49 protein-coding genes and 1 tRNA gene are annotated in these 56,799 nt (G+C 74.1%); 16 read left to right on the plus strand and 34 right to left on the minus strand.

Going from position 1 to position 56,799, the window contains the following annotated elements; all coding sequences use genetic code 11:
• Nucleotides 1-256 precede the first annotated feature (256 nt).
• Entirely contained in the window at nucleotides 257-1,201 is a 945-nt protein-coding gene (locus RE027_RS12670; protein ID WP_368808634.1) for an energy-coupling factor ABC transporter permease, read from the plus strand.
• 198 nt (nucleotides 1,202-1,399) lie between these two features.
• Here RE027_RS12670 and RE027_RS12675 read toward each other — a convergent pair whose 3' ends face one another.
• From RE027_RS12675 to RE027_RS12710, 8 genes are all read right to left on the minus strand, one after another.
• A complete protein-coding gene (locus RE027_RS12675) occupies nucleotides 1,400-2,257 on the minus strand; it encodes an ABC transporter permease (RefSeq protein WP_368808635.1) in 858 nt (285 codons plus the stop codon).
• Complete coding sequence (locus RE027_RS12680) at nucleotides 2,254-3,435, minus strand: ABC transporter substrate-binding protein (RefSeq protein WP_368808636.1); 1,182 nt, start codon at nucleotides 3,433-3,435, stop codon at nucleotides 2,254-2,256. Before RE027_RS12680 ends, RE027_RS12675 begins: the two co-directional genes overlap by 4 nt.
• Entirely contained in the window at nucleotides 3,432-4,202 is a 771-nt protein-coding gene (locus RE027_RS12685; RefSeq protein WP_368808637.1) for an ABC transporter ATP-binding protein, read from the minus strand. Before RE027_RS12685 ends, RE027_RS12680 begins: the two co-directional genes overlap by 4 nt.
• The gene (locus RE027_RS12690; RefSeq protein ID WP_368808638.1) at nucleotides 4,178-5,266 is read right to left on the minus strand and encodes an acyl-CoA dehydrogenase family protein; all 1,089 of its coding nucleotides are present in this window, start codon (nucleotides 5,264-5,266) and stop codon (nucleotides 4,178-4,180) included. The genes RE027_RS12685 and RE027_RS12690 overlap by 25 nt, the downstream gene beginning before the upstream one ends.
• Before the next feature lie 93 nt (nucleotides 5,267-5,359).
• Nucleotides 5,360-5,893 carry a DUF4242 domain-containing protein gene (locus RE027_RS12695; protein WP_368808639.1) on the minus strand — a complete coding sequence of 178 codons (534 nt, stop codon included), beginning with the start codon at nucleotides 5,891-5,893 and terminating at the stop codon, nucleotides 5,360-5,362.
• A 120-nt stretch (nucleotides 5,894-6,013) separates the two neighbouring features.
• Nucleotides 6,014-7,804 carry a selenocysteine-specific translation elongation factor gene (gene selB / locus RE027_RS12700; protein ID WP_368808717.1) on the minus strand — a complete coding sequence of 597 codons (1,791 nt, stop codon included), beginning with the start codon at nucleotides 7,802-7,804 and terminating at the stop codon, nucleotides 6,014-6,016.
• 2 nt (nucleotides 7,805-7,806) lie between these two features.
• Nucleotides 7,807-9,144 carry an L-seryl-tRNA(Sec) selenium transferase gene (selA, locus tag RE027_RS12705; protein WP_368808640.1) on the minus strand — a complete coding sequence of 446 codons (1,338 nt, stop codon included), beginning with the start codon at nucleotides 9,142-9,144 and terminating at the stop codon, nucleotides 7,807-7,809.
• Between the two features lie 49 nt (nucleotides 9,145-9,193).
• Nucleotides 9,194-9,288, minus strand: a tRNA-Sec gene (locus tag RE027_RS12710).
• Between the two features lie 71 nt (nucleotides 9,289-9,359).
• On the opposite strand from RE027_RS12710, the gene selD reads away from it, so the two are divergent.
• The gene (gene selD / locus RE027_RS12715; protein WP_438612436.1) at nucleotides 9,360-10,349 is read left to right on the plus strand and encodes a selenide, water dikinase SelD; all 990 of its coding nucleotides are present in this window, start codon (nucleotides 9,360-9,362) and stop codon (nucleotides 10,347-10,349) included.
• A 27-nt stretch (nucleotides 10,350-10,376) separates the two neighbouring features.
• Here selD and nrfD read toward each other — a convergent pair whose 3' ends face one another.
• From nrfD to ppgK, 5 genes are all read right to left on the minus strand, one after another.
• Complete coding sequence (gene nrfD / locus RE027_RS12720) at nucleotides 10,377-11,471, minus strand: NrfD/PsrC family molybdoenzyme membrane anchor subunit (protein ID WP_368808642.1); 1,095 nt, start codon at nucleotides 11,469-11,471, stop codon at nucleotides 10,377-10,379.
• Nucleotides 11,468-12,463 carry a 4Fe-4S dicluster domain-containing protein gene (locus RE027_RS12725; RefSeq protein ID WP_368808643.1) on the minus strand — a complete coding sequence of 332 codons (996 nt, stop codon included), beginning with the start codon at nucleotides 12,461-12,463 and terminating at the stop codon, nucleotides 11,468-11,470. The genes nrfD and RE027_RS12725 overlap by 4 nt, the downstream gene beginning before the upstream one ends.
• A complete protein-coding gene (fdh, locus tag RE027_RS12730) occupies nucleotides 12,463-15,822 on the minus strand; it encodes a formate dehydrogenase (protein ID WP_368808644.1) in 3,360 nt (1,119 codons plus the stop codon). The genes RE027_RS12725 and fdh overlap by 1 nt, the downstream gene beginning before the upstream one ends.
• A gap of 78 nt (nucleotides 15,823-15,900) precedes the next feature.
• A complete protein-coding gene (locus RE027_RS12735) occupies nucleotides 15,901-16,464 on the minus strand; it encodes a dihydrofolate reductase family protein (RefSeq protein ID WP_368808645.1) in 564 nt (187 codons plus the stop codon).
• A gap of 44 nt (nucleotides 16,465-16,508) precedes the next feature.
• Complete coding sequence (gene ppgK, locus RE027_RS12740) at nucleotides 16,509-17,351, minus strand: polyphosphate--glucose phosphotransferase (RefSeq protein WP_368808646.1); 843 nt, start codon at nucleotides 17,349-17,351, stop codon at nucleotides 16,509-16,511.
• A gap of 256 nt (nucleotides 17,352-17,607) precedes the next feature.
• Between ppgK and RE027_RS12745 the strand changes: the two genes are divergently transcribed.
• Nucleotides 17,608-18,321, plus strand: coding sequence for a sulfite exporter TauE/SafE family protein (locus RE027_RS12745; protein WP_368808647.1), 714 nt, complete (start codon nucleotides 17,608-17,610; stop codon nucleotides 18,319-18,321).
• A 217-nt stretch (nucleotides 18,322-18,538) separates the two neighbouring features.
• Nucleotides 18,539-19,654, plus strand: a complete 1,116-nt coding sequence (locus RE027_RS12750) for an alanine racemase (RefSeq protein WP_368808648.1) — start codon at nucleotides 18,539-18,541, stop codon at nucleotides 19,652-19,654.
• 58 nt (nucleotides 19,655-19,712) lie between these two features.
• On the opposite strand, the gene ulaA is transcribed toward RE027_RS12750, so the two are convergent.
• The 3 genes from ulaA to RE027_RS12765 are packed head-to-tail and all read right to left on the minus strand — an operon-like array spanning nucleotide 19,713 to nucleotide 22,826.
• Nucleotides 19,713-21,260: a PTS ascorbate transporter subunit IIC gene (gene ulaA / locus RE027_RS12755; protein WP_368808649.1), complete on the minus strand. Its 1,548-nt coding sequence runs from the start codon at nucleotides 21,258-21,260 to the stop codon at nucleotides 19,713-19,715.
• Nucleotides 21,261-21,273: 13 nt separating this feature from the next.
• Nucleotides 21,274-22,062, minus strand: coding sequence for a PTS sugar transporter subunit IIAB (locus RE027_RS12760; protein WP_368808650.1), 789 nt, complete (start codon nucleotides 22,060-22,062; stop codon nucleotides 21,274-21,276).
• Between the two features lie 29 nt (nucleotides 22,063-22,091).
• Nucleotides 22,092-22,826, minus strand: coding sequence for a YcnI family copper-binding membrane protein (locus RE027_RS12765; RefSeq protein WP_368808651.1), 735 nt, complete (start codon nucleotides 22,824-22,826; stop codon nucleotides 22,092-22,094).
• 316 nt (nucleotides 22,827-23,142) lie between these two features.
• On the opposite strand from RE027_RS12765, the gene RE027_RS12770 reads away from it, so the two are divergent.
• Nucleotides 23,143-24,330, plus strand: coding sequence for a chorismate-binding protein (locus tag RE027_RS12770; RefSeq protein WP_368808652.1), 1,188 nt, complete (start codon nucleotides 23,143-23,145; stop codon nucleotides 24,328-24,330).
• Between the two features lie 72 nt (nucleotides 24,331-24,402).
• On the opposite strand, the gene RE027_RS12775 is transcribed toward RE027_RS12770, so the two are convergent.
• Nucleotides 24,403-25,344 carry an alpha/beta hydrolase gene (locus RE027_RS12775; protein WP_368808653.1) on the minus strand — a complete coding sequence of 314 codons (942 nt, stop codon included), beginning with the start codon at nucleotides 25,342-25,344 and terminating at the stop codon, nucleotides 24,403-24,405.
• Between the two features lie 176 nt (nucleotides 25,345-25,520).
• On the opposite strand from RE027_RS12775, the gene RE027_RS12780 reads away from it, so the two are divergent.
• Nucleotides 25,521-26,630, plus strand: coding sequence for a zinc-binding dehydrogenase (locus tag RE027_RS12780; RefSeq protein WP_368808654.1), 1,110 nt, complete (start codon nucleotides 25,521-25,523; stop codon nucleotides 26,628-26,630).
• A gap of 2 nt (nucleotides 26,631-26,632) precedes the next feature.
• Here the strand turns inward: RE027_RS12780 and RE027_RS12785 are convergent, their stop codons facing one another.
• Nucleotides 26,633-27,172: a hypothetical protein gene (locus RE027_RS12785; RefSeq protein ID WP_368808655.1), complete on the minus strand. Its 540-nt coding sequence runs from the start codon at nucleotides 27,170-27,172 to the stop codon at nucleotides 26,633-26,635.
• A 191-nt stretch (nucleotides 27,173-27,363) separates the two neighbouring features.
• Between RE027_RS12785 and RE027_RS12790 the strand changes: the two genes are divergently transcribed.
• Nucleotides 27,364-28,146 (plus strand): alpha/beta hydrolase family protein, encoded by a 783-nt coding sequence (locus RE027_RS12790; protein WP_368808656.1) that lies wholly within the window; start codon nucleotides 27,364-27,366, stop codon nucleotides 28,144-28,146.
• Nucleotides 28,147-28,212: 66 nt separating this feature from the next.
• On the opposite strand, the gene RE027_RS12795 is transcribed toward RE027_RS12790, so the two are convergent.
• From RE027_RS12795 to RE027_RS12825, 7 genes are all read right to left on the minus strand, one after another.
• Nucleotides 28,213-29,166 carry a LysR family transcriptional regulator gene (locus RE027_RS12795; RefSeq protein ID WP_368808657.1) on the minus strand — a complete coding sequence of 318 codons (954 nt, stop codon included), beginning with the start codon at nucleotides 29,164-29,166 and terminating at the stop codon, nucleotides 28,213-28,215.
• A gap of 41 nt (nucleotides 29,167-29,207) precedes the next feature.
• Nucleotides 29,208-30,086, minus strand: coding sequence for a PaaX family transcriptional regulator (locus RE027_RS12800; RefSeq protein WP_368808658.1), 879 nt, complete (start codon nucleotides 30,084-30,086; stop codon nucleotides 29,208-29,210).
• Nucleotides 30,083-31,330, minus strand: coding sequence for a kynureninase (locus RE027_RS12805; protein WP_368808659.1), 1,248 nt, complete (start codon nucleotides 31,328-31,330; stop codon nucleotides 30,083-30,085). The genes RE027_RS12800 and RE027_RS12805 overlap by 4 nt, the downstream gene beginning before the upstream one ends.
• Nucleotides 31,331-31,382: 52 nt before the next feature.
• On the minus strand, nucleotides 31,383-32,252 hold the full coding sequence (gene kynA / locus RE027_RS12810) for a tryptophan 2,3-dioxygenase (RefSeq protein ID WP_368808660.1): 870 nt from the start codon (nucleotides 32,250-32,252) through the stop codon (nucleotides 31,383-31,385).
• A gap of 54 nt (nucleotides 32,253-32,306) precedes the next feature.
• Nucleotides 32,307-32,873 (minus strand): YitT family protein, encoded by a 567-nt coding sequence (locus RE027_RS12815; RefSeq protein ID WP_368808661.1) that lies wholly within the window; start codon nucleotides 32,871-32,873, stop codon nucleotides 32,307-32,309.
• A gap of 98 nt (nucleotides 32,874-32,971) precedes the next feature.
• Nucleotides 32,972-34,288, minus strand: coding sequence for an MFS transporter (locus RE027_RS12820; protein WP_368808662.1), 1,317 nt, complete (start codon nucleotides 34,286-34,288; stop codon nucleotides 32,972-32,974).
• Nucleotides 34,289-34,309: 21 nt separating this feature from the next.
• Nucleotides 34,310-35,758, minus strand: a complete 1,449-nt coding sequence (locus RE027_RS12825) for a M20 family metallopeptidase (RefSeq protein WP_368808663.1) — start codon at nucleotides 35,756-35,758, stop codon at nucleotides 34,310-34,312.
• 368 nt (nucleotides 35,759-36,126) lie between these two features.
• On the opposite strand from RE027_RS12825, the gene RE027_RS12830 reads away from it, so the two are divergent.
• Complete coding sequence (locus RE027_RS12830; protein ID WP_368808664.1) at nucleotides 36,127-37,497, plus strand: MFS transporter; 1,371 nt, start codon at nucleotides 36,127-36,129, stop codon at nucleotides 37,495-37,497.
• 75 nt (nucleotides 37,498-37,572) lie between these two features.
• Nucleotides 37,573-39,636, plus strand: a complete 2,064-nt coding sequence (locus tag RE027_RS12835) for a M13-type metalloendopeptidase (RefSeq protein WP_368808665.1) — start codon at nucleotides 37,573-37,575, stop codon at nucleotides 39,634-39,636.
• Nucleotides 39,637-39,720: 84 nt separating this feature from the next.
• Here the strand turns inward: RE027_RS12835 and RE027_RS12840 are convergent, their stop codons facing one another.
• The 6 genes from RE027_RS12840 to RE027_RS12865 form a co-directional block, all read right to left on the minus strand.
• Nucleotides 39,721-41,505, minus strand: a complete 1,785-nt coding sequence (locus RE027_RS12840) for an amidase (RefSeq protein ID WP_368808666.1) — start codon at nucleotides 41,503-41,505, stop codon at nucleotides 39,721-39,723.
• A complete protein-coding gene (locus RE027_RS12845; RefSeq protein ID WP_368808667.1) occupies nucleotides 41,502-42,575 on the minus strand; it encodes an agmatine deiminase family protein in 1,074 nt (357 codons plus the stop codon). The genes RE027_RS12840 and RE027_RS12845 overlap by 4 nt, the downstream gene beginning before the upstream one ends.
• A gap of 84 nt (nucleotides 42,576-42,659) precedes the next feature.
• The gene (locus RE027_RS12850) at nucleotides 42,660-44,186 is read right to left on the minus strand and encodes an APC family permease (protein WP_368808668.1); all 1,527 of its coding nucleotides are present in this window, start codon (nucleotides 44,184-44,186) and stop codon (nucleotides 42,660-42,662) included.
• Complete coding sequence (locus RE027_RS12855; RefSeq protein WP_368808669.1) at nucleotides 44,183-45,079, minus strand: universal stress protein; 897 nt, start codon at nucleotides 45,077-45,079, stop codon at nucleotides 44,183-44,185. The genes RE027_RS12850 and RE027_RS12855 overlap by 4 nt, the downstream gene beginning before the upstream one ends.
• A complete protein-coding gene (locus tag RE027_RS12860) occupies nucleotides 45,076-46,512 on the minus strand; it encodes a flavin monoamine oxidase family protein (RefSeq protein WP_368808670.1) in 1,437 nt (478 codons plus the stop codon). Before RE027_RS12860 ends, RE027_RS12855 begins: the two co-directional genes overlap by 4 nt.
• A gap of 100 nt (nucleotides 46,513-46,612) precedes the next feature.
• Nucleotides 46,613-47,344 carry a mycothiol-dependent nitroreductase Rv2466c family protein gene (locus RE027_RS12865; protein WP_368808671.1) on the minus strand — a complete coding sequence of 244 codons (732 nt, stop codon included), beginning with the start codon at nucleotides 47,342-47,344 and terminating at the stop codon, nucleotides 46,613-46,615.
• A gap of 147 nt (nucleotides 47,345-47,491) precedes the next feature.
• On the opposite strand from RE027_RS12865, the gene RE027_RS12870 reads away from it, so the two are divergent.
• Nucleotides 47,492-48,157, plus strand: a complete 666-nt coding sequence (locus RE027_RS12870; protein WP_368808672.1) for a TetR/AcrR family transcriptional regulator — start codon at nucleotides 47,492-47,494, stop codon at nucleotides 48,155-48,157.
• Between the two features lie 15 nt (nucleotides 48,158-48,172).
• Here the strand turns inward: RE027_RS12870 and RE027_RS12875 are convergent, their stop codons facing one another.
• Complete coding sequence (locus RE027_RS12875; protein ID WP_368808673.1) at nucleotides 48,173-49,606, minus strand: gamma-aminobutyraldehyde dehydrogenase; 1,434 nt, start codon at nucleotides 49,604-49,606, stop codon at nucleotides 48,173-48,175.
• A 135-nt stretch (nucleotides 49,607-49,741) separates the two neighbouring features.
• Nucleotides 49,742-50,239, minus strand: a complete 498-nt coding sequence (locus tag RE027_RS12880) for a DUF427 domain-containing protein (RefSeq protein ID WP_368808674.1) — start codon at nucleotides 50,237-50,239, stop codon at nucleotides 49,742-49,744.
• A gap of 147 nt (nucleotides 50,240-50,386) precedes the next feature.
• Between RE027_RS12880 and RE027_RS12885 the strand changes: the two genes are divergently transcribed.
• From RE027_RS12885 to RE027_RS12895, 3 genes are all read left to right on the plus strand, one after another.
• Entirely contained in the window at nucleotides 50,387-51,442 is a 1,056-nt protein-coding gene (locus tag RE027_RS12885) for a YeeE/YedE family protein (RefSeq protein ID WP_368808675.1), read from the plus strand.
• 60 nt (nucleotides 51,443-51,502) lie between these two features.
• Nucleotides 51,503-51,730, plus strand: coding sequence for a sulfurtransferase TusA family protein (locus RE027_RS12890; protein WP_017833997.1), 228 nt, complete (start codon nucleotides 51,503-51,505; stop codon nucleotides 51,728-51,730).
• A gap of 123 nt (nucleotides 51,731-51,853) precedes the next feature.
• Nucleotides 51,854-52,789, plus strand: a complete 936-nt coding sequence (locus tag RE027_RS12895) for a hypothetical protein (RefSeq protein ID WP_368808676.1) — start codon at nucleotides 51,854-51,856, stop codon at nucleotides 52,787-52,789.
• Nucleotides 52,790-52,838: 49 nt separating this feature from the next.
• Here RE027_RS12895 and RE027_RS12900 read toward each other — a convergent pair whose 3' ends face one another.
• The gene (locus RE027_RS12900; protein WP_368808677.1) at nucleotides 52,839-54,188 is read right to left on the minus strand and encodes an MFS transporter; all 1,350 of its coding nucleotides are present in this window, start codon (nucleotides 54,186-54,188) and stop codon (nucleotides 52,839-52,841) included.
• 330 nt (nucleotides 54,189-54,518) lie between these two features.
• Here RE027_RS12900 and RE027_RS12905 point away from each other — a divergent pair, with 330 nt between their 5' ends.
• The 3 genes from RE027_RS12905 to RE027_RS12915 all read left to right on the plus strand — a co-directional run bounded on the left by RE027_RS12905 (nucleotide 54,519) and on the right by RE027_RS12915 (nucleotide 56,747).
• Nucleotides 54,519-55,133 carry a PadR family transcriptional regulator gene (locus RE027_RS12905; protein WP_368808678.1) on the plus strand — a complete coding sequence of 205 codons (615 nt, stop codon included), beginning with the start codon at nucleotides 54,519-54,521 and terminating at the stop codon, nucleotides 55,131-55,133.
• Between the two features lie 62 nt (nucleotides 55,134-55,195).
• Complete coding sequence (locus RE027_RS12910) at nucleotides 55,196-56,167, plus strand: hypothetical protein (RefSeq protein ID WP_368808679.1); 972 nt, start codon at nucleotides 55,196-55,198, stop codon at nucleotides 56,165-56,167.
• 76 nt (nucleotides 56,168-56,243) lie between these two features.
• On the plus strand, nucleotides 56,244-56,747 hold the full coding sequence (locus tag RE027_RS12915) for a hypothetical protein (RefSeq protein WP_368808680.1): 504 nt from the start codon (nucleotides 56,244-56,246) through the stop codon (nucleotides 56,745-56,747).
• The last annotated feature ends 52 nt before the right edge of the window (nucleotides 56,748-56,799 follow it).

A 56,799-nucleotide genomic window follows, 5' to 3' on the forward strand; every position in this document is an offset into this window, starting at 1 on the left:
CCCGACCAGGCCGCCACCGTCACCGCCTTCCTGCACGCCATGGCCACCGCCGTCGACGACACCCAGGAGATGGGCGACGACAGCTGCCGGCCGGAGCCGCCGCAGACCGTCTGACGACCGGCCGGGCGGCCCGGCAGGACGGACCGTCCCGCCCCGCCTCCCCGGACATCCGGGCGTAACACGACGTTGGCACCATCGGAACCGCACCGGTCTCGGCCGAGACCGGCCCCGCGCGATCCCGAAGGGCGGTTCCCCGATGCATGTTCCGGACCATTTCCTCGACCCGGCGGTCACGACGACCACGGCCGCCGTGGCGCTGATCGGGGTGTCCGCAGCGGCGTGGCAGGTGCGGCAGACCGCGCCCGCCCACCGGCTGGCCTTCGCCGCGGCGGTGACGGGCTTCGTCTTCGCCGCGCAGATGGTCAACTACGCCGTGCTGCCCGGCACCAGCGGCCACTTCCTGGGTGCCGCGCTGGCCGCGGCCCTGCTGGGCCCCTGGCTGGGTCTGCTCTGCGTGACCGTGGTGCTGGCCGTCCAGGCGCTCGTCTTCGCCGACGGCGGGCTCACCGCCCTGGGCACCAACGTGACGCTGATGGCCGTCGTCGGTGTGGCCGTGGCCTGCGCCGCGGGTGCGGTGCCGGCCCGCCTGCTCGGCCGGCCCGCGCCGCGCACGGCGGCGGGGCTGGGCGCGGCGCTGTCCGTGCCGGCGGCCGCCCTGGTCTTCTCCGGTCTGTACGCGGTCGGCGGGACCGTGCCCGTGGCCACGGGCGGGATGGCCGCCTCCATGCTCGGTGTGCACGCCCTGATCGGGGTCGGCGAGGCCGTGATCACCGTGGCCGTGCTGTCCCTCGTCCTGGCGGTGGCCCCGGGACTGGCCGCGGTCGACGCCCGCCCGTCCGCCCCGGCCGGCGCCCGGCGCGGCGCCCTGGGCGTGGCCGGTGCCGGACTGCTGTGCGCCGCGGTGCTGTCCGCGGTGGCCTCCTCCGCCCCGGACGGCCTGGAGGCCGTGGCCCTGGCCTACTCGTTCGCGGACGCCGCGGCGCCGCACGCCTTCGCCGACGCCGCCCTGGCCGGCTACGGCGAGCCCGCCGGGCTCCCGCTGGCGCTGGCCGGCGTGCTCGGCCTGGTCCTCACGGGGGTGCTCGCCGCCGGTGCCCTGCGGGCGCTCACGGCCGGGCGCCCCGTCCCGGCGCGCATCTGAGACCCCTCAGCAGCTGAGCCACCCCCGCGAGTTCAGAGTCGATCCACACAGGTGACCGGCACCGGGCCGACCGTGCACACCGACTACCGGGCGAGACCGCTCTGGCGGTCTGCCATGCCGGCAGCACCGGCGCCCGGACACCCGGCGCCGTCCGGCGGGGGCCGTTGCCGCTCGGTGGACGCACGCGCGAGCGGAGGGTCAGTCGCGCACAGTCGGTTCGCGCAGCAGCCACTGGGCGAGGGAGTCGAGGACGATGCCGAGCAGGCCGATGACGATGATGACCACGAGCATCTCGTCGTAGGCCAGCCGGTCGCGGGCGTTGAGGATCTCGTAGCCCAGGCCGCTGCTGACGCCGAGCATCTCGGCCGGGACGATGACGACCCAGGCGATCCCCAGGGCCAGTCGCACCCCGGTCATGACGAACGGGCGGATGCTGGGGAGGACGACGGTCCGCAGCCGTTCGGCCGGGGTGGCGCCGAGCGTCTGGGCCACCCTCAGGTGCAGGGGGTCCAGGGCCTTCACGCCGGCGGCGGTGTTCATGGTGATCGGCCACACGGCCGCGGCGGTCACCAGGAAGATCACAGGAGAGTTGCCCACGCCGAAGAGGGCCACGGCCACCGGTGCCCAGGACAGGGGCGAGACCATGCGCAGGAACTGCACCACCGGGGCGCTGGTCCAGCGGAAGCGCCGGTAGGAGCCGATGAGCAGGCCCAGCGGGACCCCGATGGCCGTGGCCAGGACCAGTCCGCAGAGCAGGCGCCACAGGCTGGTCGCCCCGTCCTGGAGCACGACTCCGCGCTCCAGCAGGGAGGCCGTCGCCCCGGGGATGCGTTCGGGCTGGAACGCGGCGATCATCGTGCTCGCCCCGGCGGCGGCGTGGGTGAACGCCCACCACGCGGCGAGGGTGACCAGCACGCCGAAGATCCCCCAGGCGAGTCCTGCCCTGCGTGGTGCCGTGCGCGGGGAGGGTGCGCTCCGGGAGGTGGGGCGGGTCCCGGCGTCGAGGTCGACGAGGTCGCCGGTGGGGCCCGGGCCGGTCCGGCGGGGTGTGCTCATGGGCGGATCTCCTCGGTGCGGGTCGTGCCGGTCAGGCCGAAGACGCCCAGGCCTCCGGCCTTGGCGATGCTGCGGGTCACCAGGGTGTCGTCGACGAGCTCCCGGTGGGCGGCGGCAGGGTCGAGGCCGTCGAGGAAACCGGCGGGGGCGTCGACGACCGTCTGCTGCATCGCGCGCACCAGCTCCTCGGTGAAGCTGGGGTAGGGGTAGGGGCGGAAGTCCAGGCGCTCTCCGTGCCACCCGGGGTGGTGCAGGGCGTCGCGGTGGTCGGCGGCGTGGTAGGTGAGGGCTCGGAGGATCACCGGTTTGGGCTGGGGCAGGTAGTTGCCGGCGAGCAGGGCGGCGGTCTCGGGGCGATTGTCCCGGGCCCAGGCCTGGGCCCGGACGAGGGCGTCCATGAAGCCTGCGGCCGCCTCGGGCCGGTGGCGGAGGAGCTCGCCGCGCATCATCGTCACGCAGCAGGCGTGGTCGCGCCACACGTCGCCGAGGAACCGGTGGATGTGCCCGACGTCGCGGGCCTCGGCGGCGGCGTTGAAGGGGTCGGCGACGACGTAGCCGCCGATCACCCCGTTGTTGAGCGCCGGGAGCATGTCGGCGGGAGCCATCGGGAGCAGCGCCACGGTGCCGGCTCCTGCGGAGGGAGCTTCTCGCATGACCGGGGTCAGTCCGGTGGAGCGCAGCATCTTCTGCACGACCACGTTGTGGATGGACCACCAGGCCGGGATCGCCACGGACTCCCCGGCCAGGTCGGCGACCTCGGCGATGTCCGGGCGGACGGTGAGGGCGGAACCGTTGGTGTGGTTCCAGGCCGTGATGCGCACATCGGCGCCCAGCCCGTAGCGCATGTACAGGGCCATGGGCATGAGCATGTGGATCGCGTCGACCCTGCCGGCCACGAACGCCTCGGACAGCGACGCCCAGCTGCGGAAGAGGATCGGGTCGGCGACGGGCACGGCCGCGTCGTCGTAGTAGCCGTTGGCGTGGGCCACCAGCAGCGGGGAGGCGTCGGTGATCGGCAGATAGCCGATCCGCACGGGGCGGGAGGGCTCCCCTGCGGCCCGGGCGCCCTGCTGGGTGCCGGCGTAGAGGGCCCCGGCGCCCCAGCTGAGCCCGGTCAGCGCCACGGCTCCGGCGCCGGCCTGCAGCACGGTTCGCCGGCTCGGTCGGGCGGTGCTCATATGACCCAGTTCCCGCTGCGGCTGTCGGCGCCCCGGTAGTGGGCGAGGATCTGCTCGGCGGTCGTTCCCTCCTGGGCGGGGACCCACTGCCGGCTGAACCCGTGCGGGCCGGCGAAGAAGCCGATCCGGTCGCCCAGCGTGATGGCCTCCCCGACGTCGTGGGTGACCAGGAAGATCGTCAGCTCCAGCTCGGTCGCCAGAGCGCGCAGCCACAGCTGGAGGTCCTGGCGGGTGGCCGGGTCCAGGGCGCTGAAGGGCTCGTCCAGCAGGAGCACGTCGGGGCGGATGGCCAGGGCCCGGCCCACGGACACGCGCTGGGCCTGGCCGCCGGAGAGCTCCTGGACAGGGGTGTGGGCCAGTCCGGTCAGCCCGAGGATGTCCAGCAGCTCCTCCACCCGGGACTCGTCGAAGCGATCGCGGTTGCGCCGGTACCTGCCGCCCAGGGCGATGTTCTGGCGCACCGACAGCCAGGGGAACAACCCCGGGGCCTGGAAGACGACGGCGAGGCGCTCGTGGGAGTCGCCGAACTCGATCGTGCCCCCGTCCAGGGGCTCGAGCCCGGCGATCGCCCGCAGGAGGGTGGACTTGCCCGAACCGCTGGGCCCCAGCACGGCCAGGGTCTCTCCGTTGCGCAGGGTGAGGTCCACCCCGTCCAGGACCGGGGCAGCAGCCCCCGGGTAGGTCTTGCGGAGCCCGCGCACGGTGAGCGCGGGCCGGGGACCGGCGACGGTGCCGCCGCCGCTCAGGCCAGTTTCTGCAGTTCCCACCGCAGGTGTCCTTCCGTGGGCGACTGGACCGGCAGGAACGCGGCCTCGCGGATGCGCCGGGCGGTGGGAGAGGATCTCGCATACCCGCGCCCGCCCACGACCTTTCCCTCGATGCGGGTGGCGCGGCCGGTCAGCAGCGCGGCGTCCAGCCGCAGCCGCAGCACGTCACCGGGCGGCTGTTCACGGGGTGCTCCGGCCATGCGCACCAGGGCGGCCCGCAGGTGCCGGTGGTCGGTGACGGCCTCCTCGAGCTCTTCCCGGAACATCTCGGCCACGCCCTGCAGGCACTGCCGGGCGGACGTCAGGGCGGCGGCGGACAGGCCCAGGCAGAAGGCGCTCTGCAGCAGCAGGAACGGGCCCCGGACGGCGCTCAGGAAGGACGGGAGGTCGTCGCTGAGCAGGTCCTCGGCCAGATCGACGTCCACGTCCTCGAAGGAGAGGATCCCGGAGGCCGTGGCGTTGAGCGCCAGCAGGTCCTCCAGGAGCCGGACCTGCACTCCGGGAGCGGCGACGCGGGTGCGGACGACCACGGGGCGGCCGTCCTCCCCCACCGCCGGGAGCACGACGACGCCCTCCGGGTACAGGTTCGAGGCCCAGGGCACGGTCCCGTTGAGCACGGACCGCTCTCCGCGGCGGCTCAGCGTCACAGGGATCTGCCCGATGCCGGCGGCGTGCCTGAACGCCGGGGCCATGGCCGAGCACCCCGGCACGGCGCCGGTCCGCACGGCCTCGGAGATCTCCGTGCCGGTCGCGTGCAGGTACTCGATGCACGCGCGGTGGGCCCACAGGGAGAAGGCCGTCGCAGTGCACTCGGCGGCGAGGTCGAAGACCACCGCCGCCTGCGGCACCAGGGAACCGTGCAGCCCGAGGTCCAGCAGGCCGCGGGAGCCCAGCTCGCGCAGGGTCTCGAAAGGAGACGTGGTGGCGGCATCCACCGCTTTCGCGCGCCCGGCCGCCAGCCCGCGCACGAAGTCGTGGTCGGCGTAGTCGGCCAGGGGCGTCAGCAGGTCCTGGTGCTCGGGCGTCGGCGCCCGGCGGGCAGGGAGTGGTGCGGGGTGGGGCATGGTCTTCCGTTCTGGCAGGAGGGGCTCCGGTACCGCGATGGCGGCCCGCCGGTCCCCCGGAGGCCGCCGTCAGCGCTCGGTCTTCCCGGGAACTCAGATGTCGAGCTTGAACAGACGGTCGAAGGGGGTGCCGACGGCCTGGCGGGCGCGCTCGACGGCGTCCTCGTCCGGGGCGTTGTAGAAGCACAGGCACTTGGCGGTGTCCTCGCGCACGTAGGTGCGCAGGAAGGACACCTCAGGGACCTCGGCGTACTTCGGGGAGTTGGCCTTCTTCCGCGCCAGGTACTTCTCCATGGTGATCTCGGCGGGGATGTCCCACTCGACCAGGTAGTCCACGCTGCCCTTGAGCCTCTTGATGTCCTCCAGCTCGGCACCCACCAGACGCACGGGATCAGGACCGGTGACCTCGGTGGCGGCCTCGCCCAGGGCGGAGCGCACCTTGTCGGCGAGCCCCTCGGCCGAGGGCGCCTCGACGATCACGAACACCCGCCCGTGATCGGCCGTGACCTGCGACTCGATGAGCTCGGCGCTGCCCTCGGACACGGCGCTCGAGACCGTCCCGAGGACCTGGCGCACAGCGTCCTGGTCAGCCGTAGCAGGAGCGACCTCGATGAGATGCAGTGACATGTGGATCCTTTCAACGGATGATCCCGGTCGTCCTCGGCCGGTCGTGACGACCGGAACGCGAGCCGACGCAGGGGCTGACTCCCCATCCTAGGAGAGGACGGCAGGGCTGTGGCTGGTGGTTCAGCGCACCACGGTCCGGTGGCCGGCGTCGAGGCGCCGGGTCCAGCCGCGGGCGTCGAGGTGCTCGAGCAGCGGGATCGCGACGCGCCGGGTGGTGTCCAGCGCCTGGCGGGCCTGACTCGTGGTGAACGGCTGCGGCAGCCGGGCGAGCTCGCGCATCGCCAGGGCGGGAGCGGTGGGGAGCAGCACGACGCCGTCCCCCAGCCGGAGCAGCCGGCCGGTGCGCTCGGCGGCAGCGAGCTCACGGGCACCGAGCCGCAGCGCCGTCAGGTCGTCGGCCTCCGGGCTCCGGAAGGGCTCTGCCCCGAGCCGTCGCTCGAGCTCGAGCACCGCGGTCTCGTGGGCGCCGAGGCCGCCGCGGTGGTGCGGGGAGCGGATGTGCCCGCCGTCCTGCGCCAGGCCGGCGCCGCGGACCACGGGGTCGACCAGGGCTGCGTCCGGCAGGGCGAGCAGGTCCCGGGCGGCGCCCCGCGAGAGCCCCGCCGCCAGGGGGTCGCGGGCGTGCAGCTCGTCCACCGCGGTGCGCAGCCGCTGCGTCCAGGACTCGAGCACGGGAGCGTGCACCCACCAGTCGCCGAGCACCCGCACGTCGCCGGGAGGGGCGGCGGCCCCGGCGGGCAGCAGGCCGAGGCGGTGCAGGTGCTGCACCTGCACCGCGCCGCGGCGGGCCACCTCCACGAGGACGTCCCCGCGGACGTCCATGCTGGCGAGCCGGGCGGCCCGGCGCGCCCGGTCGCCGCGCCGCCGCAGTGCGGGCGGATCGGCGTCGAGGACCTGGGCCCCGCCGAGCACCGACCGGCTGCCGGGGTCGCGGAGCACCAGGCGGTCCCCGAGGACCAGGGGCAGGGGCCGGTCGAGGGTCAGCCGGGCGTGGTCGTCGTCGAACGGGCTCAGCCGGGCGGGCACCGCCGCGGTGCCGGCGTGGAGCACCAGGTGCTCGGCCGTGTCGGGGAACGCGGGGCCGGTGCTGCGGCGGATGTCGAGGACGCCGGTGAGCGGCCACGTGCCCGGGGTGACCAGGGCGTCGCCGCGGTGCACCTCGGAGGCGGACACCCCTCGCAGGTTGAGTGCCACGCGGGTGTACGGCTCCAGCGCGGTGTGCGGCGTGTTCCGGCTGTGCATGCCGCGGACCACGACCGGCACCGCCCCGCCGTGGCCGAGCAGGTGCAGCCGGTCGCCCTGCCGGAGCGTCCCCGCGGTCAGCGTGCCGGTCACCACCGTGCCGGACCCGGTGATCGTGAAGGACCGGTCCACCCACAGCCGCAGCCGCCCCTCCGCGGGCGCGGGCGCCCGCGCCAGGACGTCGTCGAGGACGGCGCGCAGCTCGGCGAGGCCCGTGCCCTCGAGGGCCGAGACGGTGACCACGGGCGCGTCGTGCAGACCGGTTCCGGCCAGTTCCGCGCGGACCTGGGCGAGCACCTCGCCGGTGCGCCCGGGGGCCCGGTCGGCGCGGGTGAGCACCACCACGCCGTGCTCGATGCCGAGGGCGGCCACGGCGTCGCGGTGGTCGCCGGACTGGGCCTGCCACCCCTCGTCGACCGCGACGACGAAGCAGACGACGGGTGCCGGGCCCAGGCCGGCGAGCATGTTGCCGAGAAAGCGCTCGTGGCCGGGGACGTCCACGAAGGCCACGTCGCGCCCGGACGGCAGCGTCGTCCAGGCGTAGCCCAGGTCGATGGTCAGCCCGCGGCGGCGCTCCTCCTCCCACCGGTCGGGCTCCATGCCGGTGAGGGCCCGCACCAGGGTGCTCTTGCCGTGGTCGACGTGCCCGGCCGTGGCGACGACGTGCACGCTCACCGGGTCCGGCCGGTGTCGTCGTCCGCCCCGGCGAGGGCGGTCAGGGCCGCCTGCACCGCCGCGCGCAGGCGCTCGTCGTCGGACTCGGGCACGCAGCGCAGGTCGAGCAGGCACGCGCGGTCGTGGACCCGGGGGAGCACGGCCGGGCGGCCGGTGCGCAGCAGCGGGGCCGCGGCCTCGGGCAGCCGGACCGCCCACCCCGGCAGGGGCAGGCCGGGCGCGCCGCCGCCCCCGACGCGGCCGTCGTGGGCGACCACCGGCGCGCCGACGGCCGCGCCGAGGCGCTCGGCCCGGTCGCGGAGCCGGTCCGGGTCCGCGTGCAGCGCGCTCACGACCGGGACCGGCCCGCCGACGAGCGTGGCCTCCAGCGCGGCGAGCGCGAGCTTGTCGGCGCGGACCGCCCGGGCGAGGGGGTGGGCGGCCATCCGGGCGACGACGTCCGGGCTGCCGAGCACCAGTCCGGCCTGCGGGCCGCCGAGCAGCTTGTCGCCGCTGGCGATGACGATGTCGGCGCCGCCCGCGAGGGCGGTGGCGGCGTCGGGCTCGGACGGCAGGTGCGGGTCTGGGGTCAGCAGCCCGCTGCCGAGGTCGGCCACCAGGGGCACGCCGTGGGCCTGGGCCAGCGGGCGCAGCTCGCCGACCTCGACGCCCGAGGTGAACCCCTCCAGCCGGAAGTTGCTCGGGTGCACCTTGAGGAGGCACCCGGTCTCCGGGCCGATCGCCTCGGCGTAGTCGCGCAGGTGGGTCCGGTTGGTCGTGCCCACCTCGCGCAGCCGGGCGCCGGTCGACTCGATCAGCTCCGGCAGCCGGAAGCCGGCCCCGATCTCGACGAGCTCGCCGCGGCTGATCACCACCTCTCGGCCGGCGGCCAGGGCCGTGGTGGCCAGCACCAGGGCGGCCGCGCCGTTGTTGACGACCAGGGCGTCCTGGGCGGGAGGGCAGGCGGCGAGCAGGGCCGCCCGGGTCGCGGCGCCGCGGCGGGAGCGGGTGCCGGTGCCCAGGTCGAGCTCCACGTCGACGTACCCGCCGGCGGCCACCAGGGCGTCCAGGGCGGCCGCGGAGAGCGGGGCGCGGCCGAGATTGGTGTGCACCACCACGCCCGTGGCGTTGAGCACCGGGGTCAGGGTCGAGGCGGAGCGGGTCTCGAGCGCGGCGAGCACCGCCGGCTCGACCTCCTCGGGGGCGATCTCCCCACGCCGCGCCCGGCCCTGGGTCTCGCGCACCAGCGCGCGGACGACGTCCTCGCTCAGCCGGTCGCGGGCCCGGCGGACGGGCGGCAGGGCCAGGAGCTGGTCGGTGCGCGGGATCAGCCGGCGCGGATCGTCCAGGGCCACAGTCACTCCTCGTCGGGCGGCATGCGGTGCGGTGGGTCAGCACGGAGGTTGGCGGAGGCGGACGGGAATCGAACCCGCCAGGCCGAGATGCTCGGCCTCACCGGTTTTGAAGACCGGGGGGCCCACCAGGACCCGGACGCCTCCGCCACCCAACCTAGCACCGTCGCCACCAGTAGGCTGGCGGCATGGAACAGATCCGGACGTCGAACCCGCCCCTGTCCGCGACCGGCGCGGTCCGCCTGACCGGCTTCGCCCACGGTGGTGGGTGTGCCTGCAAGATCCCGCCCGGGGAGCTCGAGGACGCGGTCCGTGGCCTCACCGGGCAGTCCGGGGCCGGCGTGCTGGTGGGCCTGGACGACGGCGACGACGCCGCGGCCGTGCTGGTGCGCGAGGACCTCGCGGTGCTCTCCACCGCCGACTTCTTCACCCCGGTCGTCGACGACGCCTACGACTGGGGCCGGATCGCCGCCGCGAACGCGCTGTCGGACGTCTACGCCATGGGCGGGCGCCCGGTCATGGCGATCAACCTGGTCGGGTGGCCCCGGGACGAGCTCCCGATGGAGCTGCTGACCGAGGTGCTCCGCGGCGGCCTGGCGGTCGCCTCCGAGGCGGGGTGCCCGGTGATCGGGGGGCACTCCATCGACGACCCGGAACCCAAGTACGGCATGGCCGTGACCGGCGTGGCCGACCCGGACCGGCTGCTGCGCAACGACGCCGCAGCGGCGGGGCTGCCGCTCACCCTCACCAAGCCGATCGGCGTGGGCCTGCTCAACAACCGGCACAAGGCGACCGGCGAGGTGTTCGCCGAGGCGATCGCCACGATGACCCGGCTCAACCGGGACGCGGCAGAGGCGGCGCTGGCGGCGGGGGCCCGGGCGGCCACGGACGTCACCGGCTTCGGCCTGCTCGGGCACCTGCACAAGATGTGCCGTGCCTCCGGGGTCGGCGCGGTGCTCGACCGGAGCGCCGTGCCCCTCGTCGAGGGCGCGGACCGGGCGCTGCGGGACGGCTACGTCTCCGGCGGGACCCGCCGCAACCTCGACTGGGTGCGCCCGCACCTGCAGGCCGCGACCGGGGTCGTCGAGGACGACCTGCTGCTGCTGGCCGACGCGCAGACCTCGGGCGGCCTGCTGGTGGTCGGCGAGGTGCCCGGGCACCCCGTGATCGGTCACACCGTGGTCGGGTCCGGCATCACCGTGCGCTGAGACCCGTCCCGGGACGACGCCGGGCGCTCAGCCGACGGTGGTGATCGAGTCGTCGGTGACCCCGGCGGCGCGACGCGCGGCCAGCCGCGCCTTCTGCGGCTCGATCGTGTAGCGGGGGTCCACGGCCGAGTGGAGACCGGCCTCCATCACGCCGAACCGGGTCAGCGCCGAGGAGGCCAGCAGCGCCAGGCCCGAGACCGCGGCGACGGCCCGGTGCCGCCCGCCCAGCAGGGTGCCGAGACCGCCGGCGACCGCCAGCCGCTCGCTCCACGCCAGCATGGTCCCGGCCTGGCCGTGGTGCAGCGGCTCGGCCGCCACCGGGTCCATCCGGCGCTCCATCAGCTTCGTGGCGATCAGCTCTCCCGCCACCCCGAGCACGGCGAGCCGCCGGGCGGGGCCGGCCTCGCCGACCGAGGTCGTGACCATCGCCAGACCGCCCGAGGCGAGGCTCGCCGAGCTCACGAAGACGAACGCCAGGTCCTCACGGGCGGCGTTCCACGTGGGTGTCGCCGTGTCGGAGAGCAGGGCCGCGGTGTAGGCGGCGAGCGGGCCGGCGAAGACCGCGGCCTCGACCCCGGCCGGTCCCTCGACGGCGCGCAGCACCGGGCGCAGCGGGCCCAGCGGCAGGCGGGAGCCGGTCATCCGGTCGACCTCGGACGCGACCGCGGTGCCCATGCCGGCCCCGAACGCGCTGAGGATCCACGTCCCCATGCTCATCGGCGAGGTCGGCTTGAAGGTGCGCAGCATGTGCAGGAAGCGCTCCGGGCGGCCGAGGTCCGCGACCAGAGCCGCGCCGCCGAGGCCGAGCGCGGTCACCGAGCCCAGCCGGGCGTTGCGGCGCAGCTCGGCCCGGTCGGTGAGCTGACCCCCGAGCGCGAGCAGCGCCGAGCCGCCGGCCACGCCGCCGAGGAACAGGTACGCGGCGACCTCGTGGCCCCAGGGCGCCGGCTTGACCACCGGACGGCCGTAGTAGGAGCCGAACTCCGGCTCCGGGACCATCGGCATCTCCCGGGAGCCGTCGCCCCCGCCGCCCTGCCCGGCGCCCTTGCGGCGCGGGCCGTCCCGCCGCCGGCGGCGCGGCGGCTCGGGCGGACGGTAGCTGTCGAACTCGGACAGGCTCACGAGCGGCCTCCCGCGAAGGCCAGCGCGGCGGCGGCGAGCATGCCCGCCGCGGCCAGGCCGGCCCGCTGGTACATCCGGGGCAGGTCCGCCGTCGGCACCCGCGGGTCCGGGGGGAGCCCGTAGACCTCGGGCTCGTCGAGCAGCAGGAACACCGATCCGGTGCCGCCGACGCCGTCCAGCTCGTTGGCGCCGTAGAGTCTCGCCTCGGTCCGCCCCTGGGCGTGCAGCTCCGCGACCCGGTGCCGGGCCTGGTCGACCATGTCGTCGTGCTCGCCGTACTTGATGGACGTCGTCGGGCAGGTCTGCGCGCACGCGGGCGTCTGGTCGTCCACCATGCGGTCGTAGCACAGGGTGCACTTCTGGGCGACGCCCACGTTCTTGACCTCGGGCTTGCCCGGCTGCCCGTCCCGCTCCGTCCGTGGTGCGGCCGTGCCGTCGGTGCGCCGCTCGATCACGCCGAACGGACAGCCGGCCACGCAGGTGCCGCACCCGTTGCACACGTCGTCCTGCACCACCACGGTGCCGTGCTCGGTGCGGAACAGCGCCCCGGTGGGGCAGACGTCGAGGCACCCGGCGTGCGTGCAGTGCTTGCAGACGTCGGAGGACATCAGCCAGCGGAACTCCGGGGTGTCCGGCGGGGTGGTGTCCTCCGAGGACGGCTGCGGGCGTGCCTCGGGCGGGCCGACGCGGGGCATGCCCAGGCTCACGAGCTTGCGCCCGGACTCGCGGGCCTCCTCGACACGCTCGCTGTCCTGCTCGATGAACGCCACGTGCCGCCAGGTGCTCGCGCCCAGGGAGCCGGTGTTGTCGTAGGAGGACTCGAGCAGCTGGAGGTCCCCGTCCTGCGGGTTCTGGTTCCACTCCTTGCAGGCCACCTCGCAGGCCTTGCACCCGATGCAGATCGAGGTGTCCGTGAAGAAGCCCTTCCGCGCGTGCTGGTGCTCCCAGTGCGCGTCGGCCGTGGGATCGGTCGGTCCGGCCAGCTGGCCCATCAGTGCTCCCTCGTCGGGTCGGTGGTCGGATCGGTGGCCGGGTCCGTGCCCCGGCCGGTGTCCGGGGCGGTGTCGTCGATCCGGGTGTTGCCGGTCTCCACGGTGGCGCCCGCGCGCTCCTGGTACTGCGCGACCAGGTCGAGCAGCTCGGGACCCCGCGGCCGGCGGCCCGGGCGGATGTGGCAGGAGCCGACCTTGGAGTCCTGGATCTGCACGTTGGGCTCCAGCGTCAGGCCCAGCAGGTCGTTGGCGGAGTCGCCGCTGACCACGGCGTCGTCGCCCACGCCCCAGTGGTACGGGAGCCCGATCTGGTGCACGGTGTGCCCGCCCACCACGAGCGGGGTCATCCGCTCGGTGACGAGCACCCGCACCTCGATCGCCGCCCGGGGCGAGACGATCGTGGCCCAGCCGTACGGCTCCAGCCCGCACTCGGCGGCGAGCTCGGGGGAGACCTCGCAGAACATCTCCGGCTGCAGCTCCGAGAGGTACGGCAGCCACCGGCTCATGCCGCCGGCGGTGTGGTGCTCCGTGAGCCGGTACGTGGTGAACACGTAGGGGTACACGTCCGCCCCCGGCTCCCCGGCGCTCGGGGCGCTGAGGTTGTCCTGGCGGGCGAACAGCACCCGGGAGGGGTTGCGCTGCTGGGTGTACAGGGCGTTGGCGACCGGCGACTCCTGCGGCTCGTAGTGCGTGGGCAGCGGCCCGTCCAGCACGCCCTTGGGCGCGTACAGCCAGCCCTTGCCGTCGGCCTGCATGATGAACGGGTCGTCGCCGGCGAGTGCGGCCGCGCCCCCGGTGTCGGGGTCGGGACGGGTGCCCGGGGCGAGGTGCAGGGGGAAGTCGGGCACGTCGTCCCCGACCCACTGGTCCTGCTCCTCGTCCCACCACACGAGCTTCTTGCGCTCGCTCCAGGGCCGGCCCTCCGGGTCGGCCGAGGCGCGGTTGTAGAGCAGACGGCGGTTGGCCGGCCACGCCCAGCCCCACTCCAGCGCGGCGGCGTCCTGCTCCTGGCCGGGCCTGCGCAGGGCGGCGCGGTTGACGCCGTCGGCATAGACCCCGGTGTAGATCCAGCATCCGCCGGCGGTCGAGCCGTCCGCGCGCATCTCGGTGTACGAGGACAGGGGTCTCCCGGCGTCCGGGCCGGTGAGGTGGCGGCCGTTGATCTCGGCGAGCACCGCCTCGGGGTCCGGCTCGCCGTGCTCGTCGACGGGGTAGTCCCAGGTGAGGTCGAGCAGCGGGCGGTCGCGCTCGTCCTCGGACTCGGCCAGCCGCTCCCGGATCCGCCGGCCCAGCTCGAAGAAGAACTGCAGCTCGCTCTGGCACTCGCCCGGCGGCGCCACGGCCTGGTGGCGCCACTGCAGCAGCCGCTGGGTCTGGGTGAACGTGCCCGACTTCTCCACGTGCGTGGCGGCGGGCAGGAAGAACACCTCGGTCTCGATGTCCTCGGTGCGCAGCTCGCCCGAGGCGATCTCCGGGCCGTCCTTCCACCACGTCGCCGACTCGATGAGGTTGAGGTCCCGCACCACCAGCCACTTGAGGTGGGACATGGCCATGCGCTGCATCCGGCCGTTGGAGGACCCCACCGCGGGGTTCTGGCCGAGGATGAAGTACCCCTCCACCTCGTCCTCGAGCATCTTCGTCAGCGTCTGGAAGGTGCCGTGCGCCCCGGTGAGGCGCGGCAGGTAGTCGTAGGCCCAGTCGTTGTCCGCGGTGGCGGCGTCCCCCCACCAGGCCTTGAGCAGGCTCGTCGTGTAGGCGTCGGCCTCGGCCCAGTAGCCCTTCTGCTTCTTCGAAGCGATCGCGGACAGGTAGTCGTCGAACGTGTCGTGCGTGCCGGCCACCGGCATCGGCAGGTAGCCGGGCAGCAGGTTGAACAGCGTCGGGATGTCGGTCGAGCCCTGGATGCTGGCGTGCCCGCGCAGGGCCATGATCCCTCCGCCGGGACGGCCCATGTTGCCCAGCAGCAGCTGCAGGATCGAGGCGGTGCGGATGAACTGCGCGCCCAGGCTGTGCTGGGTCCAGCCCACGGCGTAGGCGAAGCAGGTGGTCCGCTCGCGCCCGGAGTTCTCGGTGATGGAGCGGGCCAGGTACGCGAAGTCCTCGGGGCTGATGCCGCACACCTCCTGCACCATCTCCGGGGTGTAGCGCACGAAGTGCCGCTTGAGGATCTGGAACACCGTCCGGGGGTCCTGCAGCGTGTCGTCGCGCTGCATGCGGGCGTGCTCCATCGGGGCGCCGCCGCTGCCGAGCTGCTGGCCGGCGGCCTCGTCCACCGCCTCGGCCCCGTCCTCGGGGTCGCCCTCGGGCGCGTCCACCGTGCCGTCGTCGTCCCCGGAGCCGTCCTCGTCCTCGTTGTAGGCCCACGACGACATGTCGTACTGGCCGGTCTCCGGGTCGAACCCGGAGAACAGCCCGTCGAGGTCCTCGGCGTCGCGGTAGTCCTCGTTCACGAGCGTGGCCGCGTTGGTGTAGGCGCGGACGTACTCCTCGAACCACAGGTCGTGGGTGAGCACGTGGTTGATCAGCGCGCCGAGCAGCACGATGTCCGAGCCGGCCCGGATCGGGACGTGCTTGTCAGCGACCGCCGAGGTGCGGGTGAAGCGCGGGTCGACGTGGATCACCCGGGCGCCGCGGGCCTTGGCCTCCGTCACCCACTGGTAGCCCACGGGGTGGCACTCGGCCATGTTGGAGCCCTGGATGACGATGCAGTCGGCGTTGGCCATGTCCTGCAGGGACTGCGTGGCACCGCCACGTCCGAACGAGGCTCCCAGACCGGGAACCGTGGCGGAGTGTCAAATACGGGCCTGGTTCTCGATCTGTATCGCTCCCGCGGCGGTGAAGAGCTTCTTGATCAGATAGTTCTCTTCGTTGTCCAGCGTGGCGCCGCCCAGGGCGGCGAAGCCCATCGTGCGGCGCAGCGGACGGCCCTGCTCGTCGGCGTCCTGCCACCCGTTGCGGCGGGCCTCGAGGACGCGGTCGGTCACCATCTCGACGGCGGTGTCCAGGTCCAGGCGCTGCCACTCGGTCGCCCGGGGCGCACGGTAGAGCACCTCGGTCTGCCGGCCGGGCGCGTTGACGAGCTGCTCGCTGGCCGAGCCCTTGGGGCACAGGCGCCCGCGGGAGATCGGCGAGTCCGGGTCGCCCTCGATCTGGACGACCTTCTCGTCCTTGACGTACACCCGCTGGCCGCAGCCGACCGCGCAGTACGGGCACACGCTCTGCACGACCCGGTCCGCGGTGCTCGTGCGGGGGGCCGTGGACCGGGTGCGCTCCGAGGTCACCGCCGGGCCGCGACCGAGCAGGTCGCCCGAACGGATCTGCCGGAGGACCGGCCACTCCAGAGGACTGAATCGTGCCATGGGAGGAGCTTAGCCCCTCCACCTGCTCAGTGATAGGCATCAAAGGCCGGCCGGCTCGGCCGCGTGGCGCAAACGCGCTCAGCGCCTCGTCCCGTACCGGGTCAGGACCACCCCGCCGGGCAACGTCCGGGTCTCCACCAGGTTCAGGTTCACCCAGCTGTCCAGCGCGGCGAAGAACGGCGTGCCGCCGCCCACCAGGACCGGATGGGTCACGATCGTGCACTCGTCGATCAGCCCGGCCCGCACGGCCGCTCCGGCGAGCGTTGCACCACCGGCCCTCATCGGCTCGCCGTCCTCGGCCTTGAGCCGGGTGATCTCCGCGACCGCGTCGCCGGTGGCCAGGCGGGTGTTCCCGTCGACCTCCACCGTCGCCGAGGAGAACACCACCTTCGGCGTGTCCCGCCGGTTCCGCGCGAACTCGATCTCCGCCGGGGTGGCATCGGGCTGCTGGTCGCCGGTCGGCCAGTAGCAACTCATGGTCTCCCACAGCTTGCGCCCGTACAGCAGAAGGCCGATCGCCCGCTCCTGGTCGAGCCGCCACTGGAACAGCTCGTCGCCCGGCTCGCTCCACCCGAGGTCGTCGCCGGGCGCCGCGACGTAGCCGTCCAGCGTCAGGTTCATGCCGTGGACCAGGTTCCGCATCGCGCCATGCCTTCCGTCCGCCGGTCCCGGAATTCCAGGCCGGTTCAGTGCATGACGTAGCGGCCGAGGTACGCCTGGCGGGCGGTGCCGATGATGCCCGCGGCGTTGCGCAGCTCCGCGGGCACGATCCGGGCACGCAGCTCGAGGTGGGGCAGGAAGTGCTGGTGCCGCTCGCTGATGCCCCCGCCCAGGACGATCAGGTCGGGGGAGACCAGGAGCTCGAGGTGGTCGAGGTAGCGCTGGAGCCGGTCGGTGTACGTGGGCCAGTCGAGGCCCTCCGCCACCCGGGCGGAGGCGCCGGCCCAGCCGTCGACGTCGCGGCCGTCCAGGTCCACGTGCCCCAGCTCGGTGTTGGGGAGCAGCTCCCCGTCGTGGAACAGCGCCGATCCGATGCCGGTGCCCAGCGTGATCATCAGGACGGTGCCGCCCACGCCGCGCGCGGCGCCGAAGCGGGCCTCGGCCAGGCCGGCGGCGTCGGCGTCGTTGAGCACGGCGACGTCCCGGCCCAGCCCGGAGCTGAGCAGGCGGCCGGCGTGCATCCCGAGCCAGGAGTCGTCCAGGTGGGCGGCCGAGCGGGTGATCCCCCGGTCGATGATGCCCGGCACGCCCACGCCCACGGGGCTGCGCGGGTCCAGGGCCTCCGGTCCGGTGCTCAGCTCGGCCAGCGCCGCGCCCAGCGCGGAGACCACGGCGTCCGGAGTGGCCGGGGAGGGGGTGAGGATCCGCCGGAGCGGCCCGACGGTCACGCCGTTGACCGGGTCGACGACCGCGTACTTGATGGCCGTGCCGCCGATGTCGACGCCGATGCGGCGGACGTCGCCGCCGGCCCCGTCGTCGACGGGCGGGAGGGCGGAGGTCGTCCGCGAGGACGACGAGGTCAAGGTCATGTCACGGTCCTGGATCGGGGTCGGCTCGGCATGCCCGCAGCGGGGCGACGCTTGAACGAGAATACAACTGAACCAGCACAACAACGGCTGGGCCGGGATCGTTCCCTACAATCGAGTGGTCCGGACCGACCGGGCCGGCAGCAGCCGGGTCCCGTGCGCCACCTCGCCGAAGGGTCTCCCGCATGACCGCCTCCTCCCCTGTCCGAGCTCGGCGGGCCGGGCCCGGGCGGGACCGGCCCGGAGCGCGGGACGGCCGATGACCGGCCCGGAGTTCGCCCTGGTGGCGCTCGTGGTGTGCCTGGCGTCCTGCCTCCAGGGCTCGATCGGGTTCGGCCTCGGCATGCTCGCCGCCCCGGTGATCGCCCTGCTGGACCCCACGCTGCTGCCCGGGTCCATCGTGCTGCTCGCGGCCGGGCTCACCGTGCTCGGCGTGCTGCGGGACCGCACCGCCGTGGACCTGCGCGGGACGGGCTGGGCCCTGCTCGGCCGGGTGCCGGGCACCGCGGCGGGCGCCCTGCTGGTGGCGACGCTGCCCCCGCAGGCCCTCGCCCTCACCCTGGCGGGCACGGTCCTGCTCGCCGTGCTGCTCAGCGTGTGCGGCTGGCGGCCCCGGCCGCTCCCGGTCACGGTCGCCGCCGCCGGGGCGGCCTCCGGGCTGATGGGCACGGCCACGTCCATCGGCGGCCCGCCCATGGCGCTCGTCTGGCACGGCTCCTCCCCCGCCCGGCTGCGCGGCACCATGAGCGCCTTCTTCCTGGTCGGCGCCCTCATGTCCCTGGCGGCCCTGCTCGCGGTGGGCGCCATCGACCGGCGGATCCTGCTGTTCGCCGCCGTGCTGCTGCCGGCCATGCTCCTCGGCTTCGCCGCCTCCGGCGCGGTGAACGGGCGCCTCGACAAGGTCCTCGTGCGCCGGGTGGGGCTGGCGGCGTCCACCGCGGGCGCGGTGCTCGTCCTCGTCCGGGCCCTCTGAGGGGCGCCGCCGGAGCCGCACCGGGCACCGGGCCGAACACCATGGCGGAACACGTGACCCGCCGCTCGGCCGGCGAGGCCCACGGCCCCGGCCGCACGGACCCCGCGGAGCTCGTGCCCGCGGCCCGAGCCGTCCGCCGCCCGGGTCCGACGACGACGCGGGCGGCGGTCCTACGATGGACGGAGCGCACCCGACCGCTGCACCGGCGAGGAGCACCATGCACCGCATTCCCGACAGCATCGTCCCCGAGGGCATCGACACCCCCGACGTCCTGATCGACCGGGACGTGCTCGGGCGCAACATCGAGCGGATGGCCGCGGCCGTGCGCGCGAAGGGCCTGGCGCTGCGTCCGCACGCCAAGACGCACAAGGTCCCGGAGATCGCGGCGCTGCAGCTCGCCGCGGGAGCGGCCGGGCTGACCGTGGCCACGATCGGGGAGGCCGAGGTCTTCGCCGCGCACGGGGCCGGGGACCTGTTCCTCGCCTACCCGCTGTGGGTGGGCCCGCGGCAGGCGGAGCGCCTGCGCCGGCTCAGCGCCACGGCCCGGATCAGCACCGGCGTGGACTCCACCGAGGCCGCCGCGGCCATGGGGCGGCAGCTCGGGGACGCGGCGGGGGACGTCGCCGTGCTGGTCGAGGTCGACAGCGGCCACCACCGCAGCGGCGTCCACCCCGACGGCGCCGGGGAGGTCGCCCTCGCCGCCGCCCGGGCCGGGCTGCGCGTCGAGGGGGTCTTCACCTTCCCGGGGCACAGCTACGCCCCCGGCATGCCGGTCGAGGCCGCCGCGCAGGAGCAGCGGGCCCTGGACCGGGCGGCCGGGCAGCTGGAGGCCGCGGGTTTCGAGGTCCTGCGCCGCAGCGGCGGCTCCACGCCCTCGGCGCTGCTGACCGAGAGCTCCGCGGCGACCGAGGTGCGGCCCGGCGTCTACGTCTTCGGCGACGCCCAGCAGCTGGAGCTCGGCCGGTGCTCGATGGAGGACATCGCCCTCACCGTGGCCTCGACCGTGGTCAGCCGGCACGAGGGCGGGTCCGGGGTGCCCCGGCGGGTCGTCCTCGACGCCGGCAGCAAGGTCCTGGGCAGCGACCGTCCCGCCTGGGCCACCGGCCACGGGCGCCTGATGGACCACCCGGAGGCGCGGATTCCCGCGCTGTCCGAGCACCACGCCACCGTCGTCTGGCCGGAGGAGCACCCGCTGCCCGCCCTCGGGGACCGGCTGCGGGTGGTCCCCAACCACGTGTGCCTCACGATGAACCTCGTCGACGACGTCGCCGTGGTGCGCGGAGGGGAGCTCCTCGAGCGCTGGAGCGTGGCCGCGCGGGGCCGCAACTCCTGAGCGGCCCGCTCCGCGCCGAAGGGCGACTCGCCGCTCGACGGACCTCGGGACCGCCGGATCAGCGCGGGGGCGGAGGCGGAACGGGCGCGCCCTGCGGCGGAGCGATCTTGGGGTGCGCCCCGGAGGAACTTGCTGCGGCAGCCGCCGTGGTCCCGCGCTCGCCCGCCGCTCCGGGCCATGCCCGGCCCGCCGCGGGGTCCCACCGGGTGTCCACCGCCCTGCGCTGCACCAGGACGGCCAGGCCCAGCAGCCCGAGGCCGATCAGCAGGATCACCGCGATGCCGCCCACGGACCCGATCTTGGCCGCGGAGCCGACGGCGATCCCGAACCACCCGAAGTCGGCGTCGCCGAAGGTGGTGTTCTCGGAGCCGAAGGCGCCCAGGACCGACAGCAGGAAAGCGGGCAGGAACGTGATGAGGAGGCCGTTGACGAAGCCGCCGGCGAGCGCTCCGCGGCGCCCGCCGGTCGCGTTGCCGTAGACCCCTGCCGCGCCACCGGTGAAGAAGTGGGGGACGAGTCCCGGGAGGATCAGCGCGAGCCCGATCGCGGGGTTCAGCCAGACGGAGAGGACGAACAGCCCGATCAGTCCCCCGACGAAGCTGGAGATGAAGCCCAGCAGCACGGCGTTCTGCGCGTAGGGGAAGACGATCGGCGCGTCGAGCGCCGGGATGGCACCGGGGACGACCTTGGCCGCGATGCCCTGGAACGCCGGGACGAGCTCCCCCAGGATGGTGCGCACCCCGAAGAGGATCACGGCGACCGCCACCCCGAACTGCAGCCCCTGGGTGATCGACATCATGATGTAGTTGCCCACGCCGGTGGCCCCGCCGTCGAACGCGGTGAACGCCTCCTCGGCCCCGGCCCGGGCCAGGAACAGCACGGCGAGGACCACGTACATCACGGCCATGGACAGTGCGGTGGCCACCATGGAGTCGCGCAGGAAGCGCAGTCCCTCCGGCAGCGCCGTGTCCTCGGTGGACCGGCTGTTCCGGCCCACCAGCCGTCCCACGGCGCCGGCGGCGATGTACCCGGCGGTCCCGAAGTGCCCGATGGCGACGCTGTCGTCGCCGGTGATCCTGCGGGTCCAGGGGTGGGCGAGGGCCGGCAGGGAGACCATCAGGATGCCGAGGAGAAGAGCTCCCAGCAGCACGGTCACCCAGCCGTCGTAGCCCGCGGTGGCCAGGATGATGGTCAGCATCGTCGCCATGAACAGGACGTGGTGCCCGGTCAGGAAGACGTAGCGCAACGGGGTGAAGCGCGCGAGGACGAGGCTGATGGCGAAGCCGAGGATCATCAGCCAGGCGACCTGGGCCCCGTACTCGGCCTGGGCGATCCCGGCGATGGCCTCGTTGGTGGGGATGACGCCCTGGGCGCCGGTGGCGCCCAGGATCATGGCGCCCAGGGGCTCCAGGGAGGCGACGACGAGGGTGGCACCCGCGCCGATGAGCAGGAAGCCGAGCGTGGCCTTGAGGGCGCCGCCGATGACCTGGCCGGTGCTCTTGCGCAGGGCCGCCAGGCCGACGGCGGTGATGATGCCGATGAGGAACGCGGGGACGGCCAGGATCTCGCTGACCAGGAATTCGGGAATGCTGACGAGCCAGTTCACGGGGTACCTGCTTCTAGACGTCGTAGAGCTCGCGCATGGCGGCATCGATCTCGGTGGTGCTGGTGAAGTTCCCGATCACCTTCACGGGAATGCCGACGTCCCCCAGGGTGCGGGCGATCTCCCCGGAGGTGAGGATGAGGTCGGCCTCCTTGGCCTTGCCTCGGGCGGAGATGGTGTCGGTGGCCTCGACCGTGAGGTACGGGCTCCAGCCCCAGCGCTGGAGCACCTGCTCCAGGGTGTTCTTCAGGAACAGGCTCGTGCCGAGCCCGTTGCCGCAGACCGTCAGGATCTTGTTGCGGCTGGCGCCGGCCGCCTCCGTCGTCGTGGGCGCCGGTTCCGGGCCGGATGCCGGCGCGCCGTCCGTGAGCACGGAGAGCACCTCCTCGGGCGTGCCCGCCCGGTCCAGGGCGGCCCGGGTCTCCGGTGAGCTCAGCAGCGTGGCCAGGTCCCGCATGGCCCGCATGTGCGCCTTGGCGTCGTCGGCGGACAGGGCCACCACGAGGGTGACGGGGTCGTTCGACGCGTGCCCGAACACGACCGGCCGGGCCAGCCGGACCCAGGACATCGCCGTGCGGTGCACGGCGTCCGAGGAACGGGCGTGGGCGAACGCGAACCCGGGCGCGACGACGATGTACGGGCCGTTCTGCTCGACGTTGGCGATCATGGCCCGCGTGTACTCGGCGGTGGCGGCGCCCTGCCGCTCGAGGAGCTCACCGGCGCGGGCGATGGCGTCGCGCCAGTCGTCCGCCGGTTGGTCGAGACGGATGGATTCGAGATCCAGCAGACGGCTGATGTCAGACATGCCGATCATCCTAGGTCGGGAGCGCCGGGTCAGTCCCTGCGGCGCGGCCGGAGCAGGGCGACGACGCCGGCGACGAGCCCGAGCACCCCGGCGACCAGGGCGACCCAGGTCAGGGCGCCCGCCGGGGAGGTCTCCTCGGTGGACGACGCCGCGTGCGAGGACCCGTCGGCGGAGGACTCCCCGGCGCCGTGGGCGTGGGCGTGGCCCTCCGCCTCGGCGGCGGTGGTGGTCAGGGAGGGCGCCGGGTGCTGCGGCTCCTCATCGCCCTCGACGGCGGGCTCGTCCCAGGCCACGGTGCGCCCGTCGGTGTAGGACTGGTCGACCGGCATGACCAGGGTCGTGCCCTCGGCCGGCAGCGGGCCGGCCGAGACGGTGAAGGTCTGGAACTCGTCGGGGGCGATCGCGTGCTCCGCGTCCGCGGTCCAGGTGATGGTGGTGACGGCCTTGGTGATCGCGCCCTCCCCGATCTGCACCGGCTCGGGCAGCTCCTCCTCGGTGAGCTCGGCGGTCCAGCCCTCCACCGGCTGGACCCGCACCGAGGAGAACGGGGTGTCCGCGGGCAGCCGCAGCTCCAGCCTGTCGGTGGAGGCGGTGTCGGACTCGTTGGGCACGGTGAAGGTGATCCGGGCCCAGCCCTCGGCGGCGGTGGTCGTCGAGGACGCCGTGACGTGGGCGGCGGCCGGGGAGAGCCCGAGGGCCGTCAGCCCGGTCGCGAGCAGGAGGGCGGAGCCGGCCGTGGCCCAGCGGGGAGGAGGAGTCGTCATGGATCAGTGCCTTTCGTCGGGCCGTCGGGTCGTCGGCGAGCCCGGGAGCTGGAGAGCGCCACCGGGGAGCGGGGGATGCCGCGCACCCGGCGATCTGCGTGCGCCACCACTCCAGCACGTGCCCGCGGGGAGCGCCAACTCGGGCGCGAGCGGCCCCGGGCGACGGGCGCGAGGAGGCCGGAGCACGAGGACCGCACCACTCGCCCGGTTAGATCAGGGATGCGTGCGCTAATCCGGGACGGACTGCTACAGTCGAGCCACCAACAACTTAGGGTTGCCTAACCTCGACCCGATCCCCCGACCGGAGGCACCGCACATGACCCGCGGAACGACGCTCCCCGACGACGACTTCGCGTTCGCGGGCCGCCACGGGATCCTCTTCGCCCGCCGGGACCGGACGCTGCCCGCCGCCCGGATGACGGACGACGGCGTCGGGACGGTCCTGGCCCGTCTGGACGAGATCACCCGCGAGGTGTTCGACGCCGGCGCCCGCGGGGCCGTGCGGCCGGTGGTGTGCGGCACCGTCCCCTTCGACCCGGACGAGCCGGCCGACCTGTTCCTCGCCGAGCGGCCCGTGTGGGTGCCCCGCCCGGAACCGGCGGCCCCGGTGCCGCCGGCCCGGCAGCTCGTGCCCTCCGCCCCCGTCCCGGACACCGAGCACCGCGAGGCGCTCGCCGAGGTCCTGGACCGCATCGGCCGCGGCGCCGCGCAGCACGTGGCGCTCGCCCACGCCCTGGACCTGGAGCTCCCCGCCCCCGTGGACCCGGACCGGCTGTGGGACGAGCTGGTGGTCCGCGCCCCGGGCGGCCACGCCTACCGGGTGCACCCCCAGGACGGCGGCCCGGTGCTCGGGGCGGGCCCGGAGCTGACGGCCGAGGTGCGGCCGAGCGGCTTCACGGCCCACCTGTTCACCGGCTGCGCCGCGCGCCACCCCACGGTCTCGGGCGACGCGGCCGCCCAGGGGTCCCTGCTGCGCTCCCCCGCCGCGCGCCGGCGGCACCAGCACGTCGTCGAGCACCTGGCCCGGCGCCTGGCGCCGTGCGCGGCCTCCCTGCACGTGCCCGAGCAGCCCAGTGTGCTGGGCACCGACGCCGCCTGGCACCTCGCGACCCGGCTCACGGGCCGCCTGCGCCGGGGCACCAGCGCCCTGGAGGCCGCCGTGGCCCTGCACCGCGAGGCGGCGGGCGGTGGTGCCGCCGGCCGCGAGGCCATGTCCCTGATCCGGGAGCTCGAGCCGCGCCCCCGCGGCGCCTTCGCGGGACTCGTGGGGTGGACCGACGCCGCCGGGCACGGCCAGTGGGTGCCGGTGCTGCGCAGCGTCCACCTGGACGGGACCCGGGCCCGGCTGCACGCCGCCGCGGAGCTGGACGCCGCCTCCACCGTGGAGACCGCCCTGGCGGAGACCGCGGCGAAGTTCGGCACGGTGCGCGCGGCGCTCGCCGCCGCCTGCGCGCCGGCCGCCGCGCCCGCCGCCGTCCCCACCGCCGTCCCCGAAGCCGCCTGACCGGGGTCACGACGACGAGGCCCTGGCGCAGCACTGAGTCCGGACCCGCGCCCGGTCCGGTCCGGTCCGGTGCTACGGTGCGGCGCTCCCCCGCAGATGGGCCGCGACGAGGTCGATCGCCTCCGCGCTGGCCGGGAGGATGTTGACCAGCGAGAAGAACGCGTGCATCTGACCGGGCCAGCGGCGGTGCACCACCGCCACGCCCTCGGCCCGGAGCCGCTGGGCATAGGCCTCGCCCTCGTCGCGGAGGACGTCGTGCTCCGCGGTGACGACCAGGGCCGGAGGAAGGTCGCCCAGGGAATCGGCGCGCAGCGGAGAGGCCTCGGGGTGCCGGCGAGCGCTCTCGTCGGGGACGTAGTGGTGCCAGAACCAGCGCATCTCGTCGGTGGTGAGGAAGGACTGGTTCTCCGGCTCGCGGTAGGAGGGCCGGGTCAGGTCCGCGTCGGTGACGGGGTACATCAGGACCTGCCCGGCGAGCTCGGGGCCGCCGCGGTCGCGGGCCCGGTGGGTGAGCACCGCCGCCAGGTTCCCGCCGGCGCTGTCCCCGGCCACGAACAGCGGCACCGGACGTCCCGCGATCGCCTGCAGATGCTCCGCCGCCCACTGCAGCGCCGTCCAGCCGTCCTCCAGGGGCGTGGGGAACGGGTGCTCCGGGGCCTTGCGGTACTCCACCAGGACGACGGCGGCGCCGGAGCGGTCCGCGAGCAGCCGCCCCAGGGTGTCGTAGCCGTCGATGTCCCCGAGCACCCAGCCACCGCCGTGCAGGTGGACCAGGACCGCGGCCGGGGTCTGCACGGGAACGAGGACGCGCACCCGGAAGACTCCGCCGTCGTGCCCGTCCAGGAGGTGCTCCTCGACCCGGTGCATGTCCGGGCCGGAGCCGTAGCGGGCGCGCCGGTCGGCGCCCGCGGCACGGACCTGCGCCGGGGTCATCTCCCACATCGTCGGGGTGCCCGGCGGGGCGGAGTCGGCCAGCTCCTGCAGGAAGGCCGTGCTGGCGCGGTCGAGTGCCATGGCGGATGTCCCCTGTCTCGCGTCGGTCCGGGAGCGGTCACCGAACCGGTGCCGCACCTCACTCTAGGCGGGGCGCCGCGCACATCCGGTGCAGCGGGGCGCGCGCTCTTCCCCGGAGCCCCGTCCCGGGGCATGCTCGGAGGACCGAGGAACCGCAGAGCAACGGAAGGACGACGATGAGAGCACACGTGCTCAGGACCGCCGGAGGAAGCTTCTCCCTCGAGGACCTCGCCCAGAGCGCCCCGCAGGAGGGCGAGGTGCTGGTCCAGGTCGCCGCCTGCGGGGTGTGCCACACGGACCTCCACGTGATCAAGGGAGAGGTCGCCTTCCCCATGCCCTGCGTCCTGGGGCACGAGATCTCCGGCTGGGTGGAGCAGACCGGTCCCGGGGTCGAGGGACTGACGGAGGGGGACCGGGTGGTGTGCAGCTTCATCATGCCGTGCGGCACGTGCCGGCACTGCGCACGGGGCCACGAGGACCTGTGCGAGGAGTTCTTCGCCAAGAACCGGCTCAAGGGCCAGCTCTACGACGGCTCCTCACGGCTCTCGGACGCCTCGGGCCGTCCGGTCGCCATGTACTCGATGGCCGGGCTGGCCGAGTTCGCGGTCGTGCCCGCCACGGGCGTCTTCCGGCTGCCCGACGACATCCCCCTGGACAAGGCCGCAATCCTGGGGTGCAGCGTGTTCACCGGCTACGGGGCCGTGCACAACGTCGGGGACGTCCGCGCGGGCGACACCGTCGCGGTGGTCGCGGTCGGCGGGATCGGGCTGAACATCGTCCAGATGGCCGCCGCCCACGGTGCGGAGCGGATCGTCGCCGTGGACATCAGCGACGACAAGCTCGAGCTGGCCCGGCGCATGGGCGCCACGGACACCGTCAACTCCCGGGACGAGGACCCGCAGCAGGCCGTGCGCGCGCTGACCGACGGGCACGGGGTGGACGTGGCGTTCGAGGCCTTCGGCAGCGCCGCCACGGTGCGCACGGCCGTGGACCTGGTCGACGACGGCGGCCGGGTGGTCCTGGTGGGCATCGCCCCCGCCGGCGTGGAGGCGCAGATCAACATCGCCCACGTGGTCCGCCGGAAGATCCAGATCCTCGGCTCCTACGGCGCCCGGGCCGGGCGGGACATGCCCGCCGTGCTCGCCCTGGTGGCCGAGGGGCGGATCTCCCTGGACGACCTCGTCACCGACACGTACCCGTTCGCCGAGGCGGACCGGGCCTACAAGGACCTCGACGCGCGGCGGATCCGCGGACGGGCCGTCGTCACCATCGGGGCGGGGGGCTGAGCTCAGTCGAGCTCGACGACGGTGATCGGCAGGGGCAGCGCCTCCGCGCTGAAGGGGATCTGCTCGGAGAACGGGTTCCCGTCCTCGTCGCGGCCGAAGCAGAGGGCGAGCACCACCGCGGGGTCCGTGCCGGCCATCAGGGTCCAGTGCTGGCCGTTCGCGTCCACGGCGTGGGCCTGGTGGTCGATGTCCACGCCCCCCTCCACGTCGGCGAAGCGGGCGCAGTAGGCCGCCAGCTCCTCGGGGGTCTGCAGCACCCCGCCGGAGATGACCGCCTCCTCGTCACCGGTCACGGCCGGGGCCACCGGGTAGGCGATGCGGAAGGGCGGCTCGAGCACCTCCAGCAGCTCCCGGGCGGGGGTGGCGTCGTCGCCGCGCAGCCAGAGCCGGCCCGTGCCGTCCACGAACCCGGCGTACTCCTCGTCGTTGGGGTAGAAGCACAGGAAGCCCGAGCCCGGGATGCGCGCGGCGAGCCCGTCGAGGTCCTCGGCACGGTCCACGGCGAGGAATCGGGTGAGGGGCTCCAGCGGCAGGGGTTCCACGAGCGTTGACTCCTTGGCAGTTCGGCGGGCGGTGGGACGACCACGCGGTGGCCGCTCCCGGACGCTCTACGCTACGCCGCCCGGAACCCGTACGGTGACCACGGCACGTCTCCTCGTCGGCTCGGTGCACGAGCGCGGTCCGGGGAGGACGACGCACGACGACCCGACTCCCGTCCGGAAAGAGGCAGACAGTGGCGACGAAGCTCTTCTACGGCCCCCACGAGGACCAGTGGGGGGACCTGTACCTCCCGGACCCCGGCGGGGCCGCCCCGCGGGGCACCGTGGTGGTCGTCCACGGCGGCTACTGGCGGGACAAGTACTCCGCCGAGCTGGGCACGGCTGCGGCCGAGGACCTGGTGGGGCACGGATTCGCGGTGTGGAACCTGGAGTACCGGCGCGCCGGCAGCGACGGGGCCCCGGGGGCCGGCGGCTGGCCGACCACGTTCGAGGACGTCGCCGCCGGCATCGACCACCTCGCCACGGTCGCCGGCCCCTCCGGGCTCGACCTGCACCGCGTCGCGCTCCTGGGCCACTCCGCCGGCGGGCACCTCGCGGTGTGGGCCGCCGGACGGCACCTGCTGCCCCCGGACGCCCCCGGGGCCGGTCCGGCGGTGCTCCCGGCCGGGGTGGTGAGCCAGGCCGGGGTGCTGGACCTCGCCGCGGCCGAGCGGCTGGAACTGGGCGAGCACGCGGCCCGGAACCTGATGGGCGGCGCCTCCGCGGAGCGGGCGGAGCCCTTCGCCCTGGCCGATCCGGCGCGTGCCCTGCCGATCGGGACCCCGGTGCACGCCGTGCACAGCAGGACCGACGACACCGTGCCCTTCGCCATGTCGGCGGACTACGTGGCGGCGGCCCGCGCGGCCGGTGACCCCGCCGAGCTCCACGAGGTGGGCGGGGACCACTTCGCGGTGATCGAGCCCGATAAGGAGGCGTACCGGACGTGCCGGCGGCTCCTGGAGCGCCTGCTGCCCTGAGCGGGGGCCGGGCGGTCGGGGCCGGCGGTCAGGCCGGGCGGTCAGCCCGGGCGGTCAGGCCGGCGGTCAGGCCGGCGGCAGCTGCCGGGTGAGGGAGCTGGCCCTCTCGGGCACGTAGTCCGGGTCCAGCTCCACGATGAGCAGGCGCAGGAAGTCGAGCAGCAGCGGCGCCTGCGGGCGCCCGACCGGCGTCTGCAGCTGGGCGCTGCGCTGGCCGAAGACGTAGTGGTCGACCCGGACGTGGACCAGCCCGTCCTCGGGCCGGGGGCCGGCGCCCAGCTCGCTGATGAAGCCGACCCCCTCCCCCGAGCGGGCGAACTCGTAGATCGGCGCGACCCGGCTGCACTCGAGGACGGGGCGCAGGGCCAGGCCCTCGCTGCGGGCGGCCGAGTCGAGCAGCTGGCGCTGGCTGGTGTCCCGCATCGCCAGGGCCAGCGGGTGGTGGGCGAGCTCGCCGAGGGTCACGGTCGGCCGGTTCGCCAGGGGGTGGTCGGCGCTGACCACCGCGAACAGCGGCCACGTCGAGGTGTGCTCCACGCGCACCCCGTCCGCGGGGCCCAGGGAGTAGGTCGCGGCGATGTCCACCGAGCCCTCCACCACCATCCGGGTGGCCTCGTCGCTGCTCACCACGTGGAGCGTGAAGGACGCCCGGGGGTGGACCCGGCACAGCTGCGCCATGGCCGCCGGCACGAGCCGGTGGGCGAAGCCCTCGGTGGCCGCCACGACGATCTGCTGCGACCGGGGCGAGGCGCCGGAGCCGAGGGAGGCCAGCAGGGCGCCGGTCTCGATCTCGGCCCGCCGGGTGTAGGCCAGCAGGCTCTCGCCGGCCGGGGTCAGGGCCATGCCGCGGGCGTGCCGGGTGAACAGCGGCACCCCGAAGGCGGCCTCGAGCTTGGCGATCTGCCGGCTGATGGCCGAGGGCGCCACGCGCAGGGCTCCGGCGGCCTCGGTGACGGAGCCCGTCCGGGCCACCTCCGCGAAGTACTGCAGGTGCGTGGGCAGCAGCTGGACCACGGTCATTGCCTCCTTCGCCCGGGCCTCCAGTATGGCCCGGGGTTCGCTCAGGGCCGGGACGGGCCGTCCGCGGAGAGCACCCGGGGAAGCCCCGAGGACAGCACCTCCCGCACGAACGCCGCACTGGGCCCGGCGTGGCTGTCCCGGATGCCGCGGAACAGGGCGACGCTCTCGGTCCCCGGCCAGTCCGCCGGCAGGCAGCCGGGCGGCAGGCCCGGGTCCAGGTAGGGGATCGGCCGCCAGTGGTCGATGCACCGGACGTAGTCCGCGAAGGTCTCGGGATCGGGCGCCGGGTCCGGCCCGACGCCCGGCACGGCGGCGCAGTTCGCGATGAAGTCCCGGTGCAGCGCCGCGAGGTGGTCGAGGTCCCACCACTGCCCGATCGCCTCCGGCAGGTCCGCCGCCGTCGGCAGGCCCCGGGTGGTGAACAGCACCGCCCGGTCCGCGAGCGCCAGGTCCGCGAGGATGCCGAGGACCTCGCCGCGGAGGAAGTCCGGGCAGATCCACACCCCGGGCGAGACGGTGCCGCAGCCGACCCAGCGCAGCCGCCGGCGCAGCTGGTGGCGGCGCTCCCGCTCCTCCTCCGGGACGGAGAACACGATCACGCACCAGTCGTCGCCCGGGCCCATGCTGCGCGGCCGGTCGATCCGGCGGTCGCCGCGCTCGAGCATGGGCACGGCGCCCTCGGCGAGCGCGAAGCCGGGCCGGCCCTCCCGGGTCGCGGCGGCGAGGACGCCGCGCTGCTTGACGCGGCTCAGCGCGGTGCGGGTCTGGGGTGCGGGGACCCCGAGCGCCGCCATGAGCTCCAGGAGCGCCCGGGTGGGCATCCAGCCCCCGGCGTCGCGCAGGTAGAGCCCGACGACGGTGCGCAGCAGGGACACGGTGCTCCCGGGCCGGGAGACCATGTCGTCCAGGACGGGGGTCACTGCACCTCGAGCAGGGCGTCCCGGACGGCCTCCATCCCGGCCTGCAGCTCGGCGAAGGAGGTGCTCAGCGGGGACAGCCCGATCCGCAGCCCGTGCGGGGCCCGGAAGTCGGGGATCACGCCGCGCTCCCACAGGGCGGCGGTCACCTCGCGGAAGCGGGGGTGGTTCACGGTGATGTGCGATCCCCGTTCGGCGGGGTCCCGGGGGCTGGCCAGCTCGACGCCGAGCGGGGCGAGCAGCTCGTCCGCCAGCACGATCGCCCGCTCGGTGAGCAGGACGGACTTCTCCCGGACCGCGTCCATGCCGGCCTCGGCGATGAGCTCCACCATGTGCTTGAGCGGCTGCATGGCCAGGATCGGCGGGGTGCCGGTGAGGAAGCGGCGCACGTCCTCGGCGGGCCGGTAGTCGGGGGACATCCCGAAGGGCTGGTGGGCGCCCATCCAGCCCCAGATGGGCTGCTGGAGCCGCTGCTGGAGCCCGGCGCGGACGTAGCCGAACGCCGGGGCGCCGGGGCCGCCGTTGAGGTACTTGTAGGTGCAGCCCACGGCGAGGTCCACGCCCCACGCGTCGAGTGCCACGGGCACGGACCCGGCCGAGTGGCACAGGTCCCACAGCACCAGGGCCCCGGCGTCGTGGACGAGGGCGGTGATCGCGGGGGCGTCGGCGAGGAAGCCGGAGCGGTAGGCCACGTGGCTGAGCAGGACCACGGCGGTGCGGGGCCCCACGACGGCGGCGACGTCCTCCGGGCGGACCCCGGTGGCCGGGTCGGCCTGGATCCACCGGATGCGGGCGCCGCGCTCGGCGGCGATGCCCTCCACGAGGAAGCGGTCCGTGGGGAAGTTGTCGCGGTCGACGACGATCTCGTCGCGGCCCGGCCGGCCGTCGAGGGCGGCGCGCAGCAGCTTGTAGAGCAGCACCGAGGTGGAGTCCGCGACCACGGTCTGGCCGGGCCCCGCGCCGAGAACCACCTCGCCGAGGCGGTCGCCCAGGGCCGTGGGCTCGTCCATCCAGCGCTCGTCCCAGCTGCGGATCAGCCGCTCGCCCCACTCGGTGCCGATGAACTCGGCGAGCCGGGCCGGGGTCTCCGCGAGCGGGCGGCCGAGGGAGTTGCCGTCGAGGTAGGCGACGACGTGCTCGCCGGCGGGGTCGAGGAAGCGTCCGCGGAAGCCGGCGAGCGGGTCGGCGTCGTCGAGCTGCGCGGCGGACGCGGTGGCCACGGAGGCCGGGACGGGGACGGAGGTCATGGGCGGGCCTTCGGTCGGGACCGGCGGGAGGCCGGCGGGCGGGCGGGGAGGATCAGGTGCCGATCTCGGTGCGCACGGCGTAGAGCTCCGGGAAGAAGGTGAGGTCCAGGGCGCGCTTGAGGAAGCCGACGCCGGAGGAGCCGCCCGTCCCGGACTTGAAGCCGATGGTCCGCTGGACGGTGCGCAGATGGCGGAAGCGCCAGGCCTGGAAGTTGTCCTCGAGGTCCACGAGGTCCTCGCAGGCCTCGTAGTAGCCCCAGGGGGTGTCCTCGGACTCGTAGATCTCCCGGAACACGGGCACGAGGTCCTCGCGGAAGGTCCACGGCTGGGTGACGTCGCGCTCGAGCACGTCCTGCGGCACGGCGTAGCCCTCCCGGGCCAGCGCCCGCAGGAAGGCGTCGTAGACGGTGGGCTCCTCGAGCAGCGCCGAGAGCATCCCGTGCGCCTCGGGCTCGCTGGAGAACACCTCGAGCATCCCGGGGTGCTTGTTGCCGAGGATGAACTCCACCGCGCGGTACTGGTACGACTGGAAGCCCGAGGAGCTGCCCAGGGAGCCGCGGAACTGGGCGTACTCCCGGGGGGTGAGGGTGCCCAGCACGGACCACTGCTCCGTGAGGGTGCGCTGGATCGCCTTGACCCGGGCCAGGCCCTTGAGCGCCTTGCCGAGGTCCCCGGCGTCGATCAGCCGGCGGGACTCCCGCAGCTCGTGCAGCACGAGCTTGAGCCACAGCTCGGTGGTCTGGTGCTGGATGATGAACAGCATCTCGTCGTGGTGCTCGGGCCGGCTCACGGGGTGCTGGGCCCCGAGGACGCGGTCCAGGTCCAGGTAGCGGCCGTAGGACATGGCGCCCCGGAAGTCCGTCCGGACGGAGTCCTCGAGCTGTCGTACGCCGCCGGCGACGGGCTCCTCGTGCTGTGTCATGCGCTCCACCATATCAATTCTGTGACGCCCGTAAGGTTTGTGATGTGCATGACGTCAGTGCCCGAGGTACCGACCCGGGCGGTGGTTCATCGCCAGCACGGTGTTGAGCACGACCGCCCCCGCCGCGGAGAGCAGCACGCCGGCCGGCGGCACGACCGTGAGGGCCAGGAGGACGACGGCGACGTCGAAGCCCAGCTGCACGTACCCGGCCCGCCAGCCGAGGCGCTCCTGGGCCAGCAGCGCCAGGATGTTGAACCCGCCGAGGCTCGCGGAGTGGCGGAAGACGATGAGCATGCCGATCCCGATGAGCAGGTTGCCCGCCAGGACGGTGTAGCGCGGGTCCGGGGCGAGCCCGCCGAGCCCGGCCGGGTGCACGGAGGAGAGGGCCGAGACGAGTGCCACCGCCACCAGCGTGCGCAGCGTGAACACCCAGCCCTTCTGCCACCACCCCAGGGCGAGGAAGGGCAGGTTGACCCCGACGAAGACCGCCCCGAACGGCAGCCCGGTGGCATAGCCGACCAGCAGGGCCAGTCCGGCGGTCCCCCCGGTCACGGCTTCGACGGCGTGCAGCAGGTGCAGTCCGAACGAGACGACGAAGGTGCCGACGAGCAGACCCGCCACGTCCTCGGACCAGGTGTGGCGGAGGGCGGACGGCGGACGTGCCGGGTCCCGGAGCGCTCCGGGACCCGGCACGGCCGCCTCGTCGGGGCGGGGCCCGCTCAGCGGATCCCCCGCACGCGCACCGCGGCCAGCAGGGCGCTGATGCTGATGATCGAGACCACGAGCAGGTAGTAGCCGGGGGCGACCTGCTGGCCGGTGAGGGTGATCAGGGCGGCGGCGATCGTGGGGGTGAACCCGCCGAAGACGGCCGTGGCACTGTTGTAGCTGAAGGCCAGCCCGGTGGCCCGGGAGCGCACGGGGAAGACGTCGGCCATCACGGAGGGCAGGGCCGCGAAGTACAGGGCCTTGAGCGTGCCGAGCACGATCATCACGCCCACGAGGGTCCAGAACGCGGGCCGGGCGATCAGCCACCCGAACAGCGGGACCACCGAGATGCCGATGGCCAGCGCCGCCGGGAACATGATGCGGATCCGGCCGACCCGGTCGGACAGGTGGCCGACCACGGGGGTGAGGAAGGTGAGGATCACCCCGGTGATCATCAGGGCCGTGAAGGACAGCGACGGGTTCAGGCCCAGCTCGCGGATGCTGAACGTGGGCAGGTACTGGAGGATGAAGTTCAGGGCCGTGGAGACCACGAGCATGCCGCCGGCGATGAGGATCCCGGCCCACTGGTGGCGGAAGAGGTTGCGGACGGGCTGCAGGTCCGCCTTCTGCGCGGCCGCGTCGTCGGCGCTCATGGCCGGGGACTCGTCCACGTAGCGGCGGATGTAGTAGCCGACCGGGCCCACGAGCAGGCCGAAGACGAACGGGACGCGCCAGCCCCAGCTCACCATGTCCTCCTCGGAGAGCACCGCCGTCAGGCCGGCGGCGAAGGACGCGGAGAGCAGGGTGGCCAGGCCCTGGCTGGCGAACTGGAAGCTGCCCAGGAACCCGCGCTGCTTGCCCTCCTCGCCGTCCTGCTCCACCAGGAAGGACGTCGCGGCGCCGAACTCGCCGCCGGCGGCGAAGCCCTGGATCAGCCGGGCCACGATGATGCCGACGGGAGCGAGGATGCCGATGGTGTCGTAGTCGGGCATGAAGGCCAGCAGGGCCGTGCCCAGGACCATGAGCCGGATGGTCCACACGAGGGCGGCCTTGCGCCCGTGCTTGTCGGCGTAGGAGCCGAGGACCAGCCCGCCCAGGGGGCGGATGAGGTAGGAGACCCCGAAGACGGCGAAGGTCTGGATCAGCTGCACCCCGGGGTCCTCGGCCGGGAAGAAGTTCTGCCCGATGTAGACCGCGAACAGGGCGTAGATCGCGATGTCGAACCACTCGAGGGCGTTGCCGATCGTGGCCGCGGCCACGGCCCGGACGCGGCGCCGGCCCGAGAGGGCGGGCCGCGGGGAGGATGCGGCCTGGGAAGCGGTGGTGGTCATGTGCGTCTCCGGGGTCGTGGGTCAGGAAAGGTCGCCGGCGGGCGGGGCAGGCCGTACTGCGGGCCGCCCGGCGGGATCGCCGAGGTCGTCGAAGAGGCCGAGGGCCATGGCGAAGCCCTCGCGGGCGAGGGGCTCGAGCAGGTGCTCGTCGGGGGCGTGCTGGTTGCACCCCGGGTAGGAGTGCGGCATCCACACGGTGGGCAGACCCAGGACGTCGGTGAAGACGTGGTTGGGCAGGGAGCCGCCGATGTTGGGCAGGACCGCCAGCCGGTCCCCGACCCGCCGGCGCACCGAGGCCGCGGCCCACTGCGCCCACGGGTGGTCGGGGTCCGTGCGGGAGGCCCGGAAGGCGATCCCCGCGGAGACCCGGACCATGGGATAGCCGTGGGCGTCGAGGTGCGCCTGGACCCGCCCGGGGAGGTCCTCGAGCTCGGTGCCGACCACGAAGCGCAGCTGCAGCACGGCCCGCGCCCGGCCCGGGATGGCGTTCATGGGGGCGTCCGCGTCGCCGGCGTCGAGGGCGAGGACCTCGAGGGTGTTCCAGCCGAAGACCCGCTCGGCCGCGCTCAGCCCGGGATCCCCCCAGCCCTCGTCCACGGCGGGTCCGCCGACGCGGTCCTCGACGTCGACCGTGGCCAGCGCCGCGCGCACGGACGCAGGGAGCTCCGCGGGCAGCAGGGCGTCGCAGACGATCCGGCCGTGGCCGTCCACGAGGGTGCCGACCGCGGCGGCGACGGTGGTGGCCGCGTTGCGCAGCAGCCCGCCCCAGTTGCCCGAGTGGTGCTGGCCGGCCCGCAGGTCGGCCTCGAGGGTGAGGTTCAGCCCGCCGCGGGCGCCGAGGAACAGGGTGGGCACGTCCGTGTCGAGGCGGGGCCCGTCGGAACCGACGAACAGGTCGGCCCGCAGCTCCTCCCGGTGGGCCGCCGCGAACTCGGCCAGCCCCGGGGAACCGACCTCCTCGCCGGACTCGATCAGCACGGTCAGGTTGAACCCCAGGCCGCCCTTGTGCCGGACCAGCATCCGCAGCGCCGCGAGGTCGACCAGGTGCTGGCCCTTGTTGTCGGCGGCTCCGCGCCCGTACCAGCGCTCGCCCTCGGCGCGCAGGGTCCACGGGTCGCGGTCCTCGCCCCACTGGCCGGCCTGGCCCTCCACGACGTCGGCGTGGCCGTACATCAGCACGGTGGGGAGGTCGTCGCCCTCGGTGCGGTGGGCGATCAGGAACGGGGCCGAGGGGTGGACCTCGTTCTCCAGCACCCGCCAGGTGCAGCCGATCTCCTCGAGCAGCGGACCCATCGCACCTTCCAGGTATGCTCTGCACGCAACGGCGGCGTCGCCTCCGGCACTCTCCGTGCGGGCCGCCACGAGCTCCGCCAGCTCGGCGAAGAACTCCCCGGAGGCGAAGTACTCCTCCTGTGTTTCTGCGAGGTTACGGGGCTCCAGGGTGGCGCTCTGTGGGGCGGGTCTCATCATGGAGACGAGAGTATGCGGGCGGCAGGCGGAGGGACCAGTCTCGTTTTCGGACGTCAGCGTTGCCTTGTGGTGAAAGCTCGGAGCACCGGGCACCGTGGCCACACGGCAGCAGGTGCCCGTGGCCGGCAGGCCGGGAACGCGCAGCAGCCGGCAGGCCCCGGCGAGCCGCACGGCGCGGCGGCCTGGCACGCACCATGGGTGCCCTCGTGGCTGCGGATTTTTGCTGCTCCTGTCGTCGATATAGAGGTCTTGTGACGTTCGTCAGTGATGGTCCATACTGTGATGCACGGCACAATCGCCGGTCTCGTCTCCGCTCTTCCGACCTCCGCCCGGGGGACGGCTCCGATCCAAGACAAGGACAGGTGACCATGGCTACCTCGACTCAGTGGCCCGTCCCACAGAAGACCACCAACCGGGTGCTGCTCGCCTGCTGGCTCGCGATCCTGGCCGAGGGCTATGACGTCGGCGTGCTGGGTGCGATCCTTCCCGCGCTCGCAGAGTACAGGGAGTGGGACCTGTCCCCCCTCGAACTGGGCGGCCTCGGCTCCTACGCCCTGGTCGGCATGCTCATCGGCGCCATGACCATCGGCACGCTCTCGGACCGCGTCGGCCGCAAGAAGATGCTCCTGCTGTCCATGCTGATCTTCACGACCACGCAGCTCGGCGCCGCGCTGGCTCCCACCCCGGAGCTCTTCGGCATGTTCCGCCTCATCGGCGGGCTCGGCATGGGCGGGATCATCCCGGTGGCCGCAGCCATGACCATCGAGTACTCGGCCCCGAGGCGCCGGTCCTTCAACTACGGCGTGATGTACTCGGGCTACTCCCTGGGCATCCTCGCAGCCGCCCTGGTCGCCATGGCCCTGCTGCCCACGCTGGGCTGGCGCTGGGTGGTCGGCGTCGGCTTCATCCCCGTGCTGCTGCTCCCCCTGCTCGCCTGGATGCTACCCGAGTCCCTCGAGTACCTCATGAGCAAGGGGCGCCGGGCCGAGGCCGAGAAGCTGGCCCGCAAGCTCGGCGTGACCCCCTTCGTGGATCACGACTGGAGCCCCACGCCCTCCCCCGACGCCGCCGCCAAGCCCGTGGGATGGAAGCAGTCCCTGGCAGCGCTGTTCTCCGGCGGCTACCTGCGCGCCACGGTGTTCTTCTGGATCTCCCTGTTCTGCGGCATGGTCCTGGTCTACGGACTCAACACGTGGTTGCCGTCGATCATGCGCTCGGCCGGCTACGACCTCGGCTCCTCGTTGACCTTCCTGGCGGTCTTCAGCCTGGCCTCGGCCATCGGCGGCATGGTCCTGGGCCGCGCTGCGGACGCGTACGGCAAGAAGCTGATCCTGGTGACCTTCTACCTGCTGGGCGGGGTGGGCATCCTGCTGCTGATGTTCCCCAACAACATCGTCGTCAACTACGTGTTCGTGGCCCTGGCCGGCATCGGCTCGATCTCCACCTCCCTGGTGCTCACCGGCTGGGTCGCCGAGTACTACCCCTCCTACGCCCGGGCCACCGCCACCGGCTGGGCCCTGTCCTTCGCCCGCATCGGCGCGATCTCCGGTCCGCTCATCGGCGGCTGGATCGGCTCGATGGCCCTGCCGTTCCAGTGGAACTTCGTCGTCTTCGCGGCGGTGGGGCTGGTCGCGGCGACCGCTGTGGCCCTGATCCCGCGCACGCCCGGACGGCCGGGGCGGACGACGCCGCCGGAGCCGGAGGACCGCGTCGCCGTCCCCGCCACCACAGCGAGCTGACCGACCACCCTGCTCGCCGGCGGCCGGGCCCTCGAGGGGCCCGGCCGCCGGCCTTTCCTCCGGAGGACCGACACCATGACCACCACCACGAGCATCCCCGAGCAGCACGGCCCCGGCGAGGAGGAACGGCCGGCGCCCCGCACGGCCGGCACCGTCGCCGAGCTGGTCGGCCGCACCCTGGCGCAGCTGGGCGCGGGCCATGTCTTCGGCGTGGTCGGCAGCGGCAACTTCACGATGACCAACGCCCTGCGCCGCTGCGGCGTGCCGTTCACCGCCGCCCGCCACGAGGGCGGGGCGGCGACCATGGCCGACGCCTACGGGCGGATGTCGGGCAGGGTCGGCATCGTCTCGACGCACCAGGGCTGCGGGCTGACCAACGCCATGACGGGGATCGGCGAGGCCGCCAAGAGCCGCACGCCGATGGTCGTGCTGACCGCAGACACGGCCGCGGCTGCCGTGCGGTCCAACTTCAGGATCGACCAGGACGGCCTGGCCCGCAGTGTCGGGGCGGTCGCCGAGCGGGTGCACTCCCCGCAGAGCGCCGTGGCCGACACGGTGCGCGCCTACCGGACCGCCGTCAACGAGCGCCGCGCCGTGGTGCTCTCGGTCCCCACCGACATCCAGGCCGTCCCCGTCGACCTCGCCGCGACGGGCACCGTCCCGCCGCTGGACCCGCCCCAGGCGGTCCGCCCCGGCGCCGCCGCCGTCGCGCGCCTGGCGGAGCTGCTGCGCGCCGCCGAGCGTCCTGTCTTCGTGGCAGGACGCGGCGGACGCGGCGCGGGCCCCGAGATCGCCGCCCTCGCCGAGAGCTGCGGGGCCCTGCTCGCGACGTCCGCCGTGGCCCACGGCCTGTTCGCCGGCGACCCCTTCGACCTCGGCATCTCCGGCGGCTTCTCGTCGCCGTTCACCGCGGCCGCGATCCGGGACGCCGACGTCGTCGTGGGATGGGGGTGCGCCCTGAACATGTGGACCATGCGGCACGGCGCCCTCATCGGCGCCGGGACCACCGTGGTCCAGGTCGACGTCGAGGACTCCGCCCTGGGCGCCCACCGGCCGGTCGACCTCGGCGTTCTGGGCGACTGCGCCGAGACGGCCGTGGCCGTGCGCGAGGCGCTCACCGCGTCCGGACACCACGACGCCGGACGGCGCACCCCCGAGACGGCCGCGCGGATCCTCGCCCACGCGCGGTGGGGCACGGAGGAGACCGAGGACCTCTCCACCGCGGACGGCATCGACCCGCGCGTGCTGAGCCGGGAGCTCGACGCGATCCTGCCGGCGGAGCGGATCGTGTCGGTCGACTCCGGGAACTTCATGGGCTATCCCAGCGCATACCTGCGGGTCCCCGACGAGTTCGGCTTCTGCTTCACCCAGGCGTTCCAGTCGATCGGCCTCGGTCTGGCCACGGCCATCGGCGCGGCGACGGCCCGGCCGGACCGCCTGCCGGTGCTCGGCACCGGGGACGGCGGGTTCATGATGGCGATCGCGGAGCTGGACACCGCCGTGCGGGAAGCCGTCCCCCTGGTGGTCGTCGTCTACAACGACTCCGCCTACGGCGCTGAGGTACACCACTTCGACGCCGACGACGCGGTGTGCTACGGCGCGATCGGGTCCGTGATCGGCCACGAGATCGGCCACGGCTTCGACGACCAGGGCGCGAAGTACGACGCCCGGGGCCACCTCGCGAACTGGTGGACCGACGAGGACCGCGCGGAGTTCTCACGGCGCACCGCGGCACTGGTGGCCCAGTACGACGACTGCACCCCGCGCGGGCTCTCCGCCGAGCACCGGGTCAGCGGCGCCTTCACCGTGGGCGAGAACATCGGGGACCTCGGCGGGCTGGAGATCGCCCTGGTGGCCTACCGGATGGCGCTCGCGGAGCAGGGCCTGGACCTGGACTCGGCGCCGCTGCTCGACGGTCTCACGGGCGCCGAGCGGTTCTTCTACGCCTACGCGGCGCTGTGGCGCTCGACCGCCCGCGAGCAGGAGCTGATCAACCGGCTGGCCGGCGACCCGCACGCCCCGGACGAGTTCCGCTGCAACAGCGTGGTGCGGAACATGGACGCCTTCCACGAGACGTTCGGCACCCGGCCGGGCGACGGGCTGTGGCTGCCCCCCGGGGAGCGCGTCACCATCTGGTGACGCGCTCCCCGGCCCGCGAGGTGGGGCGCGGCGACCGGACGTGCTCGGTGGCCGCCGTGTGCGGTCCCGGGGACCCCTCCGGGCTCAGCCGGCCAGGGGCGGCGTGCGCGGGGGCACGGTGCGGCGGGCCCCGGTGGCCTCGAAGGCCGCGGCCAGGCGCAGCAGCGCGGTGTCGTCGTAGGCCCGGCCGGCGATCGTCAGGCCGACGGGCATCCCGGTGTCGGCCATCGTGCCCATCGGCACCGTGACGGTCGGGATGCCGAGGTGCCGGGGCACGAGGTTGCCGTTGGCGACCCACACGCCGTTGCGCCAGGCGAGCTCCGCGGCGGCCGGGTCCACGTCGGCGTCGGCGGGCCCGACGTCGGCGACGGCCGGGAACACGACGGCGTCCAGGCCGAGCCCGTCCATCCACTGCTCCAGGTCGACGCGGCGGGTCTCCTCGAGCCCGCGCAGCCCCTCCGCCAGGTGCGGGATCTCCGTCAGGACGGGGACGCCGTGCTCGCGGACGAAGCCCGGGTAGTCGGCGATGTCGTCGTCGAAGCCGTCGTAGCGGTCGGGCAGGGCGCCCGGCGGGTGCGGGAAGATCAGCGCGCCGTCGACGTCGGCGAGCCGGTGCAGGGCGGGGTCGCCGTTGGCCTCGAGGAAGTCGTGCCACGCCCAGGCCGAGAGGTCCACGATCTCCCGGTGCAGGTACTCGGGGCTCACCAGTCCGCGGGTCGCGATCGTGGGTGCGCCCGGCCGGTCGCCCTCGTAGTTGCTCACGACCGGGAGGTCGACCTCGACCACCGTGGCGCCGGCGGCCTCGAGGTCGCGGCGCGCGGCCTCCCAGAGCGCGATCACGGAGGGGCGGGTCTCGATCCGCCGGCCGGTGGGGCCGCCGATGCCCGGGGACTCGGCGGTGCCCGCCCCGGGGTCGGCGTCGACGTACATCCGCGGCACCCCCAGCCGGGCGCCGGCCAGGACACCGGCGGCGCCCGCGGCGTCCGGGACGGCCAGCGCCGGGTAGGAGGCGGGCCGCACGGCCGACGCCTTCGGGAGCTCGATCCAGGGCTGCACCCGCCAGAAGTCGCCGCGGGTCTCGGGGTCGTCGGCGACCACGACGTCGAGCACCTCGAGCAGGTCGGCCACGGTGCGGGTGTGCGGGACGACGACGTCCATCGTGGGCACCAGCGGCCAGTTGCCGCGCACCGAGATCACCCCGCGCGAGGGGGTGTAGGCGCACAGGGCGTTGTTGGACGCGGGGGCGCGGCCGGAGGACCAGGTCTCCTCGCCGAGGCCGAACGCGGCGAAGCTCGCCGCCGTGGCCGTCCCGGAGCCGTTGGAGGAGCCCGAGCCGAAGGCGGCCGTGAGGTACTCGCCGTTATAGGGGCTCTCGGCCCGGCCGTAGAGACCGCGCTGCATGCCGCCGTTGGCCATCGGGGGCATGTTGGTCAGTCCGATCAGCACCGCGCCGGCCGCGCGCAGCCGTGCGATCGTGAAGGCGTCGTGCTGGGCCACGAGGTGCTCGAACGCGGGCGAGCCGGCCGCCACGGTGAGCCCGCGCACCCGGTAGCTGTCCTTGGCGGTGTACGGGATGCCGTCCAGCGGCCCGAGCACCTGCCCGCGGGCCCGGCGCGCGTCGGAGGCGCGGGCCTCGTCCAGCGCCGCGGGGTTGTCCACGACGACCGCGTTGAGCTCCGGACCGCTCCGGTCGTAGGCCTCGATCCGCCGGAGGTAGGCGGTGACCAGCTCCTCGCTCGTGCTCCGGCCGGACTCCAGGGCGGCGCGCAGCTGCCCGATGCTCGCCTCCACGACGTCGATCCCGCCGCCGGGGCTGCTGTCGGTCGTGCGGCCGGGCCTGCTGTCGAGGTGGTTGCCGAAGGTGCTCATCGGGGCTCCTCCCCGGCCGTGGCGGCGCCGCGGGGCGCCGGCTGCTGCTGGGTGATGCAGTGGATGCCGCCGCCGAAGGCGAAGATGTCGCGGGCGTCGACCAGCTCGACGGCGCGACCGGGATAGGCCTGCGCCAGGATCCCGGCGGCGACGGCGTCGTGCGGGTCGTCGAAGGCGCACAGCACGACCACGCCGTTGGCGACGTAGTGGTTGATGTAGGAGAAGTCGACGAACCCGTCACCGGCGTCGAGCACCGTGGGGGCGGGGACGTCGAGGACCCGCAGCCGGCGGCCCTGCGCGTCGGTGGCGGCCTCGAGCACCGCGCGGATCTCCCGGGACACCTCGTAGTCGGGGTGGGCCGGGTCGTCCTGCCGGTGCACCAGGACGGTGCCGGGCCCGGCGAAGGCGGCGACGATGTCGACGTGGCCGCGGGTGCCGAACGCGTCGTAGTCGCGGGTCAGCCCGCGGGGCAGCCAGATCGCCGTGCTGGTGCCCAGGCGGGCGTGGATCTCGGCCTCGACCTGCTCCTTGGTGGCCCCGGGATTGCGGCCGGGGTCCAGCTGGACGGTCTCGGTGAGCAGGACGGTGCCCTCGCCGTCGACGTGGAACCCGCCGCCCTCGTTGACCAGGGTGCTGGGCCGCACCTCGGTCCCGGCCCGCTCGGCCACGAGGCGGCCGAGGTGCTGGTCGTGGTCCCAGACGGCCCAGTCCTGGGCGCCCCAGCCGTTGAAGACCCAGTCCACGGCGACCACGTCCCCGGCCGGGTCGTGGGCGAAGGTGGGCCCGGAGTCGCGCAGCCAGGCGTCGTCGAGCGGGGCCTCCACGACCTCGATCCCCTCCCCCAGCCGGGTGCGGGCCGCGTCCGCGTCGGCGGGGTCCGCCAGCACGGTGACGGGCTCGTGCCGGGCGATGGCGCGGGCCACGCCCGCCCAGGCGCGCCGGGCGCGGGCGAGGGTCTCGCTGCCGGCGGGGCCGAAGGTGTCGTTGGGCGGGGGGAAGGCCATCCAGGTCCGCGCGTGCGGGGCCCACTCGGCGGGCATCACGGTGGTCGTTGCGGTGACAGTGCGCATGGTCGGGAGTTCCTCAGGACGTACGGCGGACAGGGTCGGGGTCCCGGGTGCGCCCGGCGGGCCGCCGGGCGCACCCGGGAGGTTTCAGTCGAGGACCGGCAGCTCGGTGGTCTCGAAGCGCTCCCGGAAGAAGGAGGGGTTGCGCCGGTACTGGACGAGCATCACGGCGATCCCGAGCAGGAGCATGCCCACCCCGAGGACGAACACGAGGCCGACCCCGCCGATGGCCGACCCGGAGCCGTACTCCGGGTCCATGGAGTCGTAGGACGTCTGGACGAAGAAGACCAGCAGCAGGATCCCGCCGAGCAGCGGCGCCAGGAACTTCGTCAGGAACCCCCGTGCGGTGCGGAGGGCCTCGCGGCGGAAGTACCAGACGCAGGCCAGGGCGGTCACGCCGTAGTAGAAGCAGACCATCATCCCCAGGGTGGTGATGGTGTCCCACAGGACGTTCTCGGAGATCACGCGCATCACGGCGTAGAACACCGAGGCGATGACGGCCGCCGCGATCGTGGCGTAGCCCGGGGACTGGAAGCGCGAGGTGATCCGGGCGTACTTCGCCGGCAGCGCGCCGTAGTGGCCCATCGCCAGCATGGTGCGCGCCGGGGAGATCATCGTCGACTGCAGCGACGCCGCGGAGGAGGACAGCACCGCGAGGGACATCAGGATCGCGAACGGCCCCATCACCGGACCGGCGAGCGCCGCGAAGACGTTCTCCTGGATCTCCGCGTTGCCCAGGCCCAGCTCGGTGCCGCCCACGCCGGAGTAGGACAGCACGGCGAGCGAGACGGCCATGTAGAGGGCGACGATGACGAGGATGGTCGCGATGGCCGAGCGGCCGGGCCCGTTGGCGGAGTCCTTGCTCTCCTCGTTGAGGGTGAGCACCACGTCCCAGCCCCAGTAGATGAACACGGACAGGGACACCCCCGCGGCGAACGCGGAGAAGGACTCCACACCGAACGGGTTGAACCACTCGGAGCGGACGGCGAGGCCGTCGAAGGCGGTGCCGCCGGCCACGTGGCCGAAGGCCGCGGCCGCGAACCAGAGCAGGACGAGCAGCTGGAAGACGACGAGGACGTACTGCACCACCTTGGTGGCCTCCATGCCGCGGTAGGAGATCCACGCCGCGAGCGCCACGAACGCGAGGCAGGTGGCCACGTTGACGGGCACGTTGCGGGTCAGCTCGGCGATGGCGTCGTTGCCGGTGAGCTGGGCGAGGGCCAGGTAGAAGAAGTCCACGGCGATGCCGGCCAGGTTGGACAGCACCAGGATGGTGGCGGCGAGGAGCCCCCAGCTGCCCATCCACCCGACCCACGGACCGAAGGCCTTGGACACCCAGGTGAAGGTGGTGCCGGAGTCCGGCATGGCCCGGTTGAGCTGCCGGTAGCCGACGGCCACGAGCAGCATGGGGACGAAGCCCACGAGCAGGATGGCCGGGAGGTGGGTGCCCACCGCGGCGGCGGTCGGGCCGAGGGCTCCGGAGAGGGTGTAGGCGGGCGCGATGGTGGACACGCCGATGACCACGGAGCCGAGCAGGCCCACCGAGCCCTTGCTGAGCCCCTTCTCGTGGCGCGTGCCCTGCTGGTCGGTGCGGGGTGCGGTGCCGGTGCTCATGACGCGGCCTCCTTCTCGGTCTGGGCCTGATCGGCGTCCGGGGCGGGCCGGGGCACGACGACCATCGGCACCGGGAGGTGCTTGAGCAGCCGTGCCGCGGTGGTGCCCAGGAAGGTCTGCCGCCCCCGGGCCAGGCGGGACGAGCCGATGAGCAGGATGCCGCCGGGAGCCCAGTCGACGTCCTGCGCGGCCCTCCTCAGCGTCCGCCCGGAGGCGATCCGCACGGTCGCGGGCCGCGTCCGGAGGGCCTCCTCCGCCGCGGCCCCGAGGTGCTCCTCGACGCGCCGGCGGGCCTGCTCGGTCGCGTCCGGGTCCGCAGCCTCGCCCTCGAGGAAGGAGATCAGCTCCAGTTCGAGACCGGAGCGCTCGACGGCCTGCACCGCCTCGCGGATCACCTGGTGGGCCCCGGGACGGGTGCCCACGGCGGCGTACAGCCGGGTGAGCGGCACGTCCCCGGGATACCGGCGCGGAGCGAGGGCGACGGGCACCGGCGAGCTGTGCAGCAGCGCGTTGACCACGGAGCCCATGGTGAAGCGCCCGCCGCCCGTGCCGGCGCCGACCGCGATCATCGCGGCCCCGAGCTCGGCGGCCGCCGCGACGAGGCCGGCCGGGACGGACGGCGCCTCCCGCACGTGGGTGCGGGCCGTGACGCCCTCGGGCACCAGGGCCGCGGCCTCGCGCAGCCACTGGTGGGCCTGCCGGCGGAGGACGGGCGAGATGTCCCCCACCGGCGGGTAGGCCTGCCGGTACGGGTCGTCCGCGCGCAGCACGAGGACGATCTCGAGCTCGGCGCCGACGTCCCGGGCGAGGGCGACGCCCAGCCGCACGGCGTCCCGGCTGCGCCGGTCCCCGCTGTAGCCGACGACGTAGCGGGGCACCCCGGCGGTGCTCATCGGGCCGCGCCCGCGAGCGAGCCGGCGCGGAGGATCCCGGCGGCCGCGAGCCGTCCCTGGCGCAGGGCGCCGTCGACGTGCTGGTAGCCCTCGGCGGCGAGGTCGGAGCAGGCCCAGCGGATCGGGCCCACCGGGGTGGACTGGTGCGCGCCGTAGCGGTGCAGGCCGCCGAGGTCGTAGCTGGCGGCGTAGGCGCCGCGGGTCCACTCCTCGGAGCCGAAGTCGGACTCGTAGTAGACCACCGGCTCCAGGGCCTCCGCCCCGAGGTAGTGGGAGAGGGACTCGAGGATCAGCTGCTGCCGCTCCCCGGCGGGCAGGGCGAGGACCGCGTCGGCCTTCTCGTCGGAGACGAAGCCCACGAGCGTGCCCCGGGGGTCCCCGTGGTTGGTGTTGTCGTAGACCTCCTGGGCGAGCTCGTGCGCGCCGAAGCCGGTGCCGGAGAGGCCCTGCGCGCGCCAGAACGGGGTCTCGTAGACGGCGTGCACCTTGATCACCAGGCCCAGCGACTGGTGCTGGTGCATCTGGTGCTGCAGCCGTGGCAGGGCCGGCTCGAAGGAGATCCGGGAGTAGAGGTTCGGCGGGACGGCCACGACCACGTCCCGCGCCTTCACGGTGATCCGGTCGGACCAGACGGTGACCGGGGTGCCGGGGACGTGCTCGGCGTAGGTGTCCTCCGGCCCGCCCCAGCGGATCGTGCGCACCGGGGTGTCCAGGAACACGACGTCCTCGCCGAGGGCCGCGGCCATGGCCTCCGAGACGGACTGCATGCCGCCGACCACGCGGCGGTCGAGGATGAAGTCCTCGTCCACGAGGTTCGAGAAGGACCCGGCGGAGGCGGCCATCAGCACGGCCTGCAGGGCGGAGAACGCGTGCGCCGGCTTGGTGAGCATCCCGCCCGCCACGAAGATGCCGATGTTGTTGCAGGCGGCCTCGTCCGCGGACTGCTGCCGCAGCCAGGAGTGGAAGGAGACCGTGTCCAGCTCCCGGGCCAGCGGGTGCGCCCACGGCTCGGTGACGCCGATCTGCTCGACCAGTCCGTCGAGGACGCCGATGAGCCGCTCCATCTCGGCGATCGTGGACACCCCCGCCGGGAACATCGAGCCGGTGTAGGTGTGGCGGGTGCCGTCGGGGGCGAGGTACACGGACCCGCCCTCGCGGTGGCGCTGGTAGGTCTGCAGGCCCAGCTCGTCGAGGAGCGCGAGCAGCTCGGTCTGGTCCGGGGAGATCCACTGCCCGCCGAGCTCGAGGAAGGCGCCGTCGACGGTCTGCGACCAGGTGCGCCCGCCCACCCGGTCGCGGGCCTCCAGGACGGCCACGGTGCGGCCGGCGGCCACGAGGGTACGGGCGGCCATCAGACCGGCGGGGCCGGCGCCGACGACGACGACGTCGCGCTCGATCGCGGTCTCGCTGCCCAGGGTGCGTTGGTCGGTCACGGTGTTCTCCTTCACACTAAAATGAATCTAATTCATTAAGCGGGAGCGCACGGGTGCCCGTCAAGACCTGCCGGGCAGAATTCTCCCGGTGGCGGGAGCGCTACTTCTTGGTCCGGCGGCTCCCGGCGTGCCAGTCCTCCTCGACCCCGGGCCCGTCCGGCGCGACGCCGAGGCCCCGCAGCTGCGGCTGCTCCCGGAGGCTGCGCTTGAGCTCGGCGAAGCCGGGGAACCGGGCGAGGGCCACCACGTGGTCCCACAGCTCCAGCGCCTCGTCCTCCGCCGGGAGCCGGCTGATGACCGGGCCGAAGAAGGCCACGCCCTCCGGCGGCTCGAAGTGGATGATGGGGGTGCCCACGTCGCGGCCCGTGAGGGACAGGGCCTCCTCGGTCTCCGCGCGGACCACCGCGTCCAGGGACTCGTCCTCGAGCGCGGCGGCGAGCCCGGCCGGGAGCCCGGCGTCCTCCAGGACCGGCCCGAGGAAGGCCGGCGTGGCGCGGCGGTCCTCCCCGGGCGTCCCGGGTCCGGGCGCCGGGTCGGCGTCGAAGCTGCGCGCCCCGAGGGCGGCGTAGAGCCGCCCCACGGCCTCGCGCCCGTGCTCGGCGCGGGTCCGGGCGGCCACCCGGAGCAGGTGCAGCCCGGCCGTGTGGCCCGCCTCGTACTCCGGCGGGAACCACGCGTCGTAGTCCACGTGCTCGTTGAGCAGCCGCAGGGAGATGAACCGCCAGTCCACCCGGTAGTCACGCCGGGCCGTCACCGTGCGGACCCACTTGCTGGTCATCCAGGCGAAGGGGCAGGTGGGGTCGAAGTAGAAGTTGATGTCGGCGTCCGTCATCGTCCACACGCTAGGAGCCCTCCCGACCGCGGTCAAGGACACGGCCGCCCGGCCCCCGACCTAGACTCGAGGTGACCGCCCGACCCCGGCGGCCGTGACCGACGCGGCCACCGGGACCCGCAGCACCACCCCAGGAGGACCCCGCCCATGGCCCCCGCCGGACCCTCTCCTCGCCGCCGCGGGCGTCCGCGCCAGCCCGTGCTCTCCGAGGACCGGATCACCAGCGCCGCCATCAAGATCGTGGCCAGCCGCGGCTACCGGCACCTCACGATGACCGAGCTCGCCCGGGAGCTCAAGGTCTCGACCTCGGCCCTGTACAACCACACACCCTCGAAGCGCGACGTGCTGATCCGGGTCCAGGACCGGATCAACCAGGGGATCGACCGCTCCGCCTTCGGCGAGGTCCCGTGGGACGAGGCCCTCGAGCGCTGGGCGCGGTCCTACCGGGACTGCTACGCCCAGCACACCGCCATGATCCCGATCATGGCGGTCCTGCCCGTCGCGGACTCCCCGCACACCCTGGAGATGTACGAGGCCGTGGCCCGGGGCCTGGCGAACGCGGGCTGGGAGCGCGGCAGCATCGCGGACGTGATCGTCTCGGTCGAGTCACTGGTCTTCGGCGCCGCCTACGACGCCACCGCGCCCGCCGACATCTTCGACCCCGGGGAGCGCTCGGACCTGGCCCCGGTGTTCGCGGACGCCGTGCGGGCTCGGCCCGCGGACGCGGAGGCGGCCGCGGATGAGTCGTTCGACGTCGCCCTGCACGCGATGCTGGACGGCCTGCGCATGCGCCTGGCGGCCGGGCAGGACTGACCCGGCCGCGCCGGCTCAGGCGTCGAGGGCGTGCATGACGTGCTTGACCTGGGTGTACTCCTCCACCGAGTAGAGGGAGAGGTCCTTGCCGTAGCCGGAGTTCTTGAACCCGCCGTGCGGCATCTCGGAGATCAGCATGACGTGGGTGTTGACCCACACGCAGCCGAACTCGAGCTCGCGGGAGACCCGCATGGCCGTGCCGTGGTCGGTGGTCCACACGCTGGAGGCCAGGGCGTAGTCGACGTCGTTGGCGAGCTCGAGCGCCTCCTCCTCCGTGCTGAAGGGCTGCACGGTGAGCACCGGGCCGAAGGTCTCCTCCTGGACGAGGGCGTCGTCCTGGTGCACCCCCGCGACCACGGTGGGCTCGAAGAAGTAGCCGGGAGCGCCCTCCACCGGCTTGCCGCCGGTGACCACGGTGGCGTGCTCGGGCAGCTCGGCGAGCCTGCGGCAGACGTCCTCGAAGTGGCGGGCGTTGTTGAGCGGGCCGTAGAAGTTCCTGGACTCGTCCGGGTCCCCCGTCACGACGTCCCGGGCGGCCGCGGCCAGCAGGCGCACGAACTCGTCGTGGGCGCTGTCCTGGACCAGGATGCGGGTCACCGCCGTGCAGTCCTGGCCGGCGTTGAAGGTGCCGAACTCCACGAGGGCCTTCGCGGCGGCGGGCAGGTCCGCGTCCGCGAAGACGACGGCGGGCGCCTTCCCGCCCAGCTCGAGGTGGCCGCGGGTGAGGTTCTCCGCCGCGGCGAGGGCCACGGCCCGGCCGGCGCGCACGGAGCCGGTGATGGAGACCATGGACGGAGTCCGGTGGGAGGTCATGAGCGCCCCCGTGGAGCCGTCCCCGAGGAGGACGTTGACCACCCCGGCGGGGAAGATCCCGTCGATGAGCCGGGCCAGCACCAGGGTGGACTCCGGCGTGGTGTCGGAGGGCTTGAGGACCACGGTGTTGCCGGCGGCGAGTGCCGGGCCGAGCTTCCAGACCGCCATGAGCAGCGGGTAGTTCCAGGGAGTGACCTGGGCGACGACGCCGACCGGCTCGCGCCGCACGTAGGAGGTGTGCTCGCTCATGTACTCCGCCGCGGCCTTGCCCTCGAGGGTGCGGGCGGCGCCGGCGAAGAAGCGGAGGTTGTCGGCGCCGGCGCCGACCTCCTCGTCCGCGATCATCCGGCGGGGCTGGCCGGTGTTGCGGTGCTGGGCGTCGACGAGCTCGGAGCCGTGCGCCTCGAGCGCGTCCGCGAGCCGCAGCAGCATGAGCTGGCGCTCGCTCGGCGTGGTGCGCTTCCAGCTCCTGAAGGCCTTCTTCGCGGCGGCGAAGGCCTGGTCCACGTCCGTGGCGTCGGAGACCGGGGAGACGGCCACCGTCCTCCCGGTGGCCGGGTCGACGACGTCGATCCGGCCGGTGCCGTGGGCGTCGACGAAGGCGCCGTCGACGTAGTTCTGCAGGACGTCGCTCATGGTGGGGTCTCCTCTGCGGACGGGAACGCGGTGCGGTCCACTATAAATGACTGACATTCATTTTTGTAGATTCCGCAGTGACGGGGAGCACAGCCGCCGCCCTGCGGGACGCGCGCGGGAGCACCCCCGGGGGACTCACCAGCCCCGGCTGCCGGGGACGCCCTTGAAGGGGCCCGCCACCCGGGAGGTGATCCAGCCCCCGTAGAACCCGCCCTCCTGGGGGCGCACCTGCTCGCCGTCGACGACGCACCGCTCCACCGCACCGGGCAGCACGGCCACGTGGCCCCGCAGGGACTCGAAGCCCCGCGCCGGGGCCGGATAGGCCCACGCCGCGCGCCGGGCGGTGCGGCCTCCGCCGCGGACGTCGAACCAGGCCGCGGCCCCCTTCCACTCGCACCAGGAGCCACCCTCGCACGGGGCGAGACTGTCGTCGGCGAACGCTTCGCGGGGCAGGTAGTAGGTCGGCGGATGACTGGTCTCGAGCACCCGCAGCGCGGCGGTGGTCGAGGCGATGCGCACCCCGCCCAGCCACACCTCCACGCGCTCCGCGCTGCGCTCGGTCCGGGGTGGTCTCGGGTAGTCCCACACGGACTCCTGGTCCGGGCCCGGCACGTCAGGGCGGGGTCTGTTCATCCGTGCTCCGTCCGGACGCCCACCCGCCGGCGCCCGAGGTGGGAGGGACGGCACAGGACGTCACAATTTGGTGAGTGGTGCATCACCATGCTACGGCGTGTGACCACCCCCTGGAAATGCTTGCCTGGGAAATAATATGGTCGTCGAGTGCTTATCTCAGGTCTCATCATCGGCGCCGCCCTCGGGTTCGTCCTGCAGCGCGGCCGCTTCTGCGTCACGGGCGCGTTCCGCGACGTGTGGATCGCGAAGAACACGTGGTGGCTGTCCGCCCTCTTCGTGGCGATCGCGGTCCAGTCGGTGGGCGTGTGGCTGCTCGACGCCTTCGGCGTGATCACCCTCTCCTCCCCCGACTTCGCCTGGCTGGCCACCGTGCTGGGCGGCTTCGTCTTCGGCTTCGGCATCATCCTCGCGGGCGGCTGCGCCACGGGCACCTACTACCGGGCGGCGGAGGGGCTCGTCGGCTCCTGGTTCGCGCTGCTCTTCTACGCGCTGTTCGCGGCGATCGCCAAGTACGGCCCGCTCGGCGGGGCCACGCAGGCGCTGCGCGGCGTCACGACCGAGGGGCACGGCACGATCCACGAGACCCTCAACGTCTCCCCGTGGGTCCTCGTCGCCCTCCTGGTGGCCGGCGCAGCCCTGTGGGCGCGCCACCACCTCACCAAGCCCCGGATGAAGATCGCGACGCTCCCGCCGGAGCGGACGGGCCTCGGCCACCTGCTGTTCGAGAAGGCGTGGAACCCGTTCGCGACCGCCGTGGTGATCGGTCTCATCGCGATCGCCGCCTGGCCCGCCAGCTGGGCCACCGGACGCGAGTTCGGCCTCGGCATCACGGGCCCCTCGGCCAACATCGCCAACTACCTCACCACCGCCGACGTCGAGATGGTCGACTGGGGCGTGTTCCTGGTGGTCGGCATCCTCGCCGGCTCGCTGATCGCGGCCCTGGGGTCCCAGGAGTTCAGGATCCGCGTCCCGGACGCGCAGACCATCGTCCGCTCCATCGCCGGCGGCGCCCTGATGGGCGTGGGCGCGGCCTGGGCCGGCGGCTGCACCATCGGCAACGGGCTGGTCGAGACCTCGATGTTCTCGTGGCAGGGCTGGATCGGCCTGGCGGCCATGATCCTGGGCACCGGCGCGGCCGCGAAGCTGTTCATCGCCCCCCGCCGGAAGGCCGCCACCCCGGGCCGCGTCCCGGCCGGCCTCTGAGCACCACCCGCTCCCCCACCCACCGATCCCCCACCCACCGATCCCCAGGAGGCACTCCTCATGGCACAGCACATCCTCGAGACCGACGGTCTCGTCTGCCCGTTCCCCGTCGTCGAGGCGAAGGCCGCGATGGCCGAGATGCCCGCCGGTGACGAGCTGGTCATCAACTTCGACTGCACGCAGGGCACCGAGGCCATCCCGCGCTGGGCGGCCGAGAACGGCTACCCGGTCACGCAGTTCTCCAAGCGCGGCGCGGCCGAGTGGTCGATCACCGTGCAGAAGGCCTGACGACCGCACGGACGACCGCACGACGACGGACCCCGCGACCGAGCACATCGGTCGCGGGGTCCGTCGTCCCCGCCGGCCGCCCCGGAATTCCGGGCGCGCCCGGATCGTTCACCGGACATGACCGTGATCCGCACCACATGCGTTCCGCTGGCAGCGACCGCGCTGCTCCTGCTCGCCGCGTGCGCCCCCCGGGCCTCCGGCGGGGACGGCCGGCCGTCCCCGGGCCCGGAGCCGGGCCCGGCGCTGCCGGCCGAGGGGCTCGTGGTCCAGGTGGCGCACACCGGCGGCTTCGTCACCCCGCAGCTGCTGGCCACCCGGCCGCCCCTGGTCAGCGTCTACGCCGACGGCCGGGTCATCACCCAGGGCCCCCGGATCGAGATCTTCCCTCCCCCTGCCCTGCTGAACCTGCAGGTGCAGCACGTCGACGCGGACGCCGTCCCCGACCTGGTCGACCGTGCGCTCCGGGCCGGGGTCGCCGACTCCGGGGACCTCGGCAGCCCGCCGGTGGCCGACCTCCCCTCGACCCGCTTCACCGTGGTGACGCAGGACGAGACGTACGTGCGGGAGGTCTACGCCCTGGGCGCCGAGGAACCGCCCGGACCGCCGGACGAGAACGGGCCCGACGGGCCCAGGACCGGCGGCGACGGCCCCGGCAGTCTGACCGAGGACCAGAGGGTCGCCCGGGCCGAGCTGCAGGAGCTCCTCCGGGCCCTCGGCGACCCGGCCTCGGTGCTGCCGGCCGACGCCGTCGGGGCGTCCGAGGGCTACGTCCCGGAGGCGGTGGCCGGGGTGGTCACCGCCTGGACCGATCCGCAGGGCGAGCTGGAGCACCGGCCGGTGCCGTGGCCGGGCCCGCCGCTGCCCGGGGAGCCGCTCGAGCCGCGGCTGGGTCTGAGCTGCGTGCTCGCCACCAGGGAGCAGGCCGAGGCCGTCCTGGCGGCCGCGCGCTCGGCCAGCACCGCGACCCCCTGGCTCTCCGAGGACGGCCGGCGCTGGTCGGTCACCCTGCGCCCGCTGCTGCCCCACGAGGAGGACTGCACGGACCTGACGGGGCGGTGAGAGCGAGCCCGGGTGGACCGCCCAGCGCCTCACGCCGGGCGGTCCCCGGTCAGCCGGCCGAGGACGGCTCGCCGCGCCGCGCGGCGGACGGGTCGCCGGCCGCCTCTCGGTACGGACGCAGCCGGAACAGGGCGAAGGCCGCCAGGGCGACGACCACGGCCACGCCCAGGTAGAGCCGGGTGGGGGTCCATCCGGCGTCCAGCAGGGCCCCGACCGCGATGGGGGCGAGGATCGCCCCGGCCCGGCCGACGCCGATCCCCCAGCCCACGCCGGTGGTGCGGATGCCCGGCTCGTAGGTCATGGGCGCCACCGTGTAGAGACCGGCGATGCAGCCGTTGATGAGCATGCCGACCACGACGCCGCTCGAGAACGCCAGCGCCGGCACCGAGGTGGTGGTGATGAACAGGACCAGGGTGAGCGCGGAGAGCACCGTGAAGGCCATCAGGGTCAGCCGTTCGTCCCACCTGGTGGTCAGCACACCGTAGAGCAGGGAGCCGAACGTGCCGCCCATCGTCAGCATGAGCCCGCCCACGATGCCCTGCTGCTCGGTCATCCCGGACTCCACGAGGAGGCGGGGCGTCCAGGAGTTGGCGAAGTAGAAGCCGAACATGATGACGAAGAAGGAGATCCACAGCAGGAGGGTCGCGGTGCGGTAGCGGGGGCTCAGCAGCGTGGCCACGGACCCCGGCTGCTTGCCGGTGGTGACCGGGGCGGGGCCGAGCTCCACCTCGCCGGACAGGCGGATGCGCCGGGCGATGCGGTTCAGCTGCGCCAGGGCGCCGGCGGGGCGCCGGGTGCGGAGGTAGTCGACGGACTCGGGCAGCGCGGCGAGCACGAGGCCGATCGCCAGGAGCGTGAGCACGCCACCGGTGAGGAACACGGAGCGCCAGCCGAAGGCGGGGATCAGCTGGGTCGCCCCCATGCCGCCGAGGGTCGCGCCCACGCCGTAGCCCGCGGTGAAGATGCTCACGGCCATGCCGCGGCGGCGGGCGCTGGCGTACTCGCTGGTGAGCACCGTGGCCGAGGCGAGGATGCCGCCCACCCCCAGGCCGGTGAGCACGCGCCACGCCCCGAGGGCGAGCGCGGAGTCCGCGGTGCTGGACAGGAACAGGCCCAGGGCGTTGACGACGAGGGCCACGACCAGGATCGTGCGCCGGCCGTACCGGTCCGCGAGGGGCCCGAGGACGAGCGAGCCCACGGCCATGCCGATGAGGCCGGCACTGAGCAGCCAGCCCAGCTGGGAGCCGGAGAGCCCGAACTCCTCGGTCACCGACGTGGCCGTGAACGCCATGGCGAGGACGTCGTAGCCGTCGAGGGCGTTGAGGAACGTGGCCACCGCGATGATGAGCCACTGGTAGGACGACATCTTCGATGCGTCGATCTGGTGTCTGATGTCCATGGTGGGCCTCTCGGGGGACGTCGGTGGTGAGGACCGCGCGCGGGCGCTCGCCGGAGGTGGTCGCGGGCGCGGCGGACACCGCGCGGGAGATGCAGCAGCACATGGCCGTGCCGGGCTCCTTCTGCCGGTCAGAGTAGAACACGTCGCGGTGGTCGATGCGCGCGGCCCGGCCGAGGATCCTGACCCGGCACAGCCCGCGCGCGGGGCAGCTCGGGGCGCAGGACGATGCGCCGGATGTCGGCCGCGACGTGCGGCGCCCCGCGGCGGTGCGGGAGAGGATCCCGCTAGGCTCGGACGGACGACGCGTCCCCCTGCCTGGAAGGAATCCCCGTGAGCCTCCGTTCGGCCCTGCTGGCGCTGCTGTCCTCGGGTCCGCTGACGGGCTACGACGTGGTCAAGCAGTTCAGCACCTCCGTGGGCCACGTCTGGCACGCCCCCGACTCGCAGATCTACCCGGAGCTGCGGAAGATGCGCGCGGAGGGGCTGCTCTCGAGCCGGCCGGTGCCGTGGGGCTCCCGCGGGGCCACGAAGACCGAGTACTCGATCACCCCCGAGGGCGAGCGCGCCCTGCGGGAGTGGCAGGACACGCCGCTGGGCTACGTCCGGGAACGCGATCCCGCCCACCTCCGGGCCGCCTACTTCGAGTGGGCCGCCCCCGGGGCCGCCGCCGCTCAGCTGCGCGCCCACATCGAGCACTACCGGGAGCAGCGGGCGCAGGCCCTCCGGCAGATCCGGGCCCTCGAGGACCGCACGAACCCCACCCTGTCCCGGCGCCTGGCGGCCAACCCGGAGGACCAGTGGGAGCGGATCACCCGGTTCAAGGTCTTCGCCTACGAGGGGCAGGTGGGCCGCGCCGAGCAGGAGATCGCGTGGGCGCAGCTCGGCCTGCGGCTGCTGCAGGAGCTGGGCGAGCTCGCGGAGCCCGACACCCCGGGCGCGCGCTGACGCGGGGCGGGGCCGGCGGTGCGTAGGCTGGCCGCAGACCTCCCCCGGACGAAGGACCCGTCATGACCCGCGCGCCGCTGTCCCGCCTCCTCGTCCCCGCCCTGTGCGCCGGACTGCTCCTGACGGGCTGCGCCCGGGACAGCGGTCCCGGTGCCGCGGCCACGCCCGCGGCGAGCGGGGCGTCGTCGTCGGCCGCGCCCTCCCCGACGCCGTCGCCCACCCCCACGCCCGAGGAACCCGCCGAGCTGGTCGGCGGGGGCACCGAGGTGTTCCCCGACCGCCGCATGGTCGCCCTCTACGGCCACCCCGGCACCCCCGGCCTCGGGGTGCTCGGCGAGCAGGGGCCGCGGGAGTCAGTCGCCCGCGCGAAGGACCTCGCCGCGCAGTACGAGCCCTTCAGCGACGTGCCGGTGGTCCCGGCGTTCGAGATCATCGCGACCACGGCGTCGGCGGAGCCCGGCGAGGACGGGGACTACTCGCGGGAGTCGACCGTCGAGGAGCTGCGCCCGTACGTCGAGGCCGCGGTGGAGAACGACGTCTACGTCGTGCTCGACCTCCAGCCGGGCCACCAGGACTTCCTCGGCCAGGCGCAGCAGTACGAGGAGCTGCTGCGCCTGCCCAACGTCGGGCTGGCCCTGGACCCGGAGTGGCGGCTCGCCCCCGGCCAGGTGCACATGGCGCAGATCGGGTCGGTGGACGCGGCCGAGATCAACGCGACGACGGCGTGGCTGGCGGATCTCACCGCGCGCCACGACCTGCCGCAGAAGGTGGTGCTGCTGCACCAGTTCGCGGATTCGATGATCACGGACCGGCACCTCGTGGACACCTCGCACCCGGAGATCGCGCTCGTCCTGCACGCCGACGGCCACGGCACCCCCGATCTCAAGATGGGCACCTGGGAGCGGCTGCAGGAGGGTCTGCCCCCCGGGATCCGGATGGCGTGGAAGAACTTCTACGACGAGGACACGCCCACGTTCACCCCGGAGCAGACGTTCGCGATCGAGCCCCAGCCCTGGTTCGTCTCCTACCAGTAGTCCCTGCGCCCCGGCAGTCCCTCCAGCGCTCCCTGCGCCGCGCCCGCCCCGGTCCGGGGCTTGCTAGCGTGTGGCCGTGCGGACCGACAGACTCCAGAGCCCCCGGCAGCGCCGGACCATCGACCGGCTGGCCCGCTGGCTCACGCGCACCCACGGCGCGGAGCCGGGGTGGGACGCCCTGGTCCTGGACGTCCTCAGCGTCGGCCGGGACCTGCGCCTGCAGGTGCGGGAGATCCGCGGCGACAGCACGTCCCGCCGCCCGGTGGACGTCGCGGGACGGCGCAGCGTCCCACGACGCCTGGCCCGCGCCCTCCAGGACGACTACGCCGACCTCGTGGACGGGTCGTGGCTCTCGGCGACCCTGATCGTCACGGTGGCCGAGCGGCGCTGGGCGCGCCCCGGGGTGGAGCTCGTGCTGAACTACGGCGACGAGCCCGTGCTCCCGGCGCACGCCCCGCACCCGGTCGCGGCCGAGGACTGGCGGCGGCACCTGGCCCGCTACCGGAGGATGGACCGGAAGATCCCCGGCTGGCTCCGGGAGCGCCTGGCAGACGCCGGCCTGGACGTGCCCGAGCGCTGAGCGGGACTGTTCGCCGTCCGGGAACACGCGCTTCTGCGCCTCTTCCCCGGTT

Source organism: Kocuria sabuli (assembly GCF_040981185.1).
Taxonomy (GTDB): domain Bacteria; phylum Actinomycetota; class Actinomycetes; order Actinomycetales; family Micrococcaceae; genus Kocuria; species Kocuria sabuli.

Bases quoted from the DNA above. Each gene is read 5' to 3' on its own strand.
- RE027_RS12670 (WP_368808634.1), top strand. From the start codon at position 257: ATGCATGTTCCGGACCATTTCCTCGACCCGGCGGTCACGACGACCACG.
- RE027_RS12675 (WP_368808635.1), bottom strand. From the start codon at position 2,257: ATGAGCACACCCCGCCGGACCGGCCCGGGCCCCACCGGCGACCTCGTC.
- RE027_RS12680 (WP_368808636.1), bottom strand. From the start codon at position 3,435: ATGAGCACCGCCCGACCGAGCCGGCGAACCGTGCTGCAGGCCGGCGCC.
- RE027_RS12690 (WP_368808638.1), bottom strand. From the start codon at position 5,266: ATGCCCCACCCCGCACCACTCCCTGCCCGCCGGGCGCCGACGCCCGAG.
- RE027_RS12695 (WP_368808639.1), bottom strand. From the start codon at position 5,893: ATGTCACTGCATCTCATCGAGGTCGCTCCTGCTACGGCTGACCAGGAC.
- RE027_RS12725 (WP_368808643.1), bottom strand. From the start codon at position 12,463: ATGGGCCAGCTGGCCGGACCGACCGATCCCACGGCCGACGCGCACTGG.
- RE027_RS12735 (WP_368808645.1), bottom strand. From the start codon at position 16,464: ATGCGGAACCTGGTCCACGGCATGAACCTGACGCTGGACGGCTACGTC.
- ppgK (WP_368808646.1), bottom strand. From the start codon at position 17,351: ATGACCTTGACCTCGTCGTCCTCGCGGACGACCTCCGCCCTCCCGCCC.
- RE027_RS12745 (WP_368808647.1), top strand. From the start codon at position 17,608: ATGACCGGCCCGGAGTTCGCCCTGGTGGCGCTCGTGGTGTGCCTGGCG.
- RE027_RS12750 (WP_368808648.1), top strand. From the start codon at position 18,539: ATGCACCGCATTCCCGACAGCATCGTCCCCGAGGGCATCGACACCCCC.
- RE027_RS12760 (WP_368808650.1), bottom strand. From the start codon at position 22,062: ATGTCTGACATCAGCCGTCTGCTGGATCTCGAATCCATCCGTCTCGAC.
- RE027_RS12765 (WP_368808651.1), bottom strand. From the start codon at position 22,826: ATGACGACTCCTCCTCCCCGCTGGGCCACGGCCGGCTCCGCCCTCCTG.
- RE027_RS12770 (WP_368808652.1), top strand. From the start codon at position 23,143: ATGACCCGCGGAACGACGCTCCCCGACGACGACTTCGCGTTCGCGGGC.
- RE027_RS12775 (WP_368808653.1), bottom strand. From the start codon at position 25,344: ATGGCACTCGACCGCGCCAGCACGGCCTTCCTGCAGGAGCTGGCCGAC.
- RE027_RS12780 (WP_368808654.1), top strand. From the start codon at position 25,521: ATGAGAGCACACGTGCTCAGGACCGCCGGAGGAAGCTTCTCCCTCGAG.
- RE027_RS12795 (WP_368808657.1), bottom strand. From the start codon at position 29,166: ATGACCGTGGTCCAGCTGCTGCCCACGCACCTGCAGTACTTCGCGGAG.
- RE027_RS12805 (WP_368808659.1), bottom strand. From the start codon at position 31,330: ATGACCTCCGTCCCCGTCCCGGCCTCCGTGGCCACCGCGTCCGCCGCG.
- kynA (WP_368808660.1), bottom strand. From the start codon at position 32,252: ATGACACAGCACGAGGAGCCCGTCGCCGGCGGCGTACGACAGCTCGAG.
- RE027_RS12820 (WP_368808662.1), bottom strand. From the start codon at position 34,288: ATGACCACCACCGCTTCCCAGGCCGCATCCTCCCCGCGGCCCGCCCTC.
- RE027_RS12825 (WP_368808663.1), bottom strand. From the start codon at position 35,758: ATGATGAGACCCGCCCCACAGAGCGCCACCCTGGAGCCCCGTAACCTC.
- RE027_RS12830 (WP_368808664.1), top strand. From the start codon at position 36,127: ATGGCTACCTCGACTCAGTGGCCCGTCCCACAGAAGACCACCAACCGG.
- RE027_RS12835 (WP_368808665.1), top strand. From the start codon at position 37,573: ATGACCACCACCACGAGCATCCCCGAGCAGCACGGCCCCGGCGAGGAG.
- RE027_RS12840 (WP_368808666.1), bottom strand. From the start codon at position 41,505: ATGAGCACCTTCGGCAACCACCTCGACAGCAGGCCCGGCCGCACGACC.
- RE027_RS12845 (WP_368808667.1), bottom strand. From the start codon at position 42,575: ATGCGCACTGTCACCGCAACGACCACCGTGATGCCCGCCGAGTGGGCC.
- RE027_RS12850 (WP_368808668.1), bottom strand. From the start codon at position 44,186: ATGAGCACCGGCACCGCACCCCGCACCGACCAGCAGGGCACGCGCCAC.
- RE027_RS12855 (WP_368808669.1), bottom strand. From the start codon at position 45,079: ATGAGCACCGCCGGGGTGCCCCGCTACGTCGTCGGCTACAGCGGGGAC.
- RE027_RS12865 (WP_368808671.1), bottom strand. From the start codon at position 47,344: ATGACGGACGCCGACATCAACTTCTACTTCGACCCCACCTGCCCCTTC.
- RE027_RS12870 (WP_368808672.1), top strand. From the start codon at position 47,492: ATGGCCCCCGCCGGACCCTCTCCTCGCCGCCGCGGGCGTCCGCGCCAG.
- RE027_RS12875 (WP_368808673.1), bottom strand. From the start codon at position 49,606: ATGAGCGACGTCCTGCAGAACTACGTCGACGGCGCCTTCGTCGACGCC.
- RE027_RS12880 (WP_368808674.1), bottom strand. From the start codon at position 50,239: ATGAACAGACCCCGCCCTGACGTGCCGGGCCCGGACCAGGAGTCCGTG.
- RE027_RS12890 (WP_017833997.1), top strand. From the start codon at position 51,503: ATGGCACAGCACATCCTCGAGACCGACGGTCTCGTCTGCCCGTTCCCC.
- RE027_RS12900 (WP_368808677.1), bottom strand. From the start codon at position 54,188: ATGGACATCAGACACCAGATCGACGCATCGAAGATGTCGTCCTACCAG.
- RE027_RS12910 (WP_368808679.1), top strand. From the start codon at position 55,196: ATGACCCGCGCGCCGCTGTCCCGCCTCCTCGTCCCCGCCCTGTGCGCC.